Raw genomic sequence first — 57476 nt, forward strand, 5'->3', positions numbered from 1 at the left:
CGCCACCCAGACCGCCAAGGCGACGGAGGAGATCGCCGGGCAGATCGGCGAGATCCAGGGCGTGACGGATCAGGCGGTGGCGGCGATCGGGGCGATCACCGGTCGGATCCGCGAGATCAGCACGGTGGCGGTCTCGATCGCCTCGGCGGTGGAGCAGCAGGGCGCGGCGACGCAGGAGATCGTCCGCAACGTCTCGCAGGCCGCGAGCGGCACGAGCGAGGTGACCGCGAACATCGCGGGCGTCGCCCGCGCTTCCGAGGATACCGGTGCGGCCGCCTCCCAGGTGCTCGCCTCGGCCTCCGAGCTGTCGCGCCAGTCCGAGCACCTGTCGAGCGAGGTGCACCGCTTCCTCGACACCGTGCGGGCGGCCTGAGCCGGGCGGTGCAAGGGCAGGGCAGGGGCAGGGCCCCCCCGGTCCGGCTTCGTCGCGTGTCTCGATCGACGCGACGCGGTCAGGGCGTCTTGGGCTCGGTCCCGAGATGCTTGTCGAGGAACGCCGCGATCTCGCCGAAGACCTCGCGGGTCTCGGGCGCATCCGGGTCGAACAGGTACTGGGCGTGGCTCATGCCCTCGAACACCTGGAGCGAGGCCTCGACCCCGGCCTGGCGCAGCTTGCGGTGGGTGCGCACGGTGTTCGACAGGAACAGGTCGCGGGTGCCGGTGGTCAGGATGGTCGGCGGCAGGCCGCGCAGGTCGCCGTAGATTGGCGAGAGCTGCGGGTCGCGCAGGTCGCGGCCGGCGGCATAGAGCTTCGCCGCCCGGGTCAGGTATCCGTCGTAGGAGACCAGCACGTTGTCCAGCCACTCGTTGGCCTTGTAGCTGTCGCCGGTCTCGGTCAGGTCGGACCACGGCGTGCCGGGCGCGAGGGCGGCAGGCAGCGGCACGCCCTCGCGCTTGGCCCGCAGCATCAGGGCCAGCGCCATGCCGCCGCCGGTCGAGGTGCCGAACACCGCCATGTTGGCGGCGGGCTGGAGGGCAAGCGCGGCCTTCCACACCGCCATGGCGTCGTCCATCGCCGCCGGGTAGGGGGCGTCCGGCGGCATGCGGTAATCGAACGAGATCACCGTGAAGCCGCCGAAGGCCGCCATCAGCGCCGCCTCGAGGGTGCCGGCCTCGCCCGGGTTGTAGACGTAGCCGCCGCCGTGGATGTGGACGAGCAGCCGGTGCCGGTTGCGCTCCGGGACCTCCCTGGGGGCGATGATCCAGGCCTTGACGCCGCCGATCACCTCCGGGGTCGAGACGACGCCGAGGCGTTCGCGCAAGGCCGGGAGCGGCGCGGCGGTCTGGGCCGCGAGCTTGGCCACCAGCGCCTTCCACTCCGCGGCGCTGCCCGGGTCGGCATTCCAGGCCGGCACCCGGTAGGGCGCGGCGATCGCCGCCTGGAATTCGGGGCTCACCGTGCCGGGGACCGGGATGCGCCGTCCCGGCACCGCCCGCGGGCCCGGGACGGCGTTGGCGGCGTTCTGGGCCGCCTCCATCCGGGCGAAGTCCGAGGCGTCGGCGCTCGGGGGCGCCGGCTGCTGGGCGAGGACCGCCGTCGGCAGCGCGACGGCCAGGGGCAGGGCGGCGAGGCGGCGCGAGCCGGGCAATGGACCATATCCTGTCGGCATGGGGTCCGCACGATTCGCACGGCCTTCCCCATCCCGCAAGGCTTCCCGCCGAGGCCTCCCGCCCCGGCCTGCCTACGGCACGCCGCGGCGCAGGATGGAGCTGTCGTAGCCGTCGAGCAGGTCCTGCGGGTCGCGATAGATCGCCGTGCAGCCGGCCTCGCCGAGCAGGGCTTCCGGGAAGCCGCCGCACAGGACGCCGATCACCGGCAGCCCGGCCTTCACGGCGGCCTCCGCATCGTAGGGCGAATCGCCGATCACGACCGCCTGCCCGCGGGCTGGACGGCCGAGCTTGTCGAGGGCTGCCTCGAAGATGTCCGGATGCGGCTTCGAGCGGTCGGCCTCGTCGGAATTGGTCGCCACGTTGACGAGGTCGCGGATGCCGGCGATCTCCTGGTAGCGCTCCACCTCCTCGGCCTTGCCGGAGGAGGCGAGCGCCAGGACATGGCCCTCCGCCTTCAGGCGCTCGAACAGGGCTCGCACGCCGGGAAACGGCCGGACCCTCTGCAGATATTTTTCCTTGAACAATGTGGAGCGGAATGTCTCGATCGCCTCGCCGTCGTGCGCCAGGCGGTCCTTGGGCACGAAGACCGGCATCAGCTGGTCGCCGCCCTTGCCGATCTGGCCGCGGATGTGGGCCTCGTCGGCCTCGATCCCGAATTCGCGAAACGCCTCCGCCCAGGCGGCGGCGTGGAGGTCGACGCTGTCGAGCAGGGTGCCGTCGATGTCGAAGATCAGGTTCCGGATCATGGCGGGCGCCCTCTGTTGCAGCCGAGCACGAAAGCCCGGCAAAGCGCCGGGGTTCCCCTGCGGGCAAGCGGGGCGGCTGGCCTTCGGGCGCCCCGGCCATTAGAGCTTCATGCACCATCGCTCCCCGTCCGCAGCGGGAGCGCCTCAGACGTCAGATGTGAGAAGTGCCGATGTCCGTCCTGTCCAGAGCCTGCCTCGTCGCGGCCGTGGCCGCGCTCGCGGGCGGCTGCATCAACAATCCCCTCGGCCAGGTCGGCGGCGTGCTGCCGGCGGGCGACGTCGGCCCGCCGCCGTCCCTGCGCGGCGACGTGAAGCTGCCGGCCCGCAGCAGCGGCGACCTCGCCCAGGCCGCGACCGAGCCGACCCGCCGCCTCAACGTACCGACGAGCACCCGCGCCTCCGGCGACACCCTGAGCGCCCCGCCCCGGCGCATCCGCCGCGACGAGATCGAGGGCGAGGGCGGCCCGGCCGGCAGCAGCGGCGGATTCTCGCCGACGATCGGCTCGGGCGGCTCTGTCGGCCTCGGCGGCAAGTTCTGAGGAAGCCTGCTTCCAAGAGGTCTGGTTTCGGGGAAAATCCCAAGCAGACTTGCGTTGGCAGGCCACGCGGTACACGACAGCGACGTGAACCCGCGATGATTATCTCTCCCAACCGCGACCTCATCCTGAGGCGTTAGTCGATCTTCGATTGACTGACCTCGAAGGAGGGCTCCAGATGTCGCTGCGATTTCTGGAATCCTCCTTCGAGGCTCAGCGATCTTCGATCGCCCGCACCTCAGGATGAGGTGGTGCATGGGAAAGCCTTGACGCAGAGAGGCTTCACGCCCCTGTCGTGTACCGCGGGCAGGCCAACGCTTCATCCGCTTAAGTCATTGTCGTGTCGCGGATTTTTTTACGAAACCGGTGACCACTTCTGCGAAATCTGTTCAGGACCTTCGCCGGGCGGCGTCGACGCCCGGCGCCGAGGCAACAGCCGTCCGCACGAGGGACGACGACCTCCGTCGGGCCGCAACCTTGCGTCATCCGGGGGGGCGTCCCGTAGCCTTCCGGTCCGGTGGCCGCGATAGTCCTCGGACGGCACGCGATGACGCGATCTCTGGCTGCGATCCTGCTCCTGGCAATCGGAACGATGCCCGATTCCGCGCAGGCGGGTTCCAACGCATGCACGATCGGCGGCTGGTCGATCGTCACGGAGGCGGGCGGGGTGCCGGTGCGGCCCGGCCCGTCGCCCGAGGCCCCGGGCGTCGGCCGGTTGCCGCCCGCGGTAGTGTACGAGGGCGGCCTCTACTCCGGACGCGGGCCGGAATTCGCCATCGTCGAGGCCGCGGGCGGCTGGTTCCGGATCGACAACGTCTACGTCCCGACCGTCAAGGACGACGACGTCGAGGACGTGCCCCTGGCGGTGACGGGCTGGATTCCGGGCCGGGCCATCTATTTCCAGCTCCAGACCGCCAAGGGCTTCTCGCGGTCCGATCCCGCCTCCGAGGTCGTCTACCGATTCGGCGAACTCACCCATCCGAGGGACTGGCTGGCCGTCGCCGACTGCCGCGGCGAATGGGCCGAGATCGCCTACGGCACGCCGCAGGAGGAAAAGCGGATGTGGGTACGCGGCATCTGCGCCGCCCCGGAAACCAGCTGCGACGGGGTCAAGGGCGATTGGTAGCTCCCTATTTAAAACAAGAGCGCTCATGTCGAATGGTCGCCCCCGGTCTCGACCCCGTTCGAACATGCTGTTTCATATCTAGCGATACTTAATATACGTATGAATTCGCTAATCCCCAAGCGAACGAAAATACTTGGGTAATTTTTATAATATAACTACATAAATATTTATTTTTTATTTTTTTGGCCTTACTATGAAATTTTATTCGATATACGATCGAATAAATTTGAAGTGTGAATTCAGGAAACGTTTGTTTTATGGATATGACCTTCTTTCTATCTAAGCCAACTTTGCCGTTATAGATTTTTTGTCGTCCTGGGCCGTCCTACGGTCCGCCGCGCGAACGGAGACGCCGGCGGGTCGCCCCGCAGCCGCTCGGTCGGAGCGGTCGCGGCTCGGCTTCACTCTGGCATCCGTCCCTTCATCATGGGACCGCCGTCGTTCCCCAGACGACGACCGACGGCAAGGCAGTCGCCGGCATCGTCTTGCTGGGCAAACGGCTTGCCAAAATTGCTGTTATTTCTTGATTGTGCGTTTCGATTTACTCTCATGTGTCGCATGAGCGGGATCGATTGTTTGAAGTTGTGTCGTATATTTCCTGATTTTTGCTTGTCGAACAGATGGGCCGGCATGCGACAGTCGAGAGCCAGTCACGCCCGAGAGGTTTAACCATCTGTTAACCATGTCGACACAACACTGGGTAGCAACATCGAATGCCTGCACGGACATCGCGCAATCCGGGCCCCGACGACGTGCGGGGTCCAGAGTGGGGGAAGAGGCGTGACCGAACCTTCGAAGAGTCTGGGTTTTCCTCCAGCCGATAGCATACCGAGCGAGTTGCATCCGGACCGGACCCAGCGGGTGACGGAATGGCTGCTCGCCGGATTCGGGGTGTTGCTCACGCTGATCTTCGTAACCGTGGTGCTGGAACCGAAAGGACAGGCGATCCTCGCGGTCGTGTGCTTCGGGTTGTTCCTGCTGGCCAATCGCCGGCGCGGCCGCGGCACGACCGTGTTCCTGGCCGTGCTCTCCGTCCTGACCTCCTTCCGCTACATGTTCTGGCGGATCACCGACACGCTCACCATCGAGATGTCGGTCGAGAGCGTCCTCGGTCTCCTGCTGATCGTCGCCGAGTTGTACGCCGTCACGATCCTGGTGCTGGGATACATCCAGAACATCTGGCCACTCAACCGCAAGCCGGTCCCGCTGCCGGCCAACGTCGACGAGTGGCCGGCGGTGGACGTCTTCGTTCCGACCTACAACGAGTCGTTGTCGATCGTCCGGACGACGGTGCTGGCCTGCATGATGATGGACTGGCCGCCGTCCCGGATCCGGGTCCACCTCCTCGATGACGGCAACCGGGAGGAGTTCCGCAGGTTCGCCGAGCAAGTCGGCGTCGGCTACATCACCAGAACCGACAACAAGCACGCCAAGGCGGGTAATCTCAACAACGCGATGAAGCACACCGAGGCCGAATACATCGCGGTGTTCGATTGCGATCACATCCCGACCCGCGCTTTCCTGCAGGTCACGATGGGCTGGATGGTACGGGACAAGCGCCTCGCCCTGCTCCAGACCCCGCACCACTTCTACTCGCCCGATCCATTCCAGAGAAACCTGACCGCCGGCACACGCGTCCCGCCGGAAGGCAACATGTTCTATGGCCTCGTGCAGGACGGCAACGACTTCTGGAACGCGTCGTTCTTCTGCGGCTCCTGCGCCGTCCTGCGCCGCTCGGCCCTCGACGAGATCGGCGGCTTCGCCGTCGAGACGGTCACCGAGGACGCCCATACGATGCTCAAGCTGCATCGCAAGGGCTGGGAGAGCGCCTACCTCAAGCTGCCGCTCGCGGCCGGCCTCGCGACGGAGCGCCTCGCCCTGCATATCGGCCAGCGCGCCCGCTGGGCGCGCGGCATGATCCAGATCCTGCGGGTCGACAACCCGGTGCTCGGCCGCGGCCTCACCTGGGCCCAGCGGATCTGCTACCTCCAGGCCGGCGGCCACTTCCTGTTCGCGATCCCGCGCATCATCTTCCTGCTGTCGCCCCTGGCCTTCCTTCTGCTCGGGCAGAACATCGTCTCCGCATCCCCGCTGGCGATCACCGCCTACGCGCTGCCCCACATCGCGCTCTCCGTCGCGGTCAACTCGCGGATGCAGAGGAACTGGCGGCACTCGTTCTGGAGCGAGATCTACGAAACCGTCCTCGCCATGTTCCTCGTGCGCACGACGCTGGTGACGCTCGTCAATCCGCGCCGCGGCAAGTTCAACGTGACGGCGAAGGGCGGTCTGCTCGAGAAGGGCTACTTCGATCTGGGGGCCGTGTATCCGAATCTCGTCCTGGCGGCGCTGCTCATCGCCGGCATCGCGCGCGGGGTCGTCTCTCTCATCGTCGTCGACAACGACCTCGTCACGTTCCAGGCCCTCCTGCTCAACAGCATCTGGGCGACCTTCTCGCTGCTCATCGTGATGGCGGCCCTGGCGGTGGGACGGGAGCGCCGGCAGACCCGGGCCCTGGCGCGCGTGCGGGCGAGCATCCACGCCGAGCTGCGGCTCCCGGACGGCGAGGTCCTGTCGGGCACGACCCGCGACCTCAGCGAGACCGGCGCCGATCTGCAATGCGCCCTGCCCAGGACCGTGCCGAACGGCTGCCCGATCGAGGTCCGGTTCCATGTCGGCGGCGAGGAACTCGTCGTACCCGCCCAGGTGCTCCGGGCCTACCAGGATGTCATCAAGATCATGTGGGCGCCCCGAAGCATCGAAGACGAGATGCGCATCGTTCAGGTCGTCTTCGGCCGGGCGGATGCGTGGGCCAACTGGTCGAACTTCAAGACCGACCGTCCGATGGTCAGCCTCTGGCGCGTCCTGGTCAGCATCCGCGGCCTGTTTCGCCTGCTTGAAGGCGCGAAATCGACGACCGGCCGGGGCCGGGCGGTGAAATCCGGCGCTGGCGCCACCGTGCAGACGTTCGTCGCCTCCGAGGCGTCGGCCGGCGAGATGGAGATGAAGTCGTGATGTTCCGTGGAGTCCTTCTGGGTCTCGCCCTGACCTCGGGCTTGACCGCGCACGCCCTCGGAGCGACCCCGTCGTCACCCGAGACGATGCCGGGCGCGGGCCGGGAGCGCACCCCCGATGCCGGGCGGCAGGCGCAAGCCGGATCGTCCGCCCCCGCCTTGTCCGTCCCGATGCCGTCCGCCGACGCGGGGACGCCCCGCGCCTCGACCCTCGATCTTCCCTCGGCCGTCCCGCCGGCCGAGGGGACGGCGCCGGCCTCGGCCCCCCGGGCGGCCGAGACCCGGCAGGTCGTGCTCAGCCTGCGCCAGCTCGGGGCCCAGGGGCCGTTGGCCCTGCGCGGGGTGAGCGAGCTGCAGGGCGTGCAGTTCGGCATCCGCAGCGACGAGGTCGTCACCGGGGCGACCCTGAAGCTGCGCGGCGCGATGTCCCCGTCGCTGATGGCCCAGTTCAGCAACGTCACCGTCACGCTCAACGAGCAGTATGTCGGCACGATCCCGGCCACCGAGGGGCAGACGCGCTTCGAGGGCATCGAGATGCCGGTCGACCCGGTGTTCTTCGCCGAGGACAACCGCCTGAACTTCCGGTTCGTCGGCCGCTACGCCGAGACCTGCAACGATCCGCTGAGCGGGTTGCTGTGGTCGACCGTGTCGGACACGAGCACGCTCACGCTCACGCTCGTGCGCCTGCCGCCGCAGCGCGATCTCAGCCGCCTGCCGCTGCCGTTCTTCGAGGCCCGCGACCGGCAGCAGGTCGTGCTGCCCTTCGTCATCCAGACGAATCCCGCCAACGAAGTCCTGGAGAGTTCCGGCATCGTCTCGTCCTGGTTCGGCCAGATGGCCGGGTTCCGGGGCGCGAGCTTCCCCGTCTCGGCATCGCTGCCGGCGAGCCGCAACGGGATCGTCGTCGCGACCGCCGACACGCTGCCCCCGGGGCTCGGCGTCGGCCGCATCGAGGGGCCGACGATCGCGATCGTGCCCAATCCCAACGACGCCTCCGGCTCGCTCCTCCTCGTCGCGGGCCGCAACGGGCAGGAGCTCGTGAGCGCGGCGCGGGCCCTCGTCGTGAGCGGCCGGACGCTCGGCGGTCAGCAGGCCGTGGTCGGGGCCCCGGTCCTGGCCAAGCGCAAACCGTACGACGCGCCGGCCTGGATCCCGACCGATCGCCCGGTGCGCTTCGGCGAGCTCGTCGATCCGAGCGAGCTGCAGGCCACGGGCTACGCCCCCGGCGCCCTGCGCGTGCCGTTCCGCACGGCCCCCGACCTCTATACCTGGCGCCGCCAGGGCTTCCCCGCCGAGATCCGCTACCGCGCCCCCCCCGGCCCCATCGTCGACCTCGCCGTGTCCCGGCTCGATGTGGGGATCAACAACATCTACCTGGCCAGCATGCCGCTCGCCGAGGACGCGACCCGCCGGAATGCATGGTTGCCCTCCGTCTTCCAGCGCGAGGACGTGCGCCAGGTGCTCAACAGCGGCGACGCGAGCACCGCGCGCCGGATCGACGTGCCCGCCTACGACGTGTTCGGGCAGAACGCGCTGCAATTCACCTTCGACACGCGGCCCCTCGGCCGCGGCGCCTGCGCGGGCATTCCGGGCGACCTGCGGATGGCCGTCGATCCCGACAGCACGATCGACTTCAGCCGCGCGAACCGCATCACCAGCCTGCCGAACCTCGCCTTCTTCGTGAACAGCGGCTTCCCCTTCAGCCGCATGGCCGATCTGAGCGAGACCGCAATCGTGGTGCCGCCCAGGGCGGACCTGCGCGAGGTCCAGGCGTTCCTCGACCTGATGGGCCGGCTCGGCTCGCAGACCGGCCATCCCGCCACCGGCGTCGCCGTCGTGCGGCCCGACCAAGTCGCCGGCGTCTCCGACCGCGACCTCCTCATGGTCGGCACCCTCGAGCGGCTGCAATCCGGCGCGGATCTGCTGCGCACGAGCCCGGTCCGCCTCGAGGGCGACCGCATCCGCATCGCCCTCAGCTCGCCGATCGAGAACATGCGGCGTGCCCTCGATTTCGGGCGCGAGGACCGGCGGGAGGCGGCCCAGTCGATCCTGCAGGGCGCGCCCGCCAGCAGCTTCGCCGCGCTCATCGGCGCCGAGAGCCCGCTGGCGCGCGGCCGCAGCCTCGTCGCGATCGTCGCCGGCGGGACCGAGGCCCTGCAGGGCGTCGTTCCGACCCTCAACGACGCCGAGCAGGCGCCCAAGGTCCAGGGCGACCTCGCCATCCTGACCGACGGCCGGCCGGCCAGCTACCGCGTCGGCGACACCTACACGGTCGGGCAGCTGCCGTACTGGCTCTACCCCTCCTGGTACTTCCAGGATTCGCCGCTCGGCCTCGTCGCCGTGCTGCTGATCGGCTCGGCCATGCTCGGCCTCGTCCTCTACCGCGCCCTGCGGCGGCGCGCCCGCGCCCGGATGCGGGAGATCGAGTCGTGACGCCGCGCGCCGCCATCACCGACCCCGTCCGCCCCACCCAGCACCGAACGGCGTCCCCGGCTCAGGCCGCGGCGTTCGCCGATGTCGACGAGAGGGACCCTCCCGCCGTGCAGCCCGCTGTTCCACCCTCGACCAAGCCGCACCGGAGCTCCTGCACGCGCTCGGTCGGCCAAGCCGGCCTCCGGGCCGTGCTGGCCGCGTCGGTCGCCCTCTCGGCCATGCTCGTTCCCTCGGACGGCGCGCGCGCCCAGGCGCTGCCGGCCGCGATCCTGAGCGGAAGTGCGGCCGCGCCGGGCGCGCCGGTTCCCCCTCCGGCCGGCGGCCCGCCCGCGGCGGCCGAGACCGCCCCGGCCGGGGCGCCGGCCTCCGAGGTGTCGAAGGCCGTGGCGGCACCGGCGGATCCGGAGCCGTCCGTTCCCGAGAAGGCCCTCCTCGAGCAGGCCACCTACTGGCGCAACCAGTCGCAACCGGCCCGGGCGATCCAGAGCCTCAACCGCATCCTGGCGCTCAACCCCAGCGCCGGCGCGTTGTCGCTCCTCGCGAAGGCGCAGATCGACGCCGGTCAGACCGCGGAGGCCCGGCAGACCCTGGACCGCCTGCGCACGGCGTATCCGCAGGACCCCCGCGTCGCCGAGATCGAATACGACCTCAAGGTGGGCCAGCCCGATCCCGCCAAGCTCGAGGAGGCCCGCGGCCTCGCCCAGCAGGGCCGCTCGACCCTGGCCGTCCAGGCCTATCAGCAGGCGTTCAACGGCGCGACGCCGCCGACCCGCTACGCCTCGGAATACTACCAGACCCTGGGGGGCACCTCCGCGGGCTTCGAGCCGGCCCGCGAGGGCCTCGGCCAGATCGTCGCCGTCAATCCGCGCGATCCGCGGGCCCAGCTCGCCTATGCCCGTCTCCTCTCCTACCAGGAGGCGACCCGCGACGAGGCGATCGAGCGGCTCGCGCGGCTGGCCGGCAATCCTTCCATCGGCGAGGAGGCGGACCGCGCCCTGAAGCAGGCCCTGCTGTGGCTGCCGGACACGGCCGACAGCCAGAAGGTCGTCGAATCCTACGCCGCGCGCCACCCGAACGATGCCCAGATCGCCGAGAAGCTGGGGCTGATCCGCAATCCGCCGCAATCCCCCGTGGAGGTCGGCGGCCAGGCCCGCACCACCGGCTTCGAGAAGCTGGAGAAGAAGCTCTACACCGAGGCCGAGCAGGACTTCGCCAAGGCGCTCTCGGTCAATGCCGAGGATGCGGACGCCACGGCCGGAATGGGCTTCCTGCGCCTCAAGCAGGGCCGGTTCGAGGAGGGCCGCCGCCTCCTCAAGCACGCCCTCGAACTCGGCCCGACCGACGCCGAGGGAATCCAGTCCGCCTTGAAGAGCACCGAGCCCGTCTCCGGCGGCAAGGGCGTGGACGAGGCCCAGTTGCGCGAGATCCGCGCGCAGTACGCCGAGGTGTCCCGCCTCACCCGGCGCGGCCGCTACGGGGAGGCCGAGGCCCTGCTGCGCCGGCTCGGCGGCAGCGATCCGGACTGGGGCTACTACCTCCAGATGGGCGCCATCCAGGCCCTGTCCGGCAAGGTGCGGGAGGCCGAGGCGACCTACCGCCAGGCGCTGGCGAGGAAGCCCGGCAACGCGGCGGCGACCATCGGTCTGGCCGGCGTCCTCCTGCGCCAGGGCCGCGAGCGCGAGGCCGAGGCGCTCTACGTCAAGGTCGGCGACACCCGGGCGCTCGGCCGGATGCGGGCCGAGCGCCTGCGCAGCCAGGCCCGCGGCGTCGCCGATCCGGTCGCGCAGGCCGGGCTGTACCGGGCGGCGGTCCAGGCCGATCCGACCAACCCGTGGCTGCGGCTCGAACTCGCCCGCGCGCTGCTGCGCCAGGGCCGCGGCCACGATGCCCGGATGGTGATGGCCTCCGTCGGCACCGACGGGCAGGACCCCCAAGGGCCCGAAGCCGCGTTCTACTTCGCGGTCGAGGTCAAGGACCTCGACCAGGCGGCGTCCTTCGCCGCGCGCGTCCCCGCCGGCAAGCGCACGCCGCAGATGCTCGCGCTGCAGCAGCGGGTCGCGGTGCGGGCCGAGGTGGCGCAGGCGGCCCGGGAGATGAACCGCCAGGCCTTCAAGACCCGCATGCTGGGCCTTGCCGCCGCGCCGGACCCGACGGGTGCCCGCGTCCTGGAAATCGCCCAGACGCTGGTCGGGCTCGACGACCGCTCCGCTGCCGCCGACGCCGTGGCGACAGCGCTCGCGACGGTGCCGGCGCCGTCCCTGCAGCAGCGCCTCGCCTATGCCAATGCGCTGGCCGCAGCGGACCGCCAGGACGATGCCGTGAGGCTGGTCGAGGGAATCCGGGCCGCCGATCTGCCCCGGGACGAGCGCAAGGCGGTCAGCGCGACGGTGAACGGGGTCACGGCCGCCGCCGCGGACCGGCTGCGGCTCGACGGGCGCTACGCCGAGGCGCTGGCGCAGCTCTCCCGTCGCCTGGAGGCCGATCCCGACAGTCCGGCCCTGAACATGGCGCTCGCGCGCTTCTACATCTCGCGCATGGATCTCGGCCGGGCGGTGGCGATCACCCAGGAGCTCCTCGCGCGCGATCCCGCGGACATGGATGTCCGTCGCGCCGCGGTCTCCGCCCTGATCGCGATCGGGGATCTGCCGCGGGCCGACGCGGTCGCCAGGGAGGGAGTCCAGGGCGCGCCGGGCGATGCGCGCGCCCACATGATCTCCGCCCTGGTCGCGCAGGCGCTGGACGACCGGGCGCGGGTGATGCAGGACCTGCGCACGGCCCGCGAGCTCAGCCGCGCGGAGGGCGACGTGCGGGCCGTCGCCGGCCTCGAAGATGCGCCGTCGGGCGCCGTCGCACCGGTGGTGCCCCAGGGGGCCCGTTGGACCAGCGGCCGGGATGCGTTTCGCCCCGGGCCCCTGTCGGAGGGCGCGTCCGGCCGCGTGCCCGACGTCCTGGGCGAGATCGGCTACGCGCAGCGCGACAGCCTGGCGCGCCGCCTCGACCGCGACATCGCCGACCTCCAGGACGAGGTGGCGCCCCAGGTCCGTGCCGGTCTCGGCTTCCTCGGGCGATCCGGCGAGGGCGGCCTGAGCCGCCTGAGCGCGATCACCGCGCCGATCGACGCGAGCTTCTCCCCCGGCGGCGTCGGCCGCCTGCGGGTGCAGGTCACGCCGACGGCGATCGACGGCAACACGCCGCGCGGCGACCGGCTGCAGCGCTTCGGCACGAACCCGGCCCAGGCCGCCCTCGGCCTGCCGAACGGCATCGCCGCCGCCCAGGCCCAGGAAGGCGTGGGCCTGAACCTCGCCTACAGCTACCGCTCCTTCACGGTCGACATCGGGACGACGCCGATCGGGTTCATCAAGACCAACGTCGTCGGCGGCATCGAGGCGGCGCCGCTCCTCACCCCGGAGCTGCGCCTGCGGATGATCGCGGAGCGCCGGGCGATCCTCAACAGCGCGCTCTCCTACGGCGGCGCCCGCGATCCCGTCACGGGGGTGACCTGGGGCGGCGTGGTGCGCAACCGCGGCTATGCCCAGATGGAATGGGCACCGGGGCGCTGGTTCATCTATGCGGGCGCCGGAGGCGGCGTCGTCACCGGCGAGCGCGTGCGCGACAACCCCTTCATCGAGGCCGCGATCGGCGCGTCCTACGGCCTCTACATCGACGGTCCGCGGGAATTGCGGGTCGGTCTGAGCGTGCCGTACTTCGACTACGCGCAGAACCAGAACGCCTTCACGTTCGGGAGCGGCGGCTACTTCAGCCCGCAGAACTACGTCGCCCTCCAGCTGCCGGTGTCCTGGCGCGACCAGCCGCTTCCCGACCTGAGCTACACCCTGTCGGGATCGATCGGCTACCAGTCCTTCGGACAGCGCTCCGCCGCGGTGTTTCCGAACGATCGCGGCTTGCAGGCCCTCTTGAGCGTCTCCGATAGCGGGATCGCCGGCATCGTTCCCGGCAGGCGCGGGACCGGCCTCTCCTACGCGGCCTCGGCCGAGTTCGAGTACCGGTTGTCCCAGGCGTTCAGGCTCGGCGGCCGTGCCGCGTTCCAGCATGCGGGCGACTATTCCGAGGGGAGCGCGGTCGTCTTCGGCCGCTACTTGTTCGAGACCATCCAATGACGAACACGCCCGACTTGTACCGGATGGCGGAACGGCCGCGCTGGCGCCTTTTTCTGCGGGTCCTCGCGGCCCGGCTCGACGTCGTGCTCGACGCGGAACAGCGGGACGCCCTGCTGCGCGACGTCGGGGCCGACATGGCGCGCGGCGCGGCGCTGCCGCCCGTCTCGACCCTCGATGCCCTGGAGGACGAGATCAACGAGGTGCTGGCCGATCTCGGCTGGGGCCGGGCCAGCCTCGCGATGGACGAGGCCGGCCGCATCCTCAGCATCGTCCACACGCATCTCCCGACGATCGGGTCGATCGAGGGCCGCCGCGGTCCCTGGCTCTCGGCGGTGCTCGAGGGCCTCTACACGACGTGGCTGGGCCAGCAGCCCCACGCCGCCCCCGGCCTCGTGGCTCGCCGCACGGGACGGGGCACCAAGGACGTCCTCGTTCTCGCCTACGGCAGGGCCTCGGCGATGGCCGCCAATCGGGCCTAGAGCATTTTCCGACGAAGTGGATGCCGGTTCGTCGAAGAAAATGCGACAACATCAAAAAACCTGGAGAGCTTCGCCATCGTGAAGCGCTCTAGAGCAGGGATCGGTCGGATCGCGATCTCGTGCCGGTTCACGACTTCGTACGTACCGCCTTGATTTGACAGATCAGTAATGATTCTGCCTGATCATCCGTGTAAGCACTTCGTCGCTGAGCGAAGCGCCTCTTAACGATAAAACAAGACCGGAAGAAAGGCTTCGGCACGGGTTCTCGTCTAGCTCACGGCCGGGTGTTGCTGCCCGCGATCCAATCGGACGGCCCTCGGAACATGAGACAGGCGGCGCCGCGAGCGCGATGCCGTCGCACGCAACCACGAACTGGCATGGGCGCACCCGCCATGATTTTCGCGTCGTTCGAGTTTCTCGCTCTCTTCCTGCCCCTGTTCTTCGCCTGCTACTTCCTGATGCCGTTTCGGCACAGGAACTGGATCATCCTGCTGTTCTCGTGGGGCTTCTACGCCTGGTGGCGGGTCGACTTCCTGGCCCTGCTGATCGCCGTGACGGGGTTCACCTATACCGTCGCGCGCCTGATGGACCGGGCGGGGCCGAAGAGCGACCGCGCCAAGCTCCTGATGATCCTCGGCCTTTCCGGCAATCTCGGGGTGCTGGCCTACTTCAAGTACGCCAATTTCGGGGTGGCGACGGTCAACCAGCTCCGGGGCGCGATGGGCCTCAGCATGATGAGCTGGACCGAGGTCCTGCTGCCGATCGGCCTGTCCTTCTACGTGCTGCAATCGGTCTCCTACCTCGTCGACATCCGCCGGGGGACGGTGCCGGTCAGCCGCTCGCTCCTCGATTATGCGGCCTACAAGGCGATCTTCAGCCAGCTCATCGCCGGCCCGATCGTGCGCTACGCGGAGATCGCCAACGAGCTGAAGGTGCGCGAACACTCGCTGCGGCAATTCGGGATCGGCGGTCGCACCTTCGCGATCGGGTTCGCCATGAAGGTGGCCATCGCCGACACGCTGAGCCCCCTGGTCGATGCCGCCTTCTCGCTGACCCAGCCGACCCTGGCCGACAGCTGGATCGCCGCTCTCAGCTACACGCTGCAGCTCTACTTCGACTTCGCGGGCTACTCGCTGATGGCGATCGGCCTGGCGCGCATGATCGGCTTCTACTTCCCGCAGAACTTCGACAACCCCTACCTGTCCGGCTCGATCCAGGAGTTCTGGCAGCGCTGGCACATGACGCTGTCGCGGTTCCTGCGCGACTACCTGTACATTCCCCTCGGCGGGAACCGCTCCGGGCCGGTGCGGACCTACGTCAACCTGATGCTGGTCATGGCGATCGGCGGCCTGTGGCACGGGTCGAGCTGGAACTTCATCCTGTGGGGCGTGTGGCAGGGCGCGCTGCTCGGCACGCATCGCTGGTGGAGCCGCCGCCGTCCGCCGGGGGCCCCGACGCTCGCCTACCCGCTCGCCAACGCCCTGACGATGCTGGCGGTGATGATCGGCTGGGTGATCTTCCGCGCCAAGGATCTCGAGAGCGCCGGGCGGGTCTATGCCGGCATGCTGGGGCTCAACGGCATCGGTCTGTCCGACGACTTCCTCTGGCAGATCACGCCGGACCGCCTCTGGTTCATCCCCGTGGCGCTCGCGATCGTCTACGTCCCGCTGGTTCGCGACCGGCTGTCCCGCCCGCGCCTCTCCCATCGGCATCCGGGTACCCCGGCCGTCCCGGCGATGAGCGGCCTGCGTCTCGCCGCCTGGACCGTCTCTCCCTTCGCCGCCTTCACCCTGGCCATCGTCATGCTTTACAGCCGCGATGCCGTCCCGTTCCTCTACTTCCAGTTCTGAACATGGACGCCCCTCTCGATCGGCCCATCGTGGCCAACACGCAACCGCGCCGCAGCTCCCGCGAGATCTCGGAGAGGTTTCAGGGCGCCCTCGTCGTCGGGCTCCTGGCCCTCGGCGCCTGGCAGGGCTTCAGTGCCTTGGCCACCCCCGCCGCGCAGCGCCGGCTGGCGCAGGTGCGCAGCCTGGACGCGCTGCTCGACGGCCGGGCCGCCGCGGCGGTCAATTTCGTCGAGGCGCATTACCTGCCGGCCGACCCGATCCTGCGGGCCGCCGGCGGGGTGTTCCGGTGGCGCCTCTTCGGCTCCGGCGGTCCCCAGGTCGCGGTCGGCTGCGACGACTGGCTCTACCTGACCGAGGAGGCCCAGACCGTCCGGGGCGCAGAGGAGAACCTCGCGGCCCGGGCCGACATCGTCGCGCAGGTCGCCGCGGCTTTGGCCGGGCGCGGGATCGAGCTCGTGGTCGCGGTCGTCCCCGACAAGGCCCGGATCGAGCGAGCGACGCTCTGCAATGCACCGCGCACCGCCCAGTCGACGGCGCGCTACGACGCGTTCCAGGCGATGCTGCGGGAGCGACGCGTCGCGAGCCTCGATCTCGTCAAGCCGCTGGACCATGCGCGGCAGGACGGGCCGGTCTACTACCGGACCGACACGCACTGGAACCAGCGCGGCGCCGCGGTCGCCGCCAAGGCCGTCGCCGGGGCGGTGCGGACGCCGCTCGATGCCGGGTTCGCCTACAGGACGGAATCGGCGCCGGTCGAGACCGAGGGGCCGGGCGACCTCCTTCGGCTGATGAGCCTCGATCTGGTTCCCGAAACCCTGTCGCCGCTCGGGATCAAGCTCCGCCCGTCCTCGGACCGGCAGTTCGTCGCCCGCACCGTCCAGACGGAGAAGCCGGCCGAGGCCGACGACCTCCTGGCGACCGGGCCCGGCGATCAGGTCGTGCTCATCGGCAGCTCGTACTCGACGAACGCCAACTTCCAGGGGAGCCTGCAGGAAGCCTTGCGCGCACCCGTCACCAACGTCGCGGAGGCCGGCGGGGGCTTTGCGGGGGCGGCGAGCACCTATTTCGGGGGAAGCGCCTTCACCGAGACGCCTCCGCGCCTGATCGTCTGGGAGATCCCCGAGCGCGCACTGTCCAAGCCCCTGCAGGCGCAGGATCGCAGCCTGGCCCAGGAACGCAGCCTGGCCGAGGTGAAGTAACGCCAAATCATAACCATGATCCGGTGTTTCGCGCGGACCGCCCCGTAAATCGTTGATTTCAAGGTCCGCGCACGGCACCTTCTGGTTGCAGCATCGTCTCCGTCGAGCGGCGTCGTCGATTTCCGAAGCGGGAAATCCGGACTTGCCGCCGACTGCAGCATCCTGATCGGAATCCGACATGCAAAGCGTTCTCGCGGGACTGACGTTCCTCATCGTGGGCGATAGCCACTTCGTCACCAAGAACTACCTGATATCGACCTTGCAGGATGGTCTCCTGTCCAAGGGAGCCCAGGTCGAGACCTTCGGCGCCTGCGGCGTGCCTGCCGGCGCCTGGGTGGCACCGCGCCCCGTCGCCTGCGGCATCGCGAACCGCAGCGGCAAGGGAGCCGTCGTCGAGAATCGCACGCCCAAAGTGAAATCCTGGAGCATCGATGCGCTGATCGACCAGACCAAGCCGAGCGTCGTGGTCGTCGGGATCGGCGATCCGATGGCCGGCTACAATCAGCGCGAGATGCAGAAGGGATGGATCCGCGAGAATGTCGACGAATTGATCGGACGCATCAAGGCTCGCAACCTTCCCTGCGTCTGGATCGGGCCGGGCTGGGGAACCGAGGGCGGTCCCTATTCGAAGACCTTCGCGCGGGTGAAGGAGTTCTCGGACTTCATGGCGACCTCGGTCGCGCCCTGCACGTATGTCGACTCCCTCGCCCTCGCGAAGCCGGGAGAATGGCCGACCTTCGACGGCCAGCACTACACGGTCGTCGGCTACCAGAAGTGGGGCGCCGCTCTGACCGACGCCCTGGTGGCGAACCAGACGGTCAAGTCCCTGCCGCGCAAGTAATCCTAGACACGCAAGTAGTCCCTGCCGCGCAAGTGGTCCCTGCCGCACAAGCGAAATCGACACCTCGACTGGGAAAACGCGTCCGGCACCCGGGCCCGGGCCGGCGACCTCGTCCTCGGGGGGGGGCGTCGCCGCCGGTCGTCATCGAGAAAGCAGCAGCACAGCCATGACCCATCCGCTTCAACTTCATAGGTCCGCCCCGCCGCGGGGGAACCTGCCTCGACTTCGCGGCGCTCTCCTGGCGGCCCTCCTCGGCCTGCCGGTCCTGGTCGCCGGCACGCCGCGTGCCGGAGCCCAGATGATGCTCTACGAGGACCGGCTGCCGGACGGCTACGCCTATGTCCGCTTCGCCAACGCCTCGCCGGACCGCCTCGACCTCAAGCCCGTCGGCTTCGCCGATCCGATGTCCCTCGGCACGACGGGGCAGGAGCGGGTGTCGCCCTATTACGTCGTCGAGGGCGTCGCCGGGCGCAAGGTCGAGGTCAAGGTCGAGGGCGCCAAGCCGCTCGAGATCGAGCTGAAGCCGGCCGGAATCCACACCGTGCTCATCGACAAGGCCGATGGCCGCCTGGGGACCAAGGTCGTCCTGGACCAGTCCGAACTCAGCCAGACCAAGGCGAGGCTCGCGTTCTACAACGCCATGGCGTCCTGTCCTGCGGCGGGCTTGTACCTGGAGCCGAAGGGCCAGCCCGTGCTGGTCGATGTCGGTCCGAACATCATGCGGGGACGCTCGGTCAATCCGGCGCCGAACCCGCGGATGCGGGCGGCGTGCGGCACGACGCGGGTGGCCGAGCTCGATCTCGGGCCGCTCGATGCAGGCGGGCAATACAGCGTGTGGCTGATCGCGCCCGGCGGCACGCCGAACGCCTTCCTGTCGAAGAACAGAATCGCGCCCTACCTGCGCTGACCGGGACGTGACAGCCATGGCTCGCTTCCGTCCCGGACCCCGGCTCCTTACCGTTCTCGCCCTCGCACTCGCCCTCACCCCGGGCGGGGGGGCTCTCGCGGCCTCCCGGTGTCCCGCCATCCCGCCGCGCGCGCCCATGCCGGTGGAGGCCACGCCCACGGCCGTCCCGATCCCGGATTGGCGACAGCGTGCCGACCAGCTGACCCGGCAGGCCACGGCGCGCGACCTGTCCGCCACCCGCGTCGTCCTCATCGGCGATTCCATCACGCAGGGATGGGAGCCGACGATGTGGGAGCTGTTCTGGGGCTCCTACGCCCCGCTGAACCTGGGCCTGTGGGGCGACCTCACCCAGGGCGTGCTCTGGCGGCTGCATAACGGGCAATGGCCGAGCTCCCTCAAGCCGGACGTGGCGGTCGTCCTGATCGGCACGAACAATGCGGGCTGGCGCAGCAAGCCCGAGGACACCGCGCTCGGCGTGGCCGAGATCGTCCGCTTCATCGAGGCGCGATCCCCGGCGACGAAGGTGCTGCTCCTCGGGATCCTGCCCCGGGGGGCCGACGCGTCGGCGCCCGAGCGTCCCACGAACGCGCAGGTGACCGCCCTGATCCGGCAATGCGCCGATGGAAAGACCGTGTTCTTCGCCAATCCGGGACGGACGATGGTCGACGGTGCCGGCCGGATATCGACCAACGTGATGTTCGACTACCTGCACCCGACGATGGTCGGCTACGCGATCCTCGGCGGCGCGATCGCCGAGGAGGTTCGCCGCCTGGCCGGGCGGTAGGGTGGGACCCGTGACCCGGGCGCCCCTCTGCCGGCGGCGGCCAGACGCGGGGAGGGGCCCGGTTCAGCGCCCGAGGCAGGCCGGCCAGGTCAGCCGTGCCGCCGACAAGGCGAGAATGTGGAGCACGGCGGGATAATAGTTCTCGGACGGCGAGGGGGTCGAGAAGGATGTCGGCACCCGCGCGCCGGACGCGATACAGGACGTGAGCGCACCGACCGCGGCGTAGCCGGGTTCTCCCATGCGCCCGCTCGCCCGTCCGGCGAGAGGATCGACGATGGGCAGGCCGGCGGCACCCCCATCGGTCCAGGCCGCCGCGAAGGGCTCGTAGAGGGCGCGCTCGCCCTGCGCCGCCATGGCGAGGTAGAGCGGGACCCGCACGGCATTGTACGACAGGATCGCGGGAAAGCCGTCGGCGGGACGCGGGCGGTTGCCCGCCATGGCGATCCAGTCGGTCGGCACCCGGCTCGCCCCGAAGCGGGCACGCCGCACGAGGTCGACGCCTGAAGCCTCGAGGCGCTGCCACGGGAAGGCCGGCGCCACCGTCGCGAGGCGGGCGAAGGCCGGGAAGACCCAGTAGGACAGGTTCACCACCGGGCCGTCGCTCCGCTCGCCGGCACCGAACCCGGCGAGGCCGGGCAGGATCAGCGGGCCGCCGGCCCCATCCCAAAGCACGAGGCGCCCGCCGATCTCCTCGGCGATGCGACGGGCCGCGTTGCGGAAGGGCCCGTCCGGCCAGCGCTCCGCCGCCTCCACCAGCGCCCAGGCGATCAGGATGTCGCCATCCGTCGCGTTGTTCGGATCCGCGACGGGGACCGGAACGTCGGGCTCCCAGCGCCAGGCGAACAGCGCATCCTTGCGCACCATGAGCGCGAGGCGCGTCCAGTCCCAGATGCGCTCGAAGGTCTGGCGATCCCCGGACGCCGCGGCGAACAGCAGGCCGTAACCCTGCCCTTCGCTGTGGCTGATCCTGCCATTCGCCGTGTCGACGACGCGCCCCTCGCGGGTGACGAAGCGGTCCTTGAAGCTCGCCCAGGCGGCAGGGTCGATCGCCAACCCCCGCGCGGCAGACGGTGCGGGCAGCACTCCTGCATCCCCGGCGATGCCGAGCCCGGGCGCTCCCGCGAGGGCCAGGACCAGGGCGGCCGCACGACAGTGCCGGCGCGAGCGTCGTCGCGCGTGGCTCCTCAGGTCCGTCCGCATGCCGCCCCTCGATCCGCCGGGACGGCCGGCTTCGCATAGATCAGGGCGGCACGAAACCACCTGCGGGTGCGGCCGGAGGCACGGCGCCGACATGCGCCGTATCCAGGGGCGATGGATCGACCGGCGCCGACCCGGTCCGGGTTCGGCGGGAGGCGACGAAGCGGCAGGGACGCCGTCCCTGGCCGCCGATCGTCGCGTTTACGGCTTCCAGGCCGGCAGCGCATCGCTGCCGACGATCAGCGTCGGCTCGCTCCGGAGGGTGACAAGCCAGACGCTGTACGCGTTGCCGGCCTCGAATTGAACCGGCTTGGCCGCCGTCGAGCGCCCTTCGCGGCAGCCCGAGCTGAGCTGCACGCTCACCGGATTCACGCCGCGCGACCGCTCCGTATCGACGGCGACATCGGGAAAGACCACGGTGCTGGCCGGCTCCAGCCTCAGCGAGGCGGGGCCGCATTCCGGCGCGGCGTTGACGAACGACAGCGAAGTCCGCGTCTGGTTCATCTCGTAGCGGGACGCCATCGCCACCACCCGGATCGCCTCGCCTTCGCGGCGCACGACCAGGCTGACCTTCGTGGCGGGGCTGAGGCCGACGGTGCTGCGCACCTCCTGGCCTCCGGCCCGCACGACCAGGGGAAGGGAGGGAGTATCCGTCCGGTCGAGGTTCAGGTAGCTCCCGACACGGGTCTCGTCGCGGATGCCGATCGTCTGGGGGGGCAGGAGGTCCGAGGTGACCGAGACCTCGGTGTCGAGCGCGTTCACCACCCGCACGAAGATGGCGTCGCGCTTGGGCTGCTGCCCGTAGAGCGACCGCTCGGCGCGTGCCGCCGAGGAGGAGAGCAGGCAGGCCGCCGCGAGGCAGGCCCGGGCGAGGAGGCGGGCCGCCATGTCAGGCTCCGACGCGCTTGCGCAGATCCGTGAGGATCGCGTCGGGCTTCATGGCGGTCTGGCCCCAGATCGCCGAGTTGTTCGGCGGGATCGTGAGGTCCGTCTCGTGGAAGACCCAGACCACGACCTTCGGGCGTTGCGCAGCGAAGGCGCTGCTCCCGAGATAGTCGAGGAGGTTCCAGTACGGGCTGAAGGAATGGATCTTCCAGACGAGCCAGACCGGCCGGTTCAGGCGGTTCGCGAGGGCGGTCGAGAAGCCGAAGGACGGGTGCAGGTAGCTGTTGCCCACCAGCACCGTATCGGCGCCTTCTTCCGCCAAAAGATCTCCGGCGCCGGTCTCCACCGCCTGCGGCAGCTTGTAGGATTGCAACGGATACTTCGCACGTTCCTCCGACGCCAGCAGGAGGGCGAGGTCGTTCTTGCTCTGCACCATGTCCCGCGGCGGGCCGAGGCGCGGGCCGGGCTTGCTGCTCGGTGGAAGGAGCGAGCCCGCCTTGATGGCGTCCGCTACCGCGTTCGCCGCGCAGGCCGCGCCCTGCGGCGTCCAGTGCGTGTCCGCCTTGAAGAAGAGCGGGGTAGCCGGCTCGGCCTTCCGGAGCGCGCTCATCGCCGCGAGGAGATCCGGGACCGGCGTCCCGTTGCGGCGCAACGCCTCCAGTTCGACCCCGTAGCGGCGCTGGGTGTCGGGCGTGAACTTCACGCCGTCCGGCAGATGCTCGGACAGGATCCGCGACTTCGCCGGGGTCAGGCAGATCACGGTCTGGATCTTCGCCTGCTTGAGGACGCCGACGACGTCGTTGATGAAGGACGCGCCCTGCTGCACGCGCGTATAGTCGACCCGCGAGACCTGATCGAAGGCAGGAAACAGCCACCCGTCCTTGCCGACGACGACCTCGGATGCCGCAGCCGATGCGGGCAACGGTGCCGAGGGGGTGAGGCCCAGGAGGGCGGAGCCGCCCATCACGCAAAATGAACGCCGGTCGATAGATCCGGAATATTGGTGCGAACCCATGTCACGCCTCGACGGAAATGATCATAGACCGAGACGGCGGCATGTGAGCAAGTCCCGGATGATAGAGTATGGCCTGAAAAACATGAACAAAAACTAAAAATACTGCCAAGAACGCGCAATCGCCTGTCGGAATGCAATATTAATCAAATAAAATACGGCTTCAAACGAAGATCGAGACGTTGAAAAGCTCGGGGTAAGTATCGCTGACTTGCAAGTATTCAGCAGAAAAACGTAGAATTAATCCAAAATTATGGGATCAATGCGGCGCTTTATAACGCTTAATGCCATAGGGTTATCGTTCGAGACCCCGAGGCGATACAAGCTTTATACTCTACTCCAGGTCGAGCGTCATCGTTCGCGGCAACCGTGCGGCGACGGTCACGGTTCGGTACGTTCGGAGTGTGACGATCGAAAATTCGCCCGGCCGCGGCCAGGTGGCGTCCTTGCTGCGCAAGAAAGCGGACGGCACATCGCAGCTTCCTCACGCGCGTGGCGTGCAGAGTTCGAGCCCGCCAAGATATTCGATGTCGTGCGGGCAAACCTGAAGCATCCGAGCGGCCACGATGCCCATTCCGGTCGACGGTCGGCTTCTTCAGCTCGCCCATCACCGTCATCGGCCAGGCCGTCTCCTTCGGCAGCCTGCCGCGCGTGATCCTGACGTTCTGGCTTCTCGTCGGTCGATCGCGAGATCGGGGAGGCCGCCCGCACCCAGCGGGCGAACTCGTCGTCTGGCATGCGATTGCCCGGCCGATGATCCGGCTCTACCCCGTCTCCGGGTTCTTCTTCGCTTCGGCGACTTGCCGGCGCTACTCGGCGCCTCGGAGCGACGCTGATGCGCCCCGACGCCGGCTCTCGCGCGGCAATGCGACGGGCGATGGCGCAACGTCCTCTCGAGGCGCTGCATGGTCCTCCCCGCCCTTCCGGGCGGTTCCGCGTACCGATCGACCGTCGTACGTGGATCCGATCAATGGGGCTCCGGTGAGGATAGGAGCCGAAAGACGTGTTCGAGCGTGAGCGGCCGACGATCGGCCTCCGGGAGAGGTACGGCTGCCGGGTACGACCGAACGGGCATCGGGATCTCGTCGCGCGTCGCAACCTCGATCGGCATCGGGCGCGCGATATCGACCGCGCTGGCAGGGGGCACAGAGATCGTTGCCGTCTCGGGGAAGGACCCGGCCGGTACCGCCTCGACCCTTGGCGGCAGCGTGTCCGACGCGCGATCGCCGATCCGCTTGAGATGTCCCGCTCGATTGTTGAAATTATGATAGGAAAATCCGACCATCTCGAAAGATTTGAGAGCGGAATCGATATCGTTGTACATGGTCATCGCGTCTATCCGCTTGTCCGGCTGCGCGTGTCGCAGGCTGACGCCCGCTGCGGCGAAGCAAAAACGATCTCGGTCGATCACGCCCCGCGAAAAGCCGCGTGCCTCGCCGTCGAGCCGATTCGATCCACCCGACAGTGAGAGTAATCTGCAGATCGATCCGAATGCTTAAGGGCCAGGCCTAACTATCAAGCAATCGAAGAACGACGATCATCGACCAGGTCGGCTGTCGACTCCCGGCGGGTCCGGACCTGCGCGACAATCCAGGCTCCGCGGTCGCGTCACAGGCGACGCTGCGGACGTGAAACTTCCGATGGCGGATCGAGCGGTCGTGCCGAAGCCTTCAGGTGATCGTGCTGAATTCCTGCATGGCGATGCGTGACAACACGATCAACGCGGAGGGGTAGTAATGATCCGTCTCGCCGATGGACGGAAGCGTCGTGCCTTCGGCGGCCGCCTCGCTCCCCGCGCGCGTGCGCAGCGCCAGCGCGGCGATGGAGCGGGTCCCGGGATCGGCGGGGTAGGGTGCGATCGTCCCGCTCTGCAGATCCACCCAGGACGGCGGGTAGGGATGCTGCCCCTCCCAATATCGCCAGAACGCCGCGAGCGCCCCCGGCGACCCGGACCGGCACCAGGCGAGATGAAGCGGGATGCGGATGGCGTCGTAGCTGAAACGTGCCGGCCAGTAGGGCGCCGGGCTCAACGCCCCCGTCCGCTGGTCCACACGCAGCCAGTCGGGCGGGAGATCCCATTTGCCGAACCGCCCGTCCTCGATCAGGCGCAGTCCGTCGACTTCGAGCGCCGACCAGACCCCCGACGGCGCGACCTGGGCCACCTCGTGCATCATGGGAAACGCGTAGTAGGATGGATTGACGATGATGCCGCCGTCGCGGTCGAATCCGTATGCTCCCGGAAGCAGGACGATGCGCTGACCGACCCGCCGGACCAGCAGGCGGAGGATGTCCTGCCCGATCTGGCCTGCTTCGGCCGTGAGGTCGGGGCGCCGCCATACCCGACCCGCTCTCGCCAGCGCACCGGCGATGTAGAGGTCGCCGTCGGTCGCATTGTTGAGATCGTCGACCGGGATCTTCGCCTGAGGCTGGAAGCGCCAGGCGTGCAGGGAATCCGTCGGGCGCCGGAGATGGCGGCGCGTCCAGCCGTGGATGCGGTCGAAGGTGGCGGGATCGTTGAAGGACGCGGCCATCAGCAGGCCCCAGCCCTGACCCTCGCTGTGCGAGACCCCGCCGTTATAGGTATCGACGACCCGGCCGTCCGGAGCGACGAAGCGCCTGACGAAGGTCGCATAGTCCCGCCGGTCCTCCGCCGATGGAGTCGCGAGCGAAGCGAGGCGGCGGACGGCTCCGCCAGCGCCCTGGGACGTCGAGGCGGCAACCGTCGAGCCGGACAGGGAAGAGCTCGCACCGATACTGGCGAAGGCCGAGCCGATCCCAAGCCCCAGGACCGCGCGCCGGCTTATGGTCGATGCTCGTGCAAACACGTGGAAGCCCCATCCCCGTCCGGCTCACGCGAAAATCGGAGACCCGCAACGCACTCTCCTTCGACCATCCTGGAAAACTGTTAAAATCCGGTTTTTATCGCACCTCGTATTAGAATTGTATGGGAGCGGCTTCGTCTTGCAGCATCCGATGCCGGTGTTACGAGACGTTACGATCAATCCCGGTATGCAACCTGTCGCGGGGCGCTCCGCACGCGTCCTATTGCCGATTGTCTTTCGCAAGCACGCGGAGCAATCGGGGAGGCGGCGAAACCGATTTGAATGTGGCGGCGGCAGCTTCTTGGGTGGTGGACGCTATCGCACGGGCGGCCTCGGCATCGGCGGGATCCTGCTCATCATCCTGGTCGTGCTCCTGCTGACCGGCCGGATCACCATCTGACCCCCGGCCGATCATTCGCCGTCGGAAGACTTCCAGGCGGGTGGCCGTATGCTGTCGCTCCGGTTCTTCGCGGTTCCGCGCGGGGATTTCGAGCGACAGGCCAGCCCGTCGAGCCACCTGTGGCGTCCGAAAAATCGGATCGCCAGCTCGGCGCCACCTGATGCGGCGTTTGATGATCGGCGACGGCGGGTTCTCGAGGCCGATGTCGTCCGATGCCCCGGCCATCCGGATCTCCAGAGGCGTGTCGCGACTGGACGCCGGGTTGCGGAGGACGGACCGTCCGGGACCGCCGATCCTGATCTGCGTATCGTCATGCCGGGTGTGTCGCGCAATTGGATTCCTCGACCGCGGCAGCTCGAGGAGATGCCAAAAGTCCTGAAATTCCTCCTGAGGTCTGGATCGAAAGATCTGCTGTTTTGACAAGCTTTGGGGCGGGAGGACCGCCGCGATTCGGGAATATGCGTGGCGGGTGAAGGTTCGCCACGGCCTCGTGAAACCGTTCGCGCTCTCTGATGTTGACCTCCGTCAACTCTGGGTCGGATACGATGACGAGCACCAACGCAAGCTTCACCGACGCCAACACTCCGACCCGGAGCTTCGGCAGCGATCACGACCCGGTACTCGATGGGGTCACGCGCGGCCTCGAGGCGCTGTTTCCACCCATCTACCAGCATGCAAGCCGGGGTGAAGACCTGGAGGTGGAGCAGGACGATCCTGTGCCCTCGACGTGAGAGGTGGCCTCAGACCGCTAGAGCGCTTAACGATCGCGTTGCAATCGCGAAGCTCTCTAGTTTTTTTGCCGCATTTTCGTCGACGAACCGGCATCCACTTCGTCGGAAAATGCTCTAGAGCGACGTTGTCCCTGCCCCGATGGCCGACAGAGAGACGAGAATGTCCAAGCTCTTCATCGCACGAGTGCGCGGACCGCTCGGAGAACGTCCACTCGTGACCGTGCGCGCTGCGGCCGAGGGCGAAGCGAGATTGTTCCTCGAGGCGGCCTACCCGGATGATGAGGTCGTCGAGGTCGCCCAGGCGGGCGATTGGGTCAGCACATCCGACACCGGCGCGAAGGCCGGCGACGTGCGCGAGCACCCCGACGCCGCGTGGCAGGCACCGACGGCAGGCGCGTAGAGGTGGCGTCCTGCCTGCCGGACGACGTTCGCGCGCTGGCGCTCCTGTTGCCGGAGGCGATCGAGGGAGCGCACCAGGGCCATCCGGACTTCCGGGTCGGCGGGCGGATCTTCGCGACCCTGTGGACGGAGGAAGATCGCGTCGTCGTGAAGCTCACGCCCGAATTGCAGGCGGAGATGGTCGAGACTTGGCCCGACGGGTTCGCGCCGGTACCTGGTGCCTGGGGTTCCCGTGGTTGGACGAGCGTCTATCTTTTCGCAGTGGAGGAGGAGGTGCTGCGGGGCGCTCTCCTGGCAGCCTGGAGAACCGCTGCACCTCCCGGCCTCGTGACGCGCTTCGCCGCGCTTGCCGTCGACCCCGACGGCGATCGGTGAGTGTGTGACGAGGCCCCCGGCAGAACGTCCGTTTGCGCATCTCCCGGCAATGAGGGTCGTGCGCCCCGCCGAACTCACGACTGGTCGGCACAGGACGGCCATCGCGGCCCGATCCGGTCACCTGAACATGACAGGCGTACCATTTGCGGTCTAAACTTCGCGGATGTCACAGACGCTTGTCCCGGGTCGTCGTTGCGGCCCCTGTACCGCCTGCTGCCAGGTGCTCGAGGTGAAAGCTCTCGACAAGCCGGCCGGGGTCCGGTGCGAGCACAGCACGGGCGCGTCTTGTCGCATCTACAGCGATCGCCCCCGGGCATGCGCCACGTGGCACTGCCTCTGGCGCAAGATTGGAGCCCTTCCGGACGAGTTGAGGCCTGATCGATCGGGCGTCATACTGTGTCTCGAAATAGATCCGGATGCCGACGACCCGCGTCTTGGCGCCCGAATCGTCTGCCGTGCGGTAGACAATACGGATGCTCTCGATCGGTGGGAGGCTGTCGAAGCCGTGGCGATGTTCGTGCGCGAAGGCTCGCTGCCGGTGTGGACCGCCATCGGACAAACGGCCTCCCTGATCTACGTAGGCGGCGCGTGCGGACCGTCTGCGAACGACCATACCGGGATGGAAGCGCTCCCGGGCCAACTCCGGGGGTAAGAGGCTGCAGCGCAGAGGCGAAGCCGCTGCCCCGAGCTTGACCGGATGAATTGCGAGGGAGACAGCGAGCCACCGGATCGGCTAAGGCATGGGTCGATCATGGGAGATACGTTCATGGCAACCGGTACGGTGAAGTGGTTCAACGGAACCAAGGGCTTCGGCTTCATCCAGCCCGACGACGGCGGGCAGGACGTGTTCGTCCATATCTCCGCAGTCGAGAAAGCGGGCCTTCGCGACCTCGCGGACGGGCAGAAAATCTCCTACGAGGTGGTGGTCGACCAGCGGCGCGGCAAGGCTTCCGCAGAGAACCTGAAGGCCGATTAGCCGAGCGATCGTGCCGGCGGCCCTTCAAGCTGCCGGCATACAGGCACGATGGACGGTCCGAACCGAGCTTGTCGGGATCGCCGGCATCTGTCGCCACGTGCCTCTCAGGCGGTATCCGACCACCGATTGCAGACGACGACAGCTCGGGTTTTTGCGGAGTACATGAAACAGCGAGCCCTGCCGGCCGGGAGGCCTCCGCTGGACTTTGGCCAACTTTGGCGGATCTGCGGCTTTGGTGGAGCGGCGTCACGAAGTGGGCGTGACGGGTAGGCGGGCGCTGTTTCGACCACGAGACACCGCCATGTCCGGCCTGCCCGCCCACGAGCACAAGGCGGCGCAGGCCGCCCGGTACCCGAAGGCTCGACCCACCTTCTCGGACGTGCTGGCCGGCGTGCGCCGGGCGCTCTGAGGGGAGCGGGTTTGGGCAACATCCCGGCGCCAGCGACGTCGAACGAAACCCAGCCGCGCTCTGCCCCTCCCTGGGCCTACGTCCTCTGCCACGCTGCCCGAGGGACCAAAGTCGAGCGTCAAGTTTCAGCCGATTTTCAATCGAATAGAGCATTTTCCGACGAAGTGGATGCCGGTTCGTCGAAGAAAATGCGGCAAAATCAAAAACCTAGAGAGCTTCGTGATTGCAACGCGATCGTGAAGCTCTCTATTACCTCAGATCGAGGTCGGGTGCGGGATAGCAATTCTAAATCAAGTATGCTCTCAGGATGAGGGCGATCATCAGAAAATCTTGAAATCAAGTCGAGCGGGTGCTAGACCAGCCTCGGTTGATGGGCGCGGCCACGGGCTCACCGGCCAGAGGCTGGCGGTGTCATGGGTCTCGGCGATCCGCCCCCTCCTGCACGGATGCGCTCGACTTCCCCCGGGTTTCCTTCCGCGCCCGGGTTTCCTGCGCGCGGGCGGTCTCGCGCAGGCGGCGCCGGCGTTCCTCGAGGCCGGCGCGCGTCGCGGGCCACCAGCCGCGGCCGGGCGCGTCGGCCGCGGCCGCCGGCACCGTCTCGGCGAGTTCGGCGAAGGTCGGCATCCGCCACCAGGCCCAGACCAGCGGCCCCGGCGCGGAGATGGCGGGATAATGGGCGAGCGCCGCGGTTTCCTCGACGACAGCGTCGTCCAGCGCCTCGAACACCACCACGCCGGCGCCCGCGGTCTCCACGGCTGCGCCGAGGGGAGGGGGATCGGCGCGTGGTACCGGGTGGCGCCGGCGCCGGCGCTCCGCCTCGGCGGCGGGGTCGCGGGCGGCCTCGCGCCGGGCGCGGCGCGCCTCGGGCTCGCTCTCGGCCGCCGCCGCCTCGATCACGCCCCAGACCTCCTTCAGCGCCTCGTAGGAACGCCAGGGCACCCGCCAGGCCCGGATCTCCGGCGCCCAGGCGGCGAACGGGATGGTGCGCAGGGTGTCCACCACCGCGCGGGAATAGGGCGTGCGGACCACCAGCGTCTCGGGGGCGGCCTCGAGGTAGCGGCTCTCCAGCGGCTCGAACGCGTAGGCGTCCCGGCCCTTGTCGTCGCCGTAGGCATCGAGGGCCGAGATCTCCCGGGCGATCCAGGCATCGGCCCGCTGCTCGGCGGTGGTGCCGGGCACGAACCAGCGCCGCAGCTTGCGCCGCCAGCGGGCGGTCGGGAAGCTCTCCTTGAAGCGGGCGAGGAGCGCGCGGTCGAACGGCATCGCCACCAGTACGCCGGGACGCTTGACCGTGCCCGGCGCCACCGCGAAGCCCGCTCCGCGGGCGACCTCGCCCTCGGGGCCGCCCTCCTCGTCCCGCCCGTCCTCGGACATGTGCGACCTCAGATCGTCGGCGCGCGGCCGCCGTAGTAATCGTCGAGGCGCCCGCCATAGGACGGGTCGGCGAACGGATCCTCGTCCGGGCCGTGGCGCGGCGCCTCGGCCAGGGTGCCGGGGTCGATGTCGATGACGTAGCCGCCCAGGCGCACGTCGTAGCTCAGGGCCTTCCAGGGCACCGGGTGGTGGTGCTCGCCGAAGCCCAGGAAGCCGCCGAAGGACAGGACCGCGTAGGCGACCTGGCCCGTCACCTTGTCGACCATGAAGTTGTAGACGCTGCCGAGATGCTCGCCCTTGCGGTCGTAGACCGCCGTGCCCTCGACCTTGTTCGAGGCGATCAGCCGGCGGGTCTCGTCGAGGGCGAGGCCGTCGCCGGACGGGTCGAGTTCCATCGTGCCGGGCTCGCGCAGGGCGCGCTCGTTCGGAAGGTCGGTCGGCATGGCGGGCTCCGTGACGCAGGCGGGAACTATCCCTTGGGGAACCGTCCGGTCCGGTGAGGGTTCCGCGCTCAGCGGGACCGCTCGCCGTCCTCCTCCTGCCGCTCGGCCACCTCGGTCCGCACCGTGCGGCTCGCCAGCATCATCTCGACCGCGAAGGCGGTGAGCGAGGCCAGGGTGCAGACGATGGCGGCCCCGAACAGGCTGAACAGCAGGCTCGCCACCGCGGCGTCCCGCAACGTGCCGAGGAACAGGGTCAGCACCGCGCCGCAGATCGCCACCCCGCCGAGGGCCGCGACCACCACCGCCACGTCGAGGGCGAGGCTACGCCGGCGCAGGTCGCGCAGGCGCGCCTGGTCGCCGGGCCGCTCGGCGACACGGTCGGACAGCTTCTCGACCTGGTCGGCGATGCGGGCATGCCGGGTCGAGAAGACGTTGAGCAGCGTCGCGATGCCCGACAGCAGGAAGACCGGCGTCAGGGCGACCTGGATGATGTGGGCGGTCGAATCGACCTGGGACGGATCGGCGGAGGGAATCATGCAGGTCCGGGGGAGGGGCTACGGCCGGCCTGGATCGCACGATGCGGGGGGTGGGTGAAGCGCTTTGGGGGAAAACAACCGGGGAGCGCCGGGCTCCGACATCTCGCGGCGGCACGACGACCAGTCCGGAAGGCCCGCGGCCGGCCGGGATTTGTCCGATGTCTTACCGAATTGCCCCGGACACTACAATTTTTTGAGATATATTGATTTGCTCCAGGGCCATACCTTGACGCCAGACTGGCAGAACCATAGTTCCACCCGCAGTGATTGTATCACTCGTTGCGGACAACGACAGTCCACAAACTCGGCAGCGGCGGAGGTCTGGGTGCGGGAACGAGGGACGGGACGGGACGAGCCCCCGCCGGGAGCGCTGGCGGCGGCCTGCGCGGCGCCGGACGCCGTGGCGACCTGGCAGTGGGACATCGGCGCCGACATCCTGTGCGGCGACGACCGCATGGCGGCCCTCTACGGGGTCGATCCCGCCAGCCTGCGCGGCGGCGCGCCGGTCCCGCTCCTCCTCGACCGCATCCATCCCGACGACCGCGCAACGGTGGTGACCCGCATCCGCCGGGCGGCGGAGGAGGGTGGGTCCTACGTCGTGCCCTATCGCCTGCTTGCGCCCGGGGGGCAGATCCGCTGGGTCCTGTCCTGCGGCCGCTGCGCCCACGACGCCGCGGGCCGCCCGACGGAGGGGCGGGGCGTCGTGATCGACCTCACCGGCGCCGAGACGCATCCCCTGGAGCGCGCCGCCGAGCACGGCCTCGCCGTCCGCCGCGCGGTCGACGACTGGCACGATCCGTTCCTGCGCCGCCTCGCCGACATGCTGCTGATGGAGATCGGCCGCCACCTCGCGGCGGGCGACGCAGAGCAATCCCCGGAGAACCGCTGGACGAACTGACGCGCGCCCACGCTCAGGCGAACCGTGCCGGTGCCGCGGAAGCGGCGACCGGCTGGCGCGGGGCGCCCTCAGCCCGCCGTGACGGAGAGATGCGCCCCGTGGGTGAGGCTCGGGTCGAGGTCGCCTGCCGTCGGACCCCGGAACACGGCGGCCACCGGGCCCTCGTCCCGGCGCGCCAGCGCCTCGGCCAGGGTGCCGTCCGTCCCCGCCGGGCTCGCGAGGGTCACGGTGGTGCGCGGGCCGAGCGGCAGGGTCGCGGCGCGGGCCGGTCTTCCCAGGATCTCGGCCTCGACCACCGGCGCGTCGGCGCCGGTGCCGAGCAGCGCGGCGTAGCGGGCACGGGATGCCTCGACGTCGCGCACCGCCACGGTGACGGACGCGACTCCGGTGATCCCGTTGTCGTGCCGGCGCACGTCGCCCTCCTGCACCCGCAACGACCGGGGCGTGACGTCACCGCACAGGAACGGCACGTCGGAGCCGGGGGCGCGGGCGGTCTTCCAGTCGAGGCGGGCGCCGTCCGGCCGGAAGCGGCCGCCGGCCACGGGGTCGGCGATGTCGAGCCCGCGGGCTTGCGCGGCCTTCACATCGGCGTCGATGTCGCCGGGCAGGAGCGCGTGGTCGAGGAAGCCCTCGCCGGCGCGGTGATAGACATCGGACCAGCGGTTGCCCGGCTCGGGCTTCTTAAAGGCGATCAGCTCCAGGTAGGCGCCGTCCTCCAGCACCACCAGAACGTTGTGGGTAACGCCGTTCTGGTGCTCGCCGCCGCGGATCACCGTGAAGCCGAGGCGGGAGTAATCCGCGAAGGCCGCGTCGAGGTCGGTGACCGCGATCACCAGGTGGTCGAGGGTGAGGGACATGGGGTTTCCTCTTCAGTCGGCGGGAATCGAGGCGCGGCCGGGGATCCAGGCGCGGCCGGGGACCGCGTCCAGGAGGGCGCGGGTATAGGCGGCCTGCGGAGAGGAGAAGACCTCCGCGGTCGGGCCCGCCTCGACGACCTGCCCGTCCTTCATCACGGCGATCCGGTCGCAGATCTGGCCGGCCACCCGCAGATCGTGGGTGATGAACAGCATCGAGAGACCCAGGCGGTCGCGCAGGCTGTCGAGCAGCGCCAGCACCTGGGCCTGGACCGACACGTCGAGGGCCGAGACCGGCTCGTCTGCGACCAGGAGCTCGGGTTCGAGCGCCAGCGCCCGGGCGAGCCCGATCCGCTGGCGCTGCCCGCCGGAGAACTCGTGCGGCAGGCGGTCCATCGCCGCGGGATCGAGCCCGACGAGGCGAAACAGCTCGCGGGCCTTCGCCATGGCGTCGGCGCGGGAGACGCCGTGCAGCATCGGCCCCTGCGCCACCAGCTCGCCGGCCCGGCGGCGCGGGTTGAGCGAGGCGAAGGGATCCTGGAAGACCATCTGCACCCGTCGGGCCTCGGCCCGCATCGCCCGGCGCGAGAGGGAGGCGAGATCGGTGTCGCCGAGCCGGATCGTGCCGGTCTCGGGATCGAGCAGGCGCACGATGCAGCGGGCGAGCGTCGACTTGCCGGAGCCCGATTCGCCGACGATGCCGAGCGTCGTGCCCCGGGGCAGCGACAGGCTCACGTCCCGCACGGCGTGGGTGACCCGGGCGCGGCCCGGCAACAGACCTGCGAGAAGGCCGCCGCCCTTGCGGTAGGTCTTCGAGACGCCCGCGACCGTCAGGATCGGCGCTGCCTCGGTGCCGGGGCGCGGGGCGCGGGGCAGGAGCGGCGGGACCGCGCCGATCAGCGCCCGGGTGTAGGGCGCCCGCGGCCGGTCGAGCACGGCATGCGCCGGGCCCTCCTCGACGAGGCGCCCGGCCTGCATCACCGCGACCCGGTCGGCGATCTCCGCCACCACCCCGAAATCGTGGGTGATGAACAGGACGCCCATGCCGCGCCGGGCCTGGATCTCGCGGACCAGCGCCAGGATGCGCCCCTGCGTCGTCACGTCGAGAGCCGTGGTCGGCTCGTCGGCGATGAGCAGCGCCGGCTCGAGCGCCAGCGCCATGGCGATCATCACCCGCTGGCGCTGGCCGCCCGAGAGCTCGTGCGGGTAGGCCCGGAGCGCCGCGGCGGGATCGGGCATCCGCACCTCGTCGAGGAGCGCCAGGGTCTTCTCCCGGATCGCCCGGGCCCCGAGCTTGGTGTGGATGCGGAAGGTCTCGGCGATCTGGTCGCCGGCCCGGCGCAGCGGGTTCAGGGCCGTCATCGGCTCCTGGAAGATCATGCCGATCGTCGCGCCCCGCAGGCGCCGCATCTCGGCCTCCGACGCGCCGACGAGGTCGCGGCCCTGGAACAGTACCGCGCCGCCGTCAGGCCGCACGCCGGGCGGCAGCAGGCGCATCACCGTGTTGGCAAGCACCGACTTGCCCGAACCCGATTCGCCGACGACGCACAGGATCTCGTTGGCGGCGAGGGTCAGCGAGACGTCGCGGAGCGCGTGGCTGCGGTCGGCCCCCGGCGGCAGGCGGACCGAGAGGTGCTCGATCGCAAGGAGATCGCTCATGCCGCGGCCCCCGATGCAGCCTTCACCGGCGCGGGGCCGCGCAGGCGCGGGTTGAGGGCGTCGTTGAGGCCCTGGCCGACCAGCGAGACGGCGAGCACCGTCATCAGGATGGCGACGCCTGGAATCGCCGAGACGTACCATTGCGTGCGCAGCACGCCGCGCCCGGCGCCGATCAGGTTGCCCCAGGAGGCGACGTTCGGGTCCGACAGGTTGAGGAAGGCGAGCGCGCTCTCGAGCAGGATCGCCACCGCCATCACCACGCTGGCATAGACGATCACCGGCGGCAGGGCGTTGGGCAGGATCTCCCGGGCGATGATGCGGGCGTCGCCCATGCCCAGCACCCGGCAGGCCTGGACGAATTCGCGGTTGCGCAGGGTCAGGAACTCCGCCCGGGTGAGCCGGGCCGGGGCCGGCCAGGAGACGAGGCCGATCGCCACCGTGACGGTGGTGATGTCCGAGCCGAACACCGCGACGAGAACGAGGAGCAGGAGGAAGTTCGGCAGGGTCTGGAACGCTTCCGTGATCCGCATCAGGACGTCGTCGACGATCCCGCCGTAGAAGCCCGCCACCGCGCCGACCGCGATGCCGATCGCGATGGCGATCACCATCGCGACGAGGCCGATCAGCAGCGAGACCCGGGCGCCGTGGAAGATCTGGGCGGCGATGTCGCGCCCGCTCGCGTCCGTTCCGAGCCAGACCTTCGGGTTGGCGAAGGGCCATTGCAGCGGCCGGCCGGCCAGGCCCAACGGGTCCTTGGGAAACAATAGGGGCGCGGTCAACGCCACCGCGATCACCAGAAGGAGGAGCGCCGCGCCCAGGAGGGCCGCCGGGTTGCGCGCGTAGCGCCGGAGAGCCGCCATCGCGTCAGCGCCCCGCCGCGATGCGCGGATCGAGCCGGCCGTAGATCAGATCGACCAAGAAATTCACCGTGATGACGAGGAGCGCCGACACGAACACGATGCCCAGCAGGGTGTTGAGGTCGCGCTGCACCACCGATTCGTAGGCGAGCCGCCCGAGGCCGGGGAGCGCGAACACGCTCTCGACCACCACCGAGCCGCCCAGCATCGTGCCGGCCTGGAGGCCCACCAGGGTCACCATGGGCAGGAGCGCGTTGCGCAGGGCGTGGCGCACGATGACCCCGGTCTCGCCCAGCCCCTTGGCGCGGGCGGTGCGGACGTAGTCGAGGCTCATCACCTCCAGCATCGAGGCGCGCATGATCCGCAGGTAGGTGGCGAGGAAGACGAGCGCGAGCGTCAGGGTCGGCAGCACGAGGTGGCGGGCGACGTCGAGGACGTGGGCAAGCCCGGTATAGCCGGCGCCGACCTCCTCGAACCCGCCGGCCGGCAGCCAGCCGAGATTGATCGCGAACAGCACGATCCCCATCAGGCCGAACCAGAACGAGGGCGTGGCGTAGAACATCAGCCCCAGCGTCGAGATCAGGGTGTCGGGCCATTGGCCGATCCGCCGCGCCGCGAGCACGCCGAGGAACGTCCCGCCGAGGAACGCGAGGGTCAGGGAGGCACCCATCAGCAGCAGCGTCACCGGCAGCCGCTCGGCGATCACGGTGGCGACCGGCTTGCCGTAGATCGCCGACTGGCCGAGGTCGAGCTGCACCAGCCGCCACAGGTAGCGGCCGAGCTGGGCGGCCGCCGGCAGATCGAGACCGTAATAGCGGCGCAGCTCGTCCGCCGTCGCCGGGTCGCCACCGCCCATCTGGGCCATCAGGGCATCGACGGTGTCGCCGGGGGCGAGCTGGAGCAGCAGGAAGAGCCCCGCCAGGATGACGAAGAGTGTCGGCAGGCTGGCGGCGAGGCGGCGCAGCGCCAGGAGGAGGATGGTCATCGGCTGGCCGGGGTCGGGGCGGCGTGCCTCGCGAACGGGGTCGTCACGCCTCGATCCACGCGTCGTGCCAGTCCGCCGAGCCCCAGCGCGGGGTGTTGTGGTCGCCGTGTACGCGCTTGCTCGTCGCCGACAGGAAGGTGCGCTCGGTCATCATCCAGACCGGGAGCGCGTCGTTCACCGCACCCACCCACTGCGCGTAGAGCGCCTTGCGCTTGCCCGGATCGAGCTCGCTCGCCGCCTCGTCGGTGAGGCGGTCGACGAGGTCGGATTGCCAGCCGTACTGGTTGGTCCAGGGCGCGCCCTTCGGCGAGCCGGAGCGGTACCACACCGTCGTCGAGACCGCCGGATCGCCCCGGTACTGGTGCCAGCCGGTGGCGAGGTCGAAGTTCCAGTCGCGGTAGACGGTGGAAAGGGCGCCCGCCGTGTCGAGGTTGACGATCTCGACCTTGATCCCGACCGCCTGGAGCGATTGCTGGATGAAGGTGGCGAGAAGCGGCACGTCCTCGCCGTTCATGATCGGCACGAGCTTCAACGAGAAGCGGGTGCCGCCCGCCCCGCGCTTGAAGCCCGCCTCGTCGAGGAGCGCCGCCGACTTCTTAGGGTCGAACGGGTAGGGGACCGGTGTGTCGGGATAGAACGCCGTCGAGGAGGACGGGATCGGCCCGGTCGCCGGCTTGCCGAGCCCGTAGATGAAGTTCTCGATGAAGAACGGCACGTCGATCGCGTGCGCGATCGCCCGGCGCACCCTGACATCCGCCAGTTCCTTGCGGCGGGTGTTGAACTCGAGGGTGTTGTTGAAGGCGTTGGCCTCCAGCCCCTTGCTCGACACGGTGAAGCGCTTGTCCGACTTCAGCCGGTCGAGGTCGGCGAGCGCGAGCGCGTTGTAGGTCGAGAGCTGGACCTGACCGGTCTCGAGCGCGGCCGAGGCCGCCGCCTTGTCGGTGATGAAGCGCCAGACGATCCGGTCGAGGTAGGGGAAGCCCTCGCGCCAGTAGGTCGGGTTGCGCTCGGCGATGACGTGCTGGCCGCGCTCGTAGGAGACGAACTTGAACGGCCCGGTGCCGATCGGCGCGGTGTTGGCCGGATTCTCGAGCACGTTGGTGCCCTCGAAGACGTGCCGGGGCGCGACGTAGCCGAGGTCGCAGAGCGCCCGCAGCAAGAGGTCGAGCGGCATCGGCCGGGCATAGCGGAAGACGGCCGTGTGCGGATCGGGCGTGTCGACGGCCTCCAGGTAGAGCTGAAGCTGGGTGCCGTAGTTCAGGTACTTCTTCCACATCTCCATCGCGGTGTACTGGACGTCCGCGGAGGTGAAGGGCTTGCCGTCGTGCCAGGTCACGCCCTGGCGCAACCTGAAGGTCACGGTCTTGCCGTCGGGGGCAGCCTCCCAGGCGGTGGCGAGCACGCCGGCCGGCTTGCCGTCCTGGTCGAGATCGACCAGCGGCTCGACGATCTTCGAGGTGATGACGTAGACGCCGGTCGAGGCGCGGATCGCCGGGTTGAGCACCCGCTGCTCGCCGTTGAGCTGCACCGTCAGCACGCCGCCGCGCCGGGGAGCGGTCCCCTGGGGCGACGCTCCTTGCGCCAGTGCCCGCGTCAGGGCCGCCGGGCTCCAGGCCGCGGTGCCGAGCGCCAGGAGGCCGGCCCGCTTGAGGGCGTCGCGGCGGTCGATGATCATGCGTGGTCCTCGTCGTCGTTCGGGCGCCATCCTTGCTGCAACGCAGCGTCGGCGCAATGGACGAAGCGTGGCAATTTCCGGTGCATCCGGAGCGAATTCATCTTCCGGCGGCGCGATCCGGAGAATTCGTGTCGTCACTTGGCCGCGGTCGGGGTTTCGGCAAGGGTTCCGGCGAGAGGTCGGTTCCGGCGAGAGGTCGGTTTCGGCGGGAGGCTCGCCGCGAGGGCATGCGGCGCCGGCCGCCGGGCCGGCATCGGGTCGCAGGCGGGCACCGGGGTGAAACATCGGGCACGACCTGGCGTTCTGGGCTCGACCCCGTTCAACCCCGCCGAGAGGAACCCCCGATGCCGCTTTCGACCCGCGCGCCCCTGGCTGCCGCCGCCCTCGTCCTCCTGACGGGCGGCGCCTTCGCCGCCAACGACCTGCCGCCGCCCAAGACCGACGCGATGCCCCCGGTCGAGGTGACGATCACCGCCGAGAACGGCGCACCGTCCTGCGCGCCGGCGGAGCTGCGCCTGCCGGCCCAGAGCAACGTCGACCTCCACGTGGTCAACCAGTCGAACCTTCAGGTGTCGCTCACCGCGCCGCAGATCTTCCAGAACAAGAACGTGCTGCACCACGACGGCGACGTCGTCCACGTCGCGAGCAACGACGCCTACCTGGTCAAGGCCAACGGCAAGGGCGAGATCCGCCTGCGCACCATCGCGGCCGGCGAGTACACCTATGGCTGCACCGCCACCTCGAAGCAGGACAAGCCGTTCACCGGCAAGCTGACGCTGGTCGACCCGGCGAAGTGAGCGACGGTCCGCGACCGCGGACCGGACCGACGCCCGCATCGTCCCGGGACCGCGACGCAGGCTCCGGGACGACGACACGGCCGGGTCCCGGCCGTGTCCCCATGAACACCCCCACGGTATTCCTGTGCATGCGACAGCCCGCACCGGACCCGCTCAAGCCTCCGGGCGTTTCCCGCTGCGAACGAGGAGCGGGGCCAGATGGCGAAGCGCAAGGTGGGACGGCGCGCACAGGCGGGAACCGAGGAGAGCGTGGCGCCGCTGGTGCCGCCCGGCGCCCTCGCGGTGGCGCTGCTGGGCCTGCGCGACCGGGGCCGTCCGCTCGTCCACGTCGCCCGTGACACGAGGCGGCTGGAGGAGATCGCCGCCCTGCTGCGGGCGCTGGCGCCGGGGATCGGCGTCGCGGTCTATCCGGAATGGGACTGCCTGCCCTTCGACCGCGCCTCGCCGTCGCGCGGCACGATGGGGGCGCGGGCCGGGGTGCTGCGCTGGCTCACCGACACGGATAACCTGCCCGACATCCTGCTCACCACCGCCCCGGCGCTGATCCAGCGGGTGCCGCCGCCCGCGACCTGGGCCGGGGCCCGGGTCGAGCTGACGGCCGGCGATCCCCTCGATCCCGGGCGGCTCACCGCAGAGCTGCAGCGCCTCGGCTACATCCTCGACGACCGGGTCGACGAGCCCGGCGAGGTCGCGGTGCGGGGCCGCACCGTCGACGTGTTCCCGGCCGCCGCCCCCCGGCCCTGCCGCATCGAGCATGCCGGCGGCAAGGTGACGGCGATCCGCAGCTACGATCCGGTGTCGCAGCGCTCCCTCGACGAGGTCGGAACCCTGGTGGTCGATCCCGCCACGGAGATCGTGCTGGCCCCCGACGCGCCGGTGCGCCTCAAACCCTTCAGCGGCCAGGAACACCAGCTGCCGACCCTCTACGGCCGGCTCGCCACCGTGCTCGACTACGTGCCCGAGGCCCGCCTCGTGGTCGAGGCCGGGGCGGAGGCGCGCGCCGACGCCTTCTTCGAGCAGATCGCCGAGGGGCAGGGCGGCGCGACGAGCGCCCGCGGCAAGGCGGCGCCGCTCTATCTGAACCCCGCGGAGTGGCAGGAGGCCCGGGCCGCCCGCGAGGTCGCGGTGGCGACCAAGGAGGAGGCCGACGCGGTCGCGGTGCCGGTCTTCCTGCGCGAGCGCCGGCCGGGCTCGGCCTTCTCGGCCTATCTGCGCGAGCGCCTGAAGGCCGGCGAGCGGGTGGTGCTGGCCGGCGACGCGGCGGCGCTCAAGCGGCTGTCGCGCCAGGCGGCCCGGGCGGCGGAGCGCGGCGTTCGCCCGGTCTCCGACTGGTCGCAGGCGGTGGCCGCCAAGCCCGGCGAGATCGTGGCGCTCGCCGCCCCCCTCGATGCCGGGTTCCGGGTGCCGGAGATGGCCGCGACGGTGATCGCGGCCCCCGACATCCATGGCGGGTCCTCGGCCAAGCCGCTCGCCGGCCAGCCGGTGATCCTGCCGATGGGCGAGGTCGATCTACGGATCGGCGACGTCGCGGTCGACCGCGACCACGGCCTGTGCGTGTTCGAGGGGCTGGAGCGCATCGCCACCGGCGACGGCGGCGCCACCGAGGCCCTGCGCCTGCGCTTCGCCCACGACGCGATCCTGATGGTGCCGGTGGCCCAGGCCGACCGGATCTGGCGCTACGGCTCGGAGGAGGAGGCGGTCGCCCTCGATACGCTCGAGGGCGGCACCTGGCCGAGGCGCCGGCTGACCACGGAGGCGGGCCTCGCCCGGGCCGCCCGCGCCATGCTGGAAGCGGCCGGGATCCGCGCGAAGGCGAAGGCGCCGGCCCTGGCGCCGCCCGAGCGCGAGATGGAGCGCTTCGGCGCCGGCTTCGGCTTCCCGCTCACCCCGGACCAGGCGAAGGCCGTCGACGGGGCGCTCGCCGACCTCGCCTCCGAGCGGCCGATGGACCGGCTGGTTTGCGGCGATGTCGGCTTCGGCAAGACCGAGGTGGCGCTGCGCGCCGCCGCCGCGGCGCTGCTGGCCGGCAAGCAGGTGGCGGTGGTCGCGCCCACCACCGTGCTGGTGCGCCAGCACCTGCGCACCTTCGCGCGGCGCTTCGCCCGGTTCGGGATCGAGGTGGCGCAGCTCTCGCGCCTCGTTCCGCCGGCCGAGGCGAAGAAGGTCCGCCAGGGTCTCGCCGACGGGTCGATCCGCCTCGTGATCGGCACCCAGGCGCTCGCCGGGCGCGGCGTGTCCTTCGCCGACCTCGGCCTCGTGGTGATCGACGAGGAGCAGCGCTTCGGCGCCGCCCTCAAGGAGCGCCTGCGCGGCATGGCGGGCGACGCCCACGTGCTGACGCTGACCGCGACGCCGATCCCCCGCACCCTGCAATCGGCGCTGGTCGGCCTGAAGTCGCTCAGCGTGATCGCGACGCCGCCGGCGGTGCGCCAGCCGATCCGCACGATCCTGACCCCGCTCCACGACGACACCGTCCGGGCGGCGCTGATGCGCGAGAAGGGGCGGGGCGGCCAGAGCTTCGTCGTCTGCCCGCGCATCGAGGAGATCGGCCCGATGGCCGAGCGGCTCAAGGCGCTGGTGCCGGAACTCGCCACGGTCGTGGCCCACGGCGAGATGAAGCCGGCCGAGCTCGACGAGATCATGGTCCGCTTCGCCGACGGAGAGGGCGACGTTCTCCTCGCCACCTCGATCATCGAGAGCGGCCTCGACGTGCCGCGGGCCAACACCATGCTGGTCCACGACGCCGAGCGCTTCGGCCTCGCCCAGCTGCACCAGCTGCGCGGCCGGGTCGGGCGCGGCCAGCGCCGGGGCGTCACCTACCTGCTGACCCGGCCCGACCGGGAGCTGCCCGCGGCCGCCGAGAAGCGCCTTCGGACGCTCGAGGCCCTCGACCGGCTCGGCGCGGGCTTCGCCATCAGCGCCCGCGACCTCGACCTGCGCGGCGCCGGCGACCTCGTCGGCGAGAACCAGGCCGGCCACGTCAAGCTGATCGGGCTCGGTCTCTACCAGCACCTGCTGCACCTGGCGTTGCGCGCCGCCAAGGGCGAGCCGGCGGAGGACTGGGCGCCCGAGATCCATCTCGGCCTTTCGGGCGACGTGCCGGCGGATTACGTGCCCGAGCCGGAGGTGCGCCTCGGCCTCTACACCCGGCTCCTGCGCCTCGGCGCGCCCGAGGAGGTCGAGGCCCTGCGCGGCGAGGTCGAGGACCGGTTCGGGCCGCCGCCCCCGGGCGTGCGGGCGCTGTTCGCCCTGGCGCATCTGCGCGTCGCCTGCCTGCGGCTCGGCATCGCCCGGCTCACCGGCGGGCCGCAGGGGCTGGCGGTCGATTTCCGGCCCGGCTGCGCGCCGGCGGCGATGCCGCTTACCGAGGCGATGACCGCCCGCGAGGGCCGGCTGATCCTGCGCCGCCCCTGCGACGACCCCGACCGGCGCGCCGAGCAGGCGGCGGAGTTCCTGCACCAGATCCAGGAGGCCCGCGACCACCAGGGCTGAGGATGATACGAGATCCGGAAGATGACTTCCGGATCTCGTATCACCAGCCAGCGCGGCGCCTGAGCGAAGCCGCTTTCCGCATCGCGAAGCGATCAATCGGAAAGCGTATGATACGTTCGGCCTCGGGGTTTCATCCCGGGGCCGGAACGATCGCAAACGGCCAAGGTTGACTCCCCGAACCCCGGGACTGAGGAGCCGCGCCGATGGACAGACAGCACGACATCTCCTCGTCGCCCCTGCCTTCGTCCGAGCTGCCGGAGGCCCTGGCGAACGAGAGCGTGGCGGAAACCTGCGAGCGGGTGCCGGGACAGGCCGAGGACATCGTGCTCGCGCCGCTCGCCGATTTCCCGCATATCAACCTGCGCACCCCCGGCGAGCCGTGGGAGACCCGCCGCGCCGCCGGCAAGTGCCTGCGCGCGAAGGTCCCGCACGACAGCCACGGCGCTGGCCCGCTGCCGGAGGACCGTCCCGACCCGGTGCGGCTGATCGAGGAGGCGCAAGAGGGCCGCCAGGCCCACCTGATCCCCCTGCGGGTCGCCCGGATGGCGAGCTCGCCCTTCGCGTTCCTGCGCGGGGCCGCCACCGTGATGGCCTGGGACCTCGCACGGACCCCGACGAGCGGCATCGACGTGGTGATGAATGGCGACGCCCACATCTCGAATTTCGGCCTGTTCGGCACGCCGCAGCGCGACATCGTGCTTGACCTCAACGATTTCGACGAGGTCACGATCGGTCCGTGGGAATGGGACCTGAAGCGGCTCTGCGCCAGCATAGAGGTCGCCGCCCGCGACCTCGACGTGCCAGTGCAGGAGCGGCGCCAGGCGGTGATCGCGGCGGCCTACGGCTACCAGCACACGATGACCGACCTCGCCCCGCAGGGTTCCCTCGACGTCTGGCACCGGGCCGCCAAGGCGGAGGAGCTCGATTTCAGCGGCATCGCGATCGACCAGGAATCGCGCGAGGTGGTGCACCGGGCGGTCGAGAAGGCGCGCAAGCGCCACAACAAGAGCCTGCTCGGCCAGCTCGGCGAGCGCCGGGTCGACGGCGGCTGGCGCTTCCGCGACGAACCGCCGATCCTGACCTGGGTCGACGACGACACCCGCGAGGCGGTGACCGCCGGGCTCGAGCGCTACGCCGAGACGCTGCCGCCGGAGCGCCGCTTCATGCTGAACCGCTACCACGTCGTCGACGTCGCCCACCGGGTGGTCGGCGTCGGCAGCGTCGGCACCCGGGCCTACGTCGCGCTGCTGTGCGGCAACTCGGACCAGGACGTGCTCTTCCTCCAGGTCAAGGAGGCGGTGCGCCCCGCCCACGCGCCCTACGTCGCCGGGATGCCCGAGCCCTACGCCTCGCACGAGGGCGAGCGGGTGATCTACGGCCAGCGCCTGCTCCAGGCGGTCGGCGACCCGCTCCTCGGCTGGACCACCATCGACGACCGCCCGTTCTACGTCCGCCAGATGAAGAACATGAAGGGCGAGATCCCGATCAGCTGCATGCGCGGGCAGCCGCTCGTCTACTTCTCCTGGGCCTACGGCGCCCTGCTCGCCCGGGCGCATGCCCGCACCGGCGACGCGGCGGCCATCGCCGGCTATTGCGGCCGCGACCGCCACGACGACCTCCGCGAGGCCCTGGCCGACTGGGCGCTGGCCTATGGCGACCGGAACGCCGAGGATCACCGGCTCTTCCTCGACGCCATCGCGTCGGGGCGGCTGGAGGCGGCGGAGAACCCGCATCTCTGATAGGCTCGCGCCTCGGCGCCGACGCCCGTTCGAAGGCGCTGCGGTATGAGTTGCACACCGGCTTCACGGTCCCTCGCGGATGAAACGAGGCGGTCATCGTCCATCCCCTTTGCGAGCGTCAGAGGCGGTTTTCGGTCTCGCGCGAGTCCCCCTCTCCCGTGTGGGAGAGGGGACAGGGGTGAGGGTGACACGCTTCAGTGTGAAGCTCGAACTTCGTGCTGGCAGCTCAACGTTTGGTGCCAGACTTAGAACCGTAGCACCCTCACCCCTACCCCTCTCCCACACGGGAGAGGGGATCCCGCGCTCGACAATGACCGTAAAATCAATATGTTGAGGTATCTATCTATTTAGAATTAATCTGACACCACCATAGCCTGTTTGACTGATAGATATACTCTATCCCACAAGCAATCTCATCATAAGGTGTTAGTCGATTAAAGATCGACTAACCTCGAAGGAGGGCTCCAGAAGTCTCCGAGATCACTGGATCCCTCCTTCGAGGCTCAGCGATCTTCGATCGCCTCGCACCTCAGGATGAGGTGGAGGGTAGGATAGAAATTCTCCTCGCGATCGTGTCGTCGTGAGTCAAACAGGTTCTCACGCCACCGGTCGTTCGGTGACGCAGCGCCGATATAGCGTGCTGCGGCTGATCCCGAGGCTGCGCGCCGCCCGGCTGACATTGCCGCCATGGGCGGCGAGCGCCGCCCGCATCGCCTCGTTCGCCAGAATGTCGAGCCGCCCGGTCGCGGGCTCCGGCCGCGGCGCCGGCCCACGCATGGGGAGCGCCGTTACCCCCTCGGGCAGGGCGTCGAGGTCCAGCACCTCCCCCGGCTCGGCCAACGCCGCCAGCGCCTTCAGGCAGGCCGCGAGCTGGCGCAGGTTGCCGGGCCAGGTGGCTTCGGCCAGAGCCGCCTCGCAGGACGGCGACAGGCTCACGGCGCGGGCCGGGCCGTCGGTGCGGGCCCAGAGGCCGCGCACCAGGGCGAGGCGGTCGGGCCGGTCGCGCAAGGGGGCCAGGCGCACCCGGTAGGAGGCGATGCGGTAGTAAAGGTCCGCCCGGAAGGCGCCGCCCTCGACCATCCGGAACAGGTCGCGGTGGGTGGCGCAGATCAGCGCGAAATCGACCGGCACCGGGCGGGTGCCGCCGACGGGAAGCACCTCGCGCTCCTGCAGCGCCCGCAGCAGGCGCGATTGAAGCGCCAGCGGCATGTCGCCGATCTCGTCGAGGAACAGCAGACCGCCCTCGGCCTGGCGCAGCAGGCCCTTGGCGCCGTGGCGCGCCGCGCCCGTGAAGGCGCCGGGCTCGTAGCCGAACAGCTCGGCCTCGATCAGCGTCTCGGGCAGGGCCGCGCAGTTCACCGCGACGAAGGGCTTCTGCGCCCGTGCGCAGGCCGCGTGGGCGGCGCGGGCGAACACCTCCTTGCCGGTCCCGGTCTCGCCCTCGACCACCACCGGGATGCCGGCCTCGATCAGCCGCACGGCGCGTGCGAGGAGCTTTTGCGTGGCGGGGTCGAGGATCGGCGCCTCGGGGCCGGCTGCGGGAAGGCCTGTCGCCGGAAGGCCCGGCGCCGGCTCGGCCGCCGGCCGGCGTCGGGGCGGGGCGGATGCGCCCTGGAGGCGGCCGTAGAGCGGCGCGCCCTGCACGTCGCGCAGCGCCAGCGGGCCGGGCGCCAGGTCGGCGCCGTGGCGGCCGACCGCCTCGGCGCCGATGGCATCCCAGCCGAGGCCGAGCAGCGCGAGCCCGTGCCGGTTGGCGCCGACGATCCGGCGGCCCTCGAAGACCAGCACCCCCTCGCGCGGGGTGCCGAGCAGCGCCGGGTCGCGGTGGAGGCGCAGCACCTCGCAACCCGCCGGCACCGCGTCGAGCACGCGGTGCTCGATCGCGTCGACCGCGAGGCCGACGCGGCCGAGCGCATGGCCCTGGTGGATGCCCGCCGGGCCGGTGAGGTCGAGGATGCCGAGCACCGCCCCGTCCGGGCCGAGGATCGGCATCGCGGCACAGCTCAGGATGCGGTGCGGCTCGAAGTAATGCTCGGCCCCCCGCACCTCGACGGCGCGGCGCTCGACCAGCGCGGTGCCGATGGCGTTGGTGCCGGTCAGGCTCTCGCTCCACGGCACGCCGGGGCGGAGCGCCACCTGGGCGGCGCGACCGGCGAAGCTGTCGTTGCCGAGCGTGTCGAGGATGAGACCCCCGGCATCGGTCAGGATCACCAGCCCGCCGGTCGCCCGCGCATCCGCGTGCAGGGCCTCGATCTCCGGCCGGCAGCGCCGGCGCAGGGCCTCGTTGCGGTCGAAGGCGGCGCGCATCTCGACGGAGCTGAGGGGCTCGATCCGGGGCCGGGTCCCGAAATCGAGGCCGAGGGCGGCGCAGCGCTCCCAGGAGCGCAGGATCGGCGGCGGCGGCTCCGCCACCCCGGGCCCGAAGGCCTGGCGGCGGGCGGCCAGCAGGGTGCGGGGGGTGCTCACGCGGCTCTGCATGCCCGGCCTCCTCCCGGTTCCCCCCGTCCTGAACGGGGTGTCGCTGTTTGCGACAGGTGTTGCAGGTGTCGCGTGTCCGGTCCAGGTCGGCGGGGGTGAGGCGGAGGTGGATATTGGTCGAAGGCTATGCCGGGAGGCGATGGGAAAAATCAGTATTTTCAATGATTTGCCGGATCGCCATGGTGCCGATCGAGCCGCCCGCCGCCGGCTGGCACGCGGCCTGCCCGGGAGTGTCCGCCGCACCTCGTCGCCGGGGTGACTGGGAGGAACAGATGAACAAGCCGGAATTCTTCGCCGACGCCAAGACGAAGTCCCCGTTCTCGGCCCGCTACGACAACTTCATCGGCGGCCAGTGGGTGGCCCCGGTGGCGGGCCGCTACTTCGAGAACACCTCGCCGATCACCGGCGGCGTGATCTGCGAGGTCGCCCGCTCCGACGCGCAGGACATCGAGCGCGCCCTCGACGCCGCCCACGCCGCCAAGGACGCCTGGGGCCGCGCCGCGCCCGCCGAGCGTGCCCTGATCCTCACCCGGATCGCCGACCGGATGCAGGAGAACCTCGACCTCATCGCGCTCGCCGAGACCTGGGACAACGGCAAGCCGATCCGCGAGACCACCCACGCCGACATCCCGCTCGCCATCGACCACTTCCGCTACTTCGCCGGCTGCGTCCGGGCGCAGGAGGGCTCGCTCTCCGAGATCGACCACGACACCGTCGCCTACCACTTCCACGAGCCGCTCGGCGTCGTCGGCCAGATCATCCCGTGGAACTTTCCGATCCTGATGGCGGTCTGGAAGCTCGCCCCCGCGCTCGCCGCCGGCAACTGCGTGGTGCTCAAGCCCGCCGAGCAGACCCCGGCCTCGGTGCTGCTGCTCGCCGAGCTGATCGGCGACCTCCTGCCCCCGGGCGTGCTCAACATCGTCAACGGCTTCGGGCTCGAGGCCGGCAAGCCGCTCGCCTCCTCGCCCCGCATCGCCAAGATCGCCTTCACCGGCGAGACCACGACCGGGCGGCTGATCATGCAGTACGCCTCGCAGAACCTGATCCCGGTGACCCTGGAGCTGGGCGGCAAGTCGCCCAACATCTTCTTTGCCGACGTGATGGCGCAGGACGACGACTTCCTCGACAAGGCGCTCGAGGGCTTCGCGATGTTCGCCCTCAACCAGGGCGAGGTCTGCACCTGCCCGAGCCGGGCGCTGGTGCACGAGTCGATCTACGACCGATTCATCGAGAAGGCGGTCGCCCGGGTGAAGGCGATCAAGCAGGGCTCGCCCCTCGATCCCTCGACGATGATCGGCGCCCAGGCCTCGAGCGAGCAGCTGGAAAAGATCCTGTCCTACATCGATATCGGCCGCCAGGAGGGCGCCGAGGTGCTCACCGGCGGCGGCCGCTCGATGCGCGACGGCGAGATGTCCGGCGGCTTCTACGTCGAGCCCACGGTCCTGCGCGGCCACAACAAGATGCGGATCTTCCAGGAGGAGATTTTTGGGCCCGTCCTGTCGGTCACGACCTTCAAGGACGACGAGGAGGCGCTCGCCATCGCCAACGACACCCTCTACGGCCTCGGCGCCGGCGTCTGGACCCGCGACGGCACCCGCGCCTACCGCTTCGGCCGCGCGATCCAGGCCGGCCGCGTCTGGACCAACTGCTACCACGCCTACCCGGCCCACGCGGCCTTCGGCGGCTACAAGCAGTCCGGCATCGGCCGCGAGACCCACAAGATGATGCTCGACCACTACCAGCAGACCAAGAACCTGCTGGTCAGCTACTCGCCGAAGAAGCTCGGGTTCTTCTGAGCGGCCCTCATCGGCCATAGAGCGGGGGCGGCACCCGGCCGGGCGCCGCCCCCGTTCCACGAATCCGCCCGGGACGAAGGCGGGACGGGGTCGTGCCGGCCCCGCTTGAGGAGGATGCGTTCCATGACCGACCCCGTGACCGACCTGCCGCTCCGCGTCGTCGCCACCCCGGAGGCCCTCGACCTGATCGAGACCCTGCGCCGGGATCACGGGCCGATCCTGTTTCACCAGTCCGGCGGCTGCTGCGACGGCTCGGCGCCGATGTGCTACGCCGTCGGCGATTTCCTCACCGGCGACAGCGACGTGCATCTCGGCGAGATCGGCGGCGCCGAGTTCTTCATCAGCGCCCCCCAGTTCGCCTACTGGAAGCACACCCAGCTCATCATCGACGTGGTGCCGGGCCGCGGCGGCATGTTCTCGCTCGAGAACGGCACCGGCCGGCGCTTCCTCCTGCGCTCGCGCCTGTTCGACGATGCCGAGAGCGCGGCCCTGAACGGCTGAGGGCCGGCCGCCGCGCAAGTGGCGGGGCCGGCTGCGGCCGTGCTAAGCGCGGACACGTTCTCGCGGAGCCAGGCCATGCCGACCCTGACGCATCTCGACGCCGCCGGCGCCGCCAACATGGTCGACGTCACCGACAAGCCGGCGACCGACCGCGCCGCCCGTGCCGAGGGCCTGGTGGTGATGAACCCCGAGACCCTGCGGCTGATCCGCGAGGGCGATGCCAAGAAGGGCGACGTGCTCGGCACCGCGCGACTCGCCGGTATCATGGCGGCCAAGCGCACCCACGAGCTGATCCCGCTCTGCCACCCGCTGCTGCTGACCAAGGTCCGGGTCGAGTGCGAGCCCGACGAGAGCCTGCCGGGCATCCGCATCACCGCGGAGGTGCGGGTGCAGGGCCCGACCGGGGTCGAGATGGAGGCGCTGACCGCCGTGTCGGTCGCCTGCCTCACGGTCTACGACATGGTGAAGGCCGCCGACCGGGGCATGCGGGTCGAGGGCGTGCGCCTCCTGCACAAGAGCGGCGGCCGCTCGGGCGTCTGGGAGGCCTCCGCCGGCCGTGAGGCCGGCGAATGAGCGCCCTCCTGCCCGTCGCCGAAGCCCTGGCGCGCATCCTCGCCGGCGCCCGTCCAGTCGAGGCCGAGACGATCCCGATCACCCAGGCCGCCGGCCGCACCCTCGCCGAGGACGTCCGGGCGCTGCGCACCCAGCCGCCCTTCTCGACCTCCGCCATGGACGGCTACGCCGTGCGCGCCGCCGACGTGGCGGGCGCCTCGCCCGAGGCGCCGGTGCGCCTGCGGGTGACCGCCACCAGCGCCGCCGGCCACGGCGCCCGCGGCCCGGTGGGGCAGGGTGAGGCGATCCGCATCTTCACCGGCGCGCCGCTGCCGGCCGGCGCCGACACGGTGGTGATCCAGGAGGACACGCAAGCCGACGGCGATACCGTGCTGGCCCGGGCCGGCAACCCGCCGGGGCGCCACATCCGCGGCAGCGGGCTCGACTTTCGCGAGGGCGACCGGCTGCTGGCCGCCGGCGAGCGCCTCGACGGCTGGCGCGTCGCGCTCGCCGCCGCCGGCGGCCATCCGAGCCTGCGCGTGCGTCGCCGTCCCCGGGTCGCGGTGCTCGCCACCGGCGACGAGCTGGTGCGGCCGGGCGAACCGGCGGAATGGGACCAGATCGTCGCCTCGAACGGGCTGGCGCTCGCCGCGATGGCCGAATCCGCAGGCGCCGAGGCGATCGATCTCGGCATCGCCGGCGACAGCTTCGCCGCCCTCGAGGCCGCGATCGGCCGTGCCCGCGACGAGAAGGCCGACCTGCTGGTCACGCTCGGCGGCGCCTCGGTCGGCGACCACGACCTCGTCCAGTCGGCGCTCACCCGCCAGGGGCTCGATCTCGGCTTCTGGCGCATCGCGCTGCGGCCCGGCAAGCCGCTGATGCACGGGCGCCTCGGCGGGATGGCGGTGCTGGGACTTCCCGGCAACCCGGTCTCGTCGGTGGTGTGCGGGCTGCTCTTCGTCCACCCGCTGATCCGGGCGCTCCTCGGCGACCCCGAGGCGGGGACCGACCGCAGCGAGCCGGCCCTCCTCGGGCGCGACCTGCCGGCCAATGACGGCCGCCAGGACTACATGCGCGCGGCGCTCGACACCGCGCCGGACCGGCTGCCGGTGGTCCACCCGGCCGAGCGCCAGGATTCCTCGATGCTCTCGGTGCTGGCGCGCTCCGAGGCGCTGCTGATCCGCGCGCCCCACGCGCCGGCCGCCCGGGCGGGCGAGCCCTGCCGCATCCTGCGGCTCGACCGGCCACTGTAGCGGACGGTCATTTTCCCGACGGGACCCGGGGGACCGTGCGGTCCCCCGTAAGCCCCGTTGCTCTTATTGCTCGTCCCCCTTGCCGCCGGTCTTGCGGTCGTAGGCGGTGATCGCGGCGCGGCACTGGGCCGAGAGCTTGGCGCGGTTGCGGGCAAAGCAGCGCTCGACCTCGGGGCTGTCCGGGTCGGCGCCGGCGCAGAGTTTGAAGTAGTCCCCGGCGCAGTTCATCTGCAGGCCCTGGTCGTCCCGTTGGGCGAGGGCCGGGGTGACGGCCAGGAGCGTGAGGAGAGCCGCGGCGGCGGCGGGCACACGAAGCGACGTCGGGGTCAAGGTGTCATTCCCGATGGAGGTCATGGCCCCTTAGGGTAGATGCCGCCGGCCGCCCGGCAAGCGCTGTCAGGTCACACCCTCGTGCGGCGTCGCTCCCCGGTGCGGATGTGCAACGCACGTCCCGGACGGCGCCGTGCCGCCCGGTTCGACGCGCCTCTGTCGTTCCACCGTCGACGCGGGATGTCTCCCAGCAGAGCTTCCGGTCGAGCTTGTCGAGCGGGACAGACGATCCGGAGCTCTACAGCCAAGCCTTGATTAAGATTGGCTGAATACCGTTTTCAGATCGCATTAAAATCCACGGCTTTATTGCGGCACCAACGAAGCGAGAGGCGGCTCCCGACCGGAGCGCCGGGCTTCGGTGGGCAAGTCCGTCCGCCGTGGCCCGGCCACCGGCAGCCGCGAGGCGATGCGGCGATGCGCGATGACGTGACCGACACCGACGCTCCGGCCGGACCGGAGCCGCGATCCCGCGGCCGGCCCGACGGACGGGGCGAGCTCGACACCGAGACGCAGCGCCGCCTCGGGCGGGCGCTGCGGGCCCACTATGCCGACCTCCTCAACGCACCCGTGCCGGACCGGTTCGCCGCCCTGCTCGCCGGGCTCGAAGCCGCCACCGCGGGAGACGCGGCCCCGCCGGACGCGCCCGCCGCCGACCCCACCGGGCAGGAGGATGCGCGATGACGTCCGCGATGACACAAGTCGATCCCGAGATGCGCGCCCTGCTGCTCGGTGCGATCCCGGCGTTGCGCGCCTTCGCGTTCTCGCTGACCCGCGACCTCGACCGCAGCGACGACCTCGTCCAGGACACCCTGGTGCGCGCCTGGACCAAGGCCGACAGCTTCACCCCCGGCACCAACCTCTACGCCTGGCTGTTCACCATCCTGCGCAACCTGTTCTACTCCGAGCAGCGCAAGCGCCGGCGCGAGGTCGAGGATGCCGACGGGGTGATGGCGGGCCGACTCACGGCCCTGCCGGACCAGGAGGCGCGGGTCGAGCTGTCCGCCTTCCAGGCGGCGCTGAGCACCCTGCCGGCGAGCCAGCGCGAGGCGCTGGTGCTGGTGGGGGCCCAGAACTTCACCTACGAGGAGGCGGCCGAGATCTGCGGCGTCGCCGTCGGCACGATCAAGAGCCGGGTCAGCCGGGCGCGCGGGCGGCTGATCGAGCTGCTCGGCATGACCGGCCCGGACGACATCGGCAGCGACGGCCGGACGCTGGCGGCGATGGGGCATCCGTGATCCCGCACGGATCCGAAGGCCTTACGGGGTGCGGCGTCCCGGCCTGCCGCACCCCGGAACACTTTCCCAGGCCTCGGGGTTTCGATGACCCGACGGCAGCCGTGCGGCGCTGCCGTCAACCCCGTGGAGTTGGCCGATGCCCCGCCCCTACGAAGCCGTCGCGGACGCGATCCGCACCGCCCGCTCGATCGTGCTGCAGGAAGGCTCCGCGCTCGCCGTGGCGGCGCGGGCCGGCGATGACGCCGCGCTCGACGCCGCGAGCTGCGATCTCGTGAGCCGCATCGCCCAGGCGATCCTGGATGCCGAGCAGGAGGCGATGGCCCGCAACCTCGTGGCCGCCGACCCGTTCGCCACGCGCCGGCTCAGCGCCTGAGGACAGCCGTCGCGCCGGGTGCCGAATCGGTTGGTCGCCGGGTGCGGGAGATCTAAGACACGTCGACGACTTCGATCTTCGGAGCGTGGGACGAGGTCGCGGATGAACGAGCATCGCCATGACGGCCTCAGCAGACTTGCGTCGGCAGGCCGACGCTTCGCCCGCTCAAATTCCTGGTTCGTCGCAGGTTTTCGGCGCCGAACTGGTCACCGCTTCGGCGAAACCTGCTCGGGGTCGAGGCGCCCGCCGAGCGCTCCGTCGTGGCGCCGCCTCCTCGCGGTCCTGGCCCTGATCGGTCTCGTCCATCCGCCCGCCCGCGCCGGGGAGGGGGGGCAGGAGGCGCCCAAGGAACCGCTCCACCTCGTTCTCGCCACCGCTACGCCCGGCGGCGGTTTCCCGGCCTACGGCGAGGCGCTGGCGGCGGCGATCCGGGAGACGAGCCCGGACATCACCCTGGAGTTGCGGGCGAGCAAGGGCTCGACCGAGAACCTCGACCTCCTGCGCGGGGGCCGCGTCGACCTCGGCCTCGTCCAGGGCGAGTACGCCTACGAGGCCCTGGCGGGGCAGGGGGCTGCGCCGGCCGTCACCGTGGTCGCTCCGGTCTATTCGGCGCCGGGCCTGTTCGTGGTCCCGGCGGACGGGCCGATTCAGGCATTCGACGACCTGCGCGGCCGGCCGGTGGCGCTCGGTACCCGCAGCTCCGGCCTTACCGCCATGGGCCGCACTGTTTTACGCGGCGCGGGCCTCGACCCTGACCACGACATCCGGCCCGTCCTCCTCGACCATGCCGGCGACGGCCCGGCGATGCTGCGCGACGGTCGCGCCGCGGCGCTGTGGGGCGGCGGCACCGGATGGCCGGGCTTTCGGGCCGCGGCCACGGCACCCGGCGGGGCGCGATTCCTCGGCCCCCCCTTGAACGCGATCCCCGCGATCCTCGCCGCGAGCCCGTCCCTACGCCGCATGACCGTGCCGGCCGGCACCTTTCCGGGGCAGGCCGCGGCGATCGAGACGGTGGGGTCGTGGAGCTTCATCCTCGGCCGGCCCGGGCTCGACCCGGCGGCCGTCGCCCGCCTCGTCGCGGCGATCGACGCGGCGCGGCCGGCCTTGGCGCGGCGTCAGCCGCACGAGCGTCCGAGCGATCCCCGCGACCTCGCGGCGGCGGTCCCGGCCGCGTGGCTCCATCCGGCGACCGCCGCGTACCTGCGGCAGGTCGGCACGCCCTGAGCTCTGACAAGGCGAGATCCGTTGTGTTCCTGTGGACACAGGATGCGCAACGTTATTACAATGCGTTTCCGGTCTATTGCTGCAGCGCGGCGACCGTGGCACTTTCACGGCAGCCAAGGTTCCCCGGGCGTCACGCCCGGGGCTAAGAGGGAACCCGGTGCGCTCGGTCGGACAAGACCGTTCGGGCCAAACCGGGGCTGCCCCCGCAACTGTGAGCGGAGAGATCCCGCCGCCGACGGTCACTGGTGCGCCGCACCGGGAAGGCCAGGCGGGAGCGACGATCCGCGAGCCAGGAGACCTGCCTTCGGCGCGCGCCACGTCGGCGCGGTCACGTCCTGCGGGCGGTGCGGCCCGGGGGAGCGCTCGGGTCCGGCTGCCGCGTTCTAGGAACGCGGGATGCCGCCTGCCGCTCGTCCGTCCGCCCCGCACGGCAACATCGAGTGTGCTTCGTGAGAACCCGTCCGCCGCTTCGCCATCCTGCGCCCTCCCGCCGTCGCCGCTGCACCGCCCTGGCGGGCGCCGTCGCCGTCGGTCTCGCCGCGCCCGCGGCCCGCGCCCAGGAGAGCATCGCCCTCGACGAAGTCGTGGTGGAGGGCCCGCGCCCGGCCGCCGCGGCACCGGGCCTGCCGACGCTTCCGACTACGGCGTCCGGCACGATAGGCCTCATCGGCCCGACCGCGGGCTTCCGGGCCGACCGCGCGGTCAGCAGCACCAAGACCGACACGCTCCAGCGCGACGTGCCCCAGGTCGTCACCGTGGCGCCGCGCGAGGTCATCACCGATCTCGCCGCCACCCGGATCGACCGCGTCCTCACCTACACGCCGGGCGTGGCCCTGCAGAACAATTTCGGCGGGCTGACCATCTTCAGCTACGCCATCCGGGGCGTCACCACCTCGGAATTGTACAAGAACGGTTTTCCGCTCAACCGCGGCTTCCCACCGCCGCCCGACACCCAGAACGTCGAGCGGATCGAGGTGCTGAAGGGCCCCGGCGGCGGCCTGTTCGGGCGCAGCGACCCGGGCGGCCTCGTCAACATCATCACCAAGCAGCCGACGGCCGAGCGCTTCGTCGAGATGGGCGGGCTGTGGGGCTCGTTCGAGGAGGTCCGCGGCACGGTGGATTCCGGCGGCGCGCTGAACGAGGACGGCACGCTCCTCTACCGCTTCAACCTCGCGGCCGGGCGGCAGAACAGCTTCCGCGATTTCGTCGATGGCGACCGGCTGTTCGTCGCTCCCGTCGTGAGCTGGCAGGTCACGCCCGACACCAAGGTGACGGTCGAGACCGAGTTCCTGCGCAACCGCACGGTGTTCGACCGCGGCGTCATCGCGATCAACAACCGGCTCGGCTTCCTGCCGATCTCGCGCTTCCTCGGCGAGCCGGGCCAGAGCATCTACCAGACCAACGACTCGATGCAGATCCGGGTCGACCACCGCTTCGACGCCGACTGGCAGATGCGGCTTGCCACCTATCTCAACTCCAACTCGCTCACCGGCGAGGCGGTCGAGGTGCGGGGCATCGCCGCCGACAACCGCACCGTCCTGCGCGACCGCAACTACCGCAACTACCGCGCCGACATCGCGCTCGGCCAGGCCGAGCTGGTCGGACGCTTCGACACCGCCGGGATCGGCCACACCGTGCTGCTCGGCTTCGAGCGCGAGAGCACCGACGGCACCTACCAGCAGATCCGCTCCAACACCCGCACGAACCCGTATTCGCTCGACATCTACGCCCCGGCCTACGGCCAGCCGCTTCCGAACTACACGCGCCAGACCAACGGCATCGAGCAGGTCACCAACACCGCGCTCTACGCCCAGGACCAGATCGCGCTGTCGCCCGAGTGGAAGGCGATGGTCGGCGTGCGGTTCGATTTCTTCGAGCAGGCGTTCCGCGAGCGCAGCACCGGGGTCCGGAGCGACCAGACCTACTTCGCCGCCACGCCCCGGGCCGGCCTCGTCTACCAGCCGCTGCCGGAACTGTCGCTCTACGCCAATGTCGGCACGAGCTTCCGGCCGAATATCGGGCCGGACGCCGCGGCCTCCTCGTTCAACGGCCCGTTCGCGCCGGAGACCGGCCTCGGCTACGAGGTCGGCACCAAGCTCGACCTCTACGGCGGCGCCTTGAGCCTGACGGGCGCCGCCTTCCGGGTCGAGCGTCAGAACGTGCTCACCGCGGATCCCAACAACAGCGGTTTCTCGATCGCCGCCGGCGCGGTGCGCAGCCAGGGCTTCGAGTTCACGGCGGCCGGCCAGCTCTCGCCCTCGGTCAAGGTCCTGGCCGGCTACGTCTTCGCCGACGCGGTGGTCACCAAGGACAACGTGCTGCCGGTCGGCGCGCCCCTCATCAATGTGCCGCGCCATTCGGGCAGCCTGCTCGCCGTCTACGAGGCGCAGGAGGGACCCTGGAAGGGATTCGGGATCGGCGGCGGCGCGCGGGCGGTCGGCGAACGGGCCGGCGACGCGAATGGCGGCGCCTTCCGGCTGCCGGGCTACATCGCGGTCGATGCGCTGGCCTACTACAAGTGGGAGAATTTCCGCTTCGGCCTGAACGTCGAGAACGTCTTCGACACCACCTATTACGCGAGCTCACTCAACGTCTTCAGGGTGTTTCCGGGCACGCCGCGCCGCTTCACCGGCACCCTGTCGGTGCGGTTCTGATGGCCGCCCCCGCCCGCCTGGGCGATGCGGGCGCGCCCGCGCGCAGGGGCGATGCCGGCCGGGACGCGGCGGCCACCCGCGCCCGGGGCTACCGCCAGCGCCTCGCCCCGGTGCTCGCCGCCATCACGGCGGAAGCCGGGGCGACGCCCGAGGGCATCGCCGCCTGCCTGACCCGGCGCGGGATCCCCAAGCCCCGCGGCGGCCGGGTCTGGACGCCGCCGGACGTGCGCCGGCTCCTGTCGCGGCTCGCTGACGAGGCCGCCTCGTGACCGCCGGCCCCCGCCCGCCGCGCATCGCCGCGATCGACGCGCTGCGCGGCCTCGTCATGCTGCTGATGCTGGTCGACCACGTCCGCGAGTTCTTCTTCCTGCACGCCCAGGTCCGCGACCCGATGGACCTCGCGGTCACCCCGCCCGGCCTCGCAACGACGCGGCTCACCGCGCATCTGTGCGCGCCGGTCTTCCTTCTCCTCACCGGGCTCTCGGCCAGCCTCTATGCCGGCCGCCACGGCCCGGGGGCGGCCTCGCGCTTCCTCCTCACCCGTGGCCTGTTCCTGATCGCGCTCGAGCTCACCCTCGTGAACCTCGCCTGGACCCGCAGCCTGCTGCCGCCGGTCCTCTACCTGCAGGTGATCTGGGCGATCGGGCTCGGCATGATCGCGCTTGCAGGACTGATCCGGCTGCCCCGGCCGGTCCTCGTCGCGGTCGCGCTCGTCGTCATGCTCGGGCACAACCTCCTCGACGGGATCGTGCTGGCGCCCGGCCAACCGGGCTACGTCGCGTGGTCGATCCTGCACCAGCGCGGCTTCATCCCGCTGCCCTGGGGCGTGGCCCGCACCTCCTACCCGGTCCTGCCCTGGATCGGCGTCGCGGCGGCGGGCTACGCGCTCGGCCCGTGGTACGCCCTGGAGGCGGGGGTTCGCCG

General features: G+C 70.5%; 49 protein-coding genes, 1 pseudogene and 1 riboswitch (1 of these 51 running past the window's edge). Of the genes and pseudogenes, 31 read left to right on the top strand and 19 right to left on the bottom strand.

From position 1 onward, the window contains the following. Positions 1–373: pseudogene (locus BMX97_RS23350) on the top strand (methyl-accepting chemotaxis protein); the annotation flags it as partial. 79 nt (positions 374–452) lie between these two features. Here BMX97_RS23350 and BMX97_RS23355 read toward each other — a convergent pair. Further along, positions 453–1544 (bottom strand): alpha/beta hydrolase, encoded by a 1092-nt coding sequence (locus tag BMX97_RS23355; protein ID WP_244538609.1) that lies wholly within the window; start codon positions 1542–1544, stop codon positions 453–455. 138 nt (positions 1545–1682) lie between these two features. Beyond that, entirely contained in the window at positions 1683–2357 is a 675-nt protein-coding gene (locus BMX97_RS23360; RefSeq protein WP_091753631.1) for an HAD family hydrolase, read from the bottom strand. A 170-nt stretch (positions 2358–2527) separates the two neighbouring features. Here BMX97_RS23360 and BMX97_RS23365 point away from each other — a divergent pair, with 170 nt between their 5' ends. Together BMX97_RS23365 and BMX97_RS23370 are read left to right on the top strand one after the other, a co-directional pair. Further along, the gene (locus BMX97_RS23365; protein ID WP_091753632.1) at positions 2528–2896 is read left to right on the top strand and encodes a hypothetical protein; all 369 of its coding nucleotides are present in this window, start codon (positions 2528–2530) and stop codon (positions 2894–2896) included. 544 nt (positions 2897–3440) lie between these two features. After that, complete coding sequence (locus tag BMX97_RS23370) at positions 3441–4019, top strand: hypothetical protein (RefSeq protein WP_091753633.1); 579 nt, start codon at positions 3441–3443, stop codon at positions 4017–4019. 401 nt (positions 4020–4420) lie between these two features. On the opposite strand, the gene BMX97_RS32325 is transcribed toward BMX97_RS23370, so the two are convergent. Then, complete coding sequence (locus BMX97_RS32325) at positions 4421–4651, bottom strand: hypothetical protein (RefSeq protein ID WP_143074700.1); 231 nt, start codon at positions 4649–4651, stop codon at positions 4421–4423. 229 nt (positions 4652–4880) lie between these two features. Here BMX97_RS32325 and bcsA point away from each other — a divergent pair, with 229 nt between their 5' ends. The 9 genes from bcsA (at position 4881) to BMX97_RS23415 (ending at position 19641) form a co-directional block, all read left to right on the top strand. After that, positions 4881–7031 (top strand): UDP-forming cellulose synthase catalytic subunit, encoded by a 2151-nt coding sequence (bcsA, locus tag BMX97_RS23375; protein ID WP_177202324.1) that lies wholly within the window; start codon positions 4881–4883, stop codon positions 7029–7031. Next, positions 7031–9463, top strand: a complete 2433-nt coding sequence (locus tag BMX97_RS23380; RefSeq protein ID WP_091753635.1) for a cellulose biosynthesis cyclic di-GMP-binding regulatory protein BcsB — start codon at positions 7031–7033, stop codon at positions 9461–9463. The genes bcsA and BMX97_RS23380 overlap by 1 nt, the downstream gene beginning before the upstream one ends. A 107-nt stretch (positions 9464–9570) precedes the next feature. Further along, positions 9571–13581, top strand: coding sequence for a cellulose biosynthesis protein BcsC (locus BMX97_RS23385; protein WP_143074701.1), 4011 nt, complete (start codon positions 9571–9573; stop codon positions 13579–13581). Then, positions 13578–14060: a cellulose biosynthesis protein BcsD gene (gene bcsD, locus BMX97_RS23390; protein WP_091753637.1), complete on the top strand. Its 483-nt coding sequence runs from the start codon at positions 13578–13580 to the stop codon at positions 14058–14060. The genes BMX97_RS23385 and bcsD overlap by 4 nt, the downstream gene beginning before the upstream one ends. Before the next feature lie 377 nt (positions 14061–14437). Further along, complete coding sequence (locus tag BMX97_RS23395) at positions 14438–15910, top strand: MBOAT family O-acyltransferase (protein ID WP_210187669.1); 1473 nt, start codon at positions 14438–14440, stop codon at positions 15908–15910. Between the two features lie 29 nt (positions 15911–15939). Beyond that, positions 15940–17109 (top strand): alginate O-acetyltransferase AlgX-related protein, encoded by a 1170-nt coding sequence (locus BMX97_RS23400; protein WP_210187670.1) that lies wholly within the window; start codon positions 15940–15942, stop codon positions 17107–17109. Positions 17110–17287: 178 nt separating this feature from the next. Then, entirely contained in the window at positions 17288–17950 is a 663-nt protein-coding gene (locus BMX97_RS23405; RefSeq protein WP_060851177.1) for an SGNH/GDSL hydrolase family protein, read from the top strand. Positions 17951–18116: 166 nt separating this feature from the next. After that, positions 18117–18857, top strand: a complete 741-nt coding sequence (locus tag BMX97_RS23410) for an ABC transporter permease (protein ID WP_143074702.1) — start codon at positions 18117–18119, stop codon at positions 18855–18857. Between the two features lie 136 nt (positions 18858–18993). Further along, on the top strand, positions 18994–19641 hold the full coding sequence (locus tag BMX97_RS23415) for a GDSL-type esterase/lipase family protein (protein ID WP_210187671.1): 648 nt from the start codon (positions 18994–18996) through the stop codon (positions 19639–19641). 63 nt (positions 19642–19704) lie between these two features. Here BMX97_RS23415 and BMX97_RS23420 read toward each other — a convergent pair whose 3' ends face one another. The 6 genes from BMX97_RS23420 to BMX97_RS33130 all read right to left on the bottom strand — a co-directional run bounded on the left by BMX97_RS23420 (position 19705) and on the right by BMX97_RS33130 (position 26182). Next, positions 19705–20694, bottom strand: coding sequence for a family 8 glycosyl hydrolase (locus BMX97_RS23420; RefSeq protein WP_244538607.1), 990 nt, complete (start codon positions 20692–20694; stop codon positions 19705–19707). 345 nt (positions 20695–21039) lie between these two features. Further along, positions 21040–21726, bottom strand: coding sequence for an alginate O-acetyltransferase AlgF (locus tag BMX97_RS23425; RefSeq protein WP_091753642.1), 687 nt, complete (start codon positions 21724–21726; stop codon positions 21040–21042). 1 nt (position 21727) lies between these two features. Beyond that, entirely contained in the window at positions 21728–22687 is a 960-nt protein-coding gene (locus tag BMX97_RS23430) for an alginate O-acetyltransferase AlgX-related protein (RefSeq protein WP_177202325.1), read from the bottom strand. A 1015-nt stretch (positions 22688–23702) separates the two neighbouring features. Continuing rightward, the gene (locus BMX97_RS23435) at positions 23703–24065 is read right to left on the bottom strand and encodes a hypothetical protein (protein WP_091753644.1); all 363 of its coding nucleotides are present in this window, start codon (positions 24063–24065) and stop codon (positions 23703–23705) included. 340 nt (positions 24066–24405) lie between these two features. After that, complete coding sequence (locus tag BMX97_RS23440; RefSeq protein ID WP_091753645.1) at positions 24406–25560, bottom strand: family 8 glycosyl hydrolase; 1155 nt, start codon at positions 25558–25560, stop codon at positions 24406–24408. Positions 25561–25777: 217 nt separating this feature from the next. Then, positions 25778–26182: a hypothetical protein gene (locus tag BMX97_RS33130; RefSeq protein ID WP_177202326.1), complete on the bottom strand. Its 405-nt coding sequence runs from the start codon at positions 26180–26182 to the stop codon at positions 25778–25780. Between the two features lie 320 nt (positions 26183–26502). On the opposite strand from BMX97_RS33130, the gene BMX97_RS23450 reads away from it, so the two are divergent. The 4 genes from BMX97_RS23450 to BMX97_RS23470 all read left to right on the top strand — a co-directional run bounded on the left by BMX97_RS23450 (position 26503) and on the right by BMX97_RS23470 (position 28438). Further along, on the top strand, positions 26503–26688 hold the full coding sequence (locus tag BMX97_RS23450) for a hypothetical protein (RefSeq protein WP_143074704.1): 186 nt from the start codon (positions 26503–26505) through the stop codon (positions 26686–26688). A gap of 160 nt (positions 26689–26848) precedes the next feature. Then, positions 26849–27088: a hypothetical protein gene (locus BMX97_RS23455; RefSeq protein ID WP_091753712.1), complete on the top strand. Its 240-nt coding sequence runs from the start codon at positions 26849–26851 to the stop codon at positions 27086–27088. Beyond that, positions 27061–27462 carry an MmcQ/YjbR family DNA-binding protein gene (locus BMX97_RS23460; RefSeq protein ID WP_348273136.1) on the top strand — a complete coding sequence of 134 codons (402 nt, stop codon included), beginning with the start codon at positions 27061–27063 and terminating at the stop codon, positions 27460–27462. The genes BMX97_RS23455 and BMX97_RS23460 overlap by 28 nt, the downstream gene beginning before the upstream one ends. Before the next feature lie 766 nt (positions 27463–28228). Continuing rightward, the gene (locus tag BMX97_RS23470; protein ID WP_091753648.1) at positions 28229–28438 is read left to right on the top strand and encodes a cold-shock protein; all 210 of its coding nucleotides are present in this window, start codon (positions 28229–28231) and stop codon (positions 28436–28438) included. A gap of 820 nt (positions 28439–29258) precedes the next feature. Here the strand turns inward: BMX97_RS23470 and BMX97_RS23475 are convergent. The 3 genes from BMX97_RS23475 to BMX97_RS23485 form a co-directional block, all read right to left on the bottom strand. Beyond that, positions 29259–30221, bottom strand: a complete 963-nt coding sequence (locus BMX97_RS23475) for a hypothetical protein (RefSeq protein ID WP_091753649.1) — start codon at positions 30219–30221, stop codon at positions 29259–29261. An 8-nt stretch (positions 30222–30229) separates the two neighbouring features. Beyond that, the gene (locus BMX97_RS23480) at positions 30230–30664 is read right to left on the bottom strand and encodes a PRC-barrel domain-containing protein (protein ID WP_091753650.1); all 435 of its coding nucleotides are present in this window, start codon (positions 30662–30664) and stop codon (positions 30230–30232) included. A gap of 68 nt (positions 30665–30732) precedes the next feature. Next, positions 30733–31200, bottom strand: coding sequence for a DUF2721 domain-containing protein (locus BMX97_RS23485; protein ID WP_060848660.1), 468 nt, complete (start codon positions 31198–31200; stop codon positions 30733–30735). 325 nt (positions 31201–31525) lie between these two features. Between BMX97_RS23485 and BMX97_RS23490 the strand changes: the two genes are divergently transcribed. Beyond that, a complete protein-coding gene (locus tag BMX97_RS23490) occupies positions 31526–32098 on the top strand; it encodes a PAS domain-containing protein (RefSeq protein WP_143074705.1) in 573 nt (190 codons plus the stop codon). A 68-nt stretch (positions 32099–32166) separates the two neighbouring features. Here the strand turns inward: BMX97_RS23490 and BMX97_RS23495 are convergent, their stop codons facing one another. From BMX97_RS23495 to BMX97_RS23515, 5 genes are read right to left on the bottom strand one after another with little or no spacing between them, the layout of a single operon-like run. Continuing rightward, positions 32167–32955, bottom strand: coding sequence for a VOC family protein (locus BMX97_RS23495; protein ID WP_091753652.1), 789 nt, complete (start codon positions 32953–32955; stop codon positions 32167–32169). 12 nt (positions 32956–32967) lie between these two features. Beyond that, positions 32968–34611 carry an ABC transporter ATP-binding protein gene (locus BMX97_RS23500; RefSeq protein WP_091753653.1) on the bottom strand — a complete coding sequence of 548 codons (1644 nt, stop codon included), beginning with the start codon at positions 34609–34611 and terminating at the stop codon, positions 32968–32970. Next, positions 34608–35471, bottom strand: a complete 864-nt coding sequence (locus tag BMX97_RS23505) for an ABC transporter permease (protein WP_091753654.1) — start codon at positions 35469–35471, stop codon at positions 34608–34610. The genes BMX97_RS23500 and BMX97_RS23505 overlap by 4 nt, the downstream gene beginning before the upstream one ends. A 4-nt stretch (positions 35472–35475) precedes the next feature. Further along, entirely contained in the window at positions 35476–36453 is a 978-nt protein-coding gene (locus BMX97_RS23510) for an ABC transporter permease (RefSeq protein ID WP_091753655.1), read from the bottom strand. A 43-nt stretch (positions 36454–36496) separates the two neighbouring features. After that, entirely contained in the window at positions 36497–38128 is a 1632-nt protein-coding gene (locus BMX97_RS23515; RefSeq protein ID WP_091753656.1) for an ABC transporter substrate-binding protein, read from the bottom strand. A 344-nt stretch (positions 38129–38472) separates the two neighbouring features. Here BMX97_RS23515 and BMX97_RS23520 point away from each other — a divergent pair, with 344 nt between their 5' ends. The 3 genes from BMX97_RS23520 (at position 38473) to BMX97_RS23530 (ending at position 44156) form a co-directional block, all read left to right on the top strand. Next, positions 38473–38925, top strand: a complete 453-nt coding sequence (locus BMX97_RS23520; RefSeq protein ID WP_091753657.1) for a cupredoxin domain-containing protein — start codon at positions 38473–38475, stop codon at positions 38923–38925. 198 nt (positions 38926–39123) lie between these two features. Continuing rightward, a complete protein-coding gene (locus BMX97_RS23525; protein ID WP_091753658.1) occupies positions 39124–42417 on the top strand; it encodes a helicase-related protein in 3294 nt (1097 codons plus the stop codon). A 203-nt stretch (positions 42418–42620) separates the two neighbouring features. Further along, the gene (locus tag BMX97_RS23530; RefSeq protein WP_091753659.1) at positions 42621–44156 is read left to right on the top strand and encodes a DUF2252 domain-containing protein; all 1536 of its coding nucleotides are present in this window, start codon (positions 42621–42623) and stop codon (positions 44154–44156) included. Between the two features lie 597 nt (positions 44157–44753). Here the strand turns inward: BMX97_RS23530 and BMX97_RS23535 are convergent. Continuing rightward, positions 44754–46634 carry a sigma-54-dependent Fis family transcriptional regulator gene (locus tag BMX97_RS23535; protein ID WP_091753660.1) on the bottom strand — a complete coding sequence of 627 codons (1881 nt, stop codon included), beginning with the start codon at positions 46632–46634 and terminating at the stop codon, positions 44754–44756. 272 nt (positions 46635–46906) lie between these two features. Between BMX97_RS23535 and adh the strand changes: the two genes are divergently transcribed. The 4 genes from adh (at position 46907) to glp (ending at position 50736) form a co-directional block, all read left to right on the top strand. Then, positions 46907–48430 carry an aldehyde dehydrogenase gene (adh, locus tag BMX97_RS23540; RefSeq protein WP_091753661.1) on the top strand — a complete coding sequence of 508 codons (1524 nt, stop codon included), beginning with the start codon at positions 46907–46909 and terminating at the stop codon, positions 48428–48430. Positions 48431–48553: 123 nt separating this feature from the next. Beyond that, positions 48554–48931: a DUF779 domain-containing protein gene (locus tag BMX97_RS23545; protein ID WP_244538608.1), complete on the top strand. Its 378-nt coding sequence runs from the start codon at positions 48554–48556 to the stop codon at positions 48929–48931. Between the two features lie 75 nt (positions 48932–49006). Further along, on the top strand, positions 49007–49504 hold the full coding sequence (gene moaC / locus BMX97_RS23550; RefSeq protein WP_091753662.1) for a cyclic pyranopterin monophosphate synthase MoaC: 498 nt from the start codon (positions 49007–49009) through the stop codon (positions 49502–49504). Further along, the gene (gene glp / locus BMX97_RS23555; RefSeq protein ID WP_091753663.1) at positions 49501–50736 is read left to right on the top strand and encodes a molybdopterin molybdotransferase MoeA; all 1236 of its coding nucleotides are present in this window, start codon (positions 49501–49503) and stop codon (positions 50734–50736) included. The genes moaC and glp overlap by 4 nt, the downstream gene beginning before the upstream one ends. A 63-nt stretch (positions 50737–50799) precedes the next feature. On the opposite strand, the gene BMX97_RS23560 is transcribed toward glp, so the two are convergent. Next, positions 50800–51090, bottom strand: a complete 291-nt coding sequence (locus BMX97_RS23560) for a hypothetical protein (RefSeq protein WP_091753664.1) — start codon at positions 51088–51090, stop codon at positions 50800–50802. Positions 51091–51480: 390 nt separating this feature from the next. Here BMX97_RS23560 and BMX97_RS23565 point away from each other — a divergent pair, with 390 nt between their 5' ends. The 7 genes from BMX97_RS23565 to BMX97_RS23595 all read left to right on the top strand — a co-directional run. Beyond that, positions 51481–51747: a NepR family anti-sigma factor gene (locus BMX97_RS23565; protein ID WP_091753665.1), complete on the top strand. Its 267-nt coding sequence runs from the start codon at positions 51481–51483 to the stop codon at positions 51745–51747. 8 nt (positions 51748–51755) lie between these two features. Further along, positions 51756–52301: a sigma-70 family RNA polymerase sigma factor gene (locus BMX97_RS23570; RefSeq protein WP_060849540.1), complete on the top strand. Its 546-nt coding sequence runs from the start codon at positions 51756–51758 to the stop codon at positions 52299–52301. Positions 52302–52437: 136 nt separating this feature from the next. Then, positions 52438–52674 (top strand): hypothetical protein, encoded by a 237-nt coding sequence (locus tag BMX97_RS23575; protein ID WP_060848478.1) that lies wholly within the window; start codon positions 52438–52440, stop codon positions 52672–52674. Between the two features lie 102 nt (positions 52675–52776). Continuing rightward, positions 52777–53898, top strand: a complete 1122-nt coding sequence (locus tag BMX97_RS23580) for a TAXI family TRAP transporter solute-binding subunit (RefSeq protein ID WP_091753666.1) — start codon at positions 52777–52779, stop codon at positions 53896–53898. Positions 53899–53997: 99 nt separating this feature from the next. After that, a riboswitch (cobalamin riboswitch) is annotated at positions 53998–54219 on the top strand. 188 nt (positions 54220–54407) lie between these two features. After that, a complete protein-coding gene (locus tag BMX97_RS23585) occupies positions 54408–56552 on the top strand; it encodes a TonB-dependent siderophore receptor (protein WP_177202334.1) in 2145 nt (714 codons plus the stop codon). Beyond that, positions 56552–56821 carry a hypothetical protein gene (locus BMX97_RS23590; RefSeq protein WP_091753668.1) on the top strand — a complete coding sequence of 90 codons (270 nt, stop codon included), beginning with the start codon at positions 56552–56554 and terminating at the stop codon, positions 56819–56821. The genes BMX97_RS23585 and BMX97_RS23590 overlap by 1 nt, the downstream gene beginning before the upstream one ends. Further along, positions 56818–57476, top strand: the 5' portion of a protein-coding gene (locus BMX97_RS23595; protein WP_280142812.1) for an acetyltransferase domain-containing protein. Its footprint extends 475 nt past the window's final position; the window shows 659 of its 1134 coding nt (coding positions 1–659); its start codon is at positions 56818–56820; the stop codon falls past the right edge of the window. Before BMX97_RS23590 ends, BMX97_RS23595 begins: the two co-directional genes overlap by 4 nt.

This window comes from Methylobacterium sp. ap11 (assembly GCF_900110515.1).
Lineage (GTDB): Bacteria > Pseudomonadota > Alphaproteobacteria > Rhizobiales > Beijerinckiaceae > Methylobacterium > Methylobacterium ajmalii.

Coding starts and splice junctions, on each gene's coding strand:
- BMX97_RS23515 (WP_091753656.1), bottom strand. CDS start 38,128: ATGATCATCGACCGCCGCGACGCCCTCAAGCGGGCCGGCCTCCTGGCG.
- BMX97_RS23590 (WP_091753668.1), top strand. CDS start 56,552: ATGGCCGCCCCCGCCCGCCTGGGCGATGCGGGCGCGCCCGCGCGCAGG.
- BMX97_RS23365 (WP_091753632.1), top strand. CDS start 2,528: ATGTCCGTCCTGTCCAGAGCCTGCCTCGTCGCGGCCGTGGCCGCGCTC.
- BMX97_RS23430 (WP_177202325.1), bottom strand. CDS start 22,687: ATGGGCGGCTCCGCCCTCCTGGGCCTCACCCCCTCGGCACCGTTGCCC.
- BMX97_RS23575 (WP_060848478.1), top strand. CDS start 52,438: ATGCCCCGCCCCTACGAAGCCGTCGCGGACGCGATCCGCACCGCCCGC.
- BMX97_RS32325 (WP_143074700.1), bottom strand. CDS start 4,651: ATGCCGGCCCATCTGTTCGACAAGCAAAAATCAGGAAATATACGACAC.
- BMX97_RS23410 (WP_143074702.1), top strand. CDS start 18,117: ATGACCCATCCGCTTCAACTTCATAGGTCCGCCCCGCCGCGGGGGAAC.
- adh (WP_091753661.1), top strand. CDS start 46,907: ATGAACAAGCCGGAATTCTTCGCCGACGCCAAGACGAAGTCCCCGTTC.
- BMX97_RS23520 (WP_091753657.1), top strand. CDS start 38,473: ATGCCGCTTTCGACCCGCGCGCCCCTGGCTGCCGCCGCCCTCGTCCTC.
- BMX97_RS23470 (WP_091753648.1), top strand. CDS start 28,229: ATGGCAACCGGTACGGTGAAGTGGTTCAACGGAACCAAGGGCTTCGGC.
- moaC (WP_091753662.1), top strand. CDS start 49,007: ATGCCGACCCTGACGCATCTCGACGCCGCCGGCGCCGCCAACATGGTC.
- BMX97_RS23500 (WP_091753653.1), bottom strand. CDS start 34,611: ATGAGCGATCTCCTTGCGATCGAGCACCTCTCGGTCCGCCTGCCGCCG.
- BMX97_RS23405 (WP_060851177.1), top strand. CDS start 17,288: ATGCAAAGCGTTCTCGCGGGACTGACGTTCCTCATCGTGGGCGATAGC.
- BMX97_RS23485 (WP_060848660.1), bottom strand. CDS start 31,200: ATGATTCCCTCCGCCGATCCGTCCCAGGTCGATTCGACCGCCCACATC.
- BMX97_RS23530 (WP_091753659.1), top strand. CDS start 42,621: ATGGACAGACAGCACGACATCTCCTCGTCGCCCCTGCCTTCGTCCGAG.
- BMX97_RS23455 (WP_091753712.1), top strand. CDS start 26,849: ATGTCCAAGCTCTTCATCGCACGAGTGCGCGGACCGCTCGGAGAACGT.
- bcsD (WP_091753637.1), top strand. CDS start 13,578: ATGACGAACACGCCCGACTTGTACCGGATGGCGGAACGGCCGCGCTGG.
- BMX97_RS23415 (WP_210187671.1), top strand. CDS start 18,994: ATGCCGGTGGAGGCCACGCCCACGGCCGTCCCGATCCCGGATTGGCGA.
- BMX97_RS23545 (WP_244538608.1), top strand. CDS start 48,554: ATGACCGACCCCGTGACCGACCTGCCGCTCCGCGTCGTCGCCACCCCG.
- BMX97_RS33130 (WP_177202326.1), bottom strand. CDS start 26,182: ATGGCCGGGGCATCGGACGACATCGGCCTCGAGAACCCGCCGTCGCCG.
- BMX97_RS23525 (WP_091753658.1), top strand. CDS start 39,124: ATGGCGAAGCGCAAGGTGGGACGGCGCGCACAGGCGGGAACCGAGGAG.
- BMX97_RS23565 (WP_091753665.1), top strand. CDS start 51,481: ATGCGCGATGACGTGACCGACACCGACGCTCCGGCCGGACCGGAGCCG.
- glp (WP_091753663.1), top strand. CDS start 49,501: ATGAGCGCCCTCCTGCCCGTCGCCGAAGCCCTGGCGCGCATCCTCGCC.
- BMX97_RS23570 (WP_060849540.1), top strand. CDS start 51,756: ATGACACAAGTCGATCCCGAGATGCGCGCCCTGCTGCTCGGTGCGATC.
- BMX97_RS23450 (WP_143074704.1), top strand. CDS start 26,503: ATGACGAGCACCAACGCAAGCTTCACCGACGCCAACACTCCGACCCGG.
- BMX97_RS23580 (WP_091753666.1), top strand. CDS start 52,777: ATGAACGAGCATCGCCATGACGGCCTCAGCAGACTTGCGTCGGCAGGC.
- BMX97_RS23480 (WP_091753650.1), bottom strand. CDS start 30,664: ATGCCGACCGACCTTCCGAACGAGCGCGCCCTGCGCGAGCCCGGCACG.
- BMX97_RS23380 (WP_091753635.1), top strand. CDS start 7,031: ATGTTCCGTGGAGTCCTTCTGGGTCTCGCCCTGACCTCGGGCTTGACC.
- BMX97_RS23495 (WP_091753652.1), bottom strand. CDS start 32,955: ATGTCCCTCACCCTCGACCACCTGGTGATCGCGGTCACCGACCTCGAC.
- BMX97_RS23360 (WP_091753631.1), bottom strand. CDS start 2,357: ATGATCCGGAACCTGATCTTCGACATCGACGGCACCCTGCTCGACAGC.
- BMX97_RS23560 (WP_091753664.1), bottom strand. CDS start 51,090: ATGACCTCCATCGGGAATGACACCTTGACCCCGACGTCGCTTCGTGTG.
- BMX97_RS23425 (WP_091753642.1), bottom strand. CDS start 21,726: ATGGCGGCCCGCCTCCTCGCCCGGGCCTGCCTCGCGGCGGCCTGCCTG.
- BMX97_RS23435 (WP_091753644.1), bottom strand. CDS start 24,065: ATGACCATGTACAACGATATCGATTCCGCTCTCAAATCTTTCGAGATG.
- BMX97_RS23475 (WP_091753649.1), bottom strand. CDS start 30,221: ATGTCCGAGGACGGGCGGGACGAGGAGGGCGGCCCCGAGGGCGAGGTC.
- BMX97_RS23535 (WP_091753660.1), bottom strand. CDS start 46,634: ATGCAGAGCCGCGTGAGCACCCCCCGCACCCTGCTGGCCGCCCGCCGC.
- BMX97_RS23370 (WP_091753633.1), top strand. CDS start 3,441: ATGACGCGATCTCTGGCTGCGATCCTGCTCCTGGCAATCGGAACGATG.
- BMX97_RS23505 (WP_091753654.1), bottom strand. CDS start 35,471: ATGGCGGCTCTCCGGCGCTACGCGCGCAACCCGGCGGCCCTCCTGGGC.
- BMX97_RS23395 (WP_210187669.1), top strand. CDS start 14,438: ATGGGCGCACCCGCCATGATTTTCGCGTCGTTCGAGTTTCTCGCTCTC.
- BMX97_RS23510 (WP_091753655.1), bottom strand. CDS start 36,453: ATGACCATCCTCCTCCTGGCGCTGCGCCGCCTCGCCGCCAGCCTGCCG.